The sequence below is a fragment of the Histophilus somni genome (genome assembly GCF_014202395.1).
In the GTDB taxonomy this organism is placed as follows: Bacteria; Pseudomonadota; Gammaproteobacteria; order Enterobacterales; family Pasteurellaceae; genus Histophilus; species Histophilus somni.
Map to the genome: position 1 here is coordinate 57,672 of NZ_JACHGQ010000002.1, position 55,802 is coordinate 113,473.

A 55,802-nucleotide genomic window follows, 5' to 3' on the forward strand; every position below is an offset into this window, starting at 1 on the left:
TTAACTCCACTACACGCAAATTCACGCCTCAGAATGGAGCGTGGAAATGGTTCAACGGAAGATTTGACTGCTCGTATTTTAGATTTAGCCTCCCCTATCGGTAAAGGACAACGTGGTTTAATTGTCGCTCCGCCAAAAGCAGGTAAAACCATGTTGTTACAAAATATTGCACAAAGTATTATTCATAACTATCCGGAATGTGAGTTAATTGTATTGTTGATTGATGAACGTCCGGAAGAAGTAACAGAAATGCAACGCTCAGTAAAAGGCGAAGTCATTGCTTCAACCTTTGATGAACCGGCAGCACGCCATGTTCAAGTTGCAGAAATGGTGATTGAAAAAGCAAAACGTTCCGTTGAACATAAAAAAGATGTGGTTATTTTATTAGATAGCATAACTCGCTTAGCTCGTGCTTATAATACGGTAACACCGGCTTCCGGAAAAATCTTATCAGGAGGTGTAGATGCCAATGCATTGCATCGCCCAAAACGCTTCTTTGGTGCGGCCCGTAATGTTGAGGAAGGCGGTAGTTTAACCATTATTGCCACCGCACTTGTGGATACCGGATCAAAAATGGACGAAGTGATTTTTGAAGAATTTAAAGGAACTGGGAATATGGAGTTGCATCTTTCCCGTAAAATCGCAGAAAAACGTGTATTTCCTGCTATTGACTTCAATCGTTCTGGTACAAGGAAAGAAGATCTTCTGACTACACCAGATGAATTACAAAAAATGTGGATTCTACGTAAAATTCTTAATCCAATGGGTGAAATTGAGGCAATGGAATTCTTAATTGATAAGCTAATGATGGCAAAAACCAATGAAGAATTTTTTGAAGTTATGAAACGTTCTTAAAATAAAAAATCTCATTGCGAATGAAACGAAAAAGTGCGGCTTAAAACAAACCGCACTCAACCCACTGCAGACAAAAGTAAAGTTTTTCTCCCAAATTACGATCATCTACAAATAAACTCTTCGACAGCATAAAAAAGAATAATCCCACCTTCGAAAACGCACGAAAAGGTAGGATTATTATTCTGACCTTGGGTGTCCACCAAGTCTTTTCTGAACTAGAAGATTGAAAAAATCAAAATTATTTGATTTCTACTTTCGCACCAGCTTCTTCTAATTCTTTCTTAAGTGCTTCAGCTTCTGCTTTAGAAATACCTTCTTTTAAGTTAGCCGGAGCAGATTCTACTAGGTCTTTAGCTTCTTTTAAGCCTAAACCAGTCGCACCACGTACTGCTTTAATTACAGCTACTTTATTAGCACCAGCTTCAGCTAAAACCACATCGAATTCGGTTTTTTCTTCAGCTACTTCAGCTGGACCAGCAGCTACTGCTACCGCTGCTGCCGCAGCAGAAACACCAAATTTTTCTTCCATTGCAGAAATTAATTCTACGATTTCAGTGACAGTTTTTGAAGCAATCGCTTCAATGATTTGTTCGTTAGTTAATGACATAACAATCAATTCCTAAAGTAAATAAATTAAACGAGTTAAGAAAGGCTTTAATTAAGCCGCTTCTTGTAATTTGTCGCGGTATGCCGCAAGAGTGCGAGCAAGTTTGCCTGCCGCTGCTTCTTTCATAGTACCCATTAAACGTGCAATTGCTTCTTCGTAAGTCGGTAATGTTGCTAAGAACTCAACATTTTGGATCTTACCTTCAAAGGCTGCACCTTTAATTTCAAACTTATCGTTAGCTTTAGCAAAATCCTTGAACAAACGTGCAGCCGCACCTGGATGCTCATTAGAAAATGCGATAAGTGTTGGACCTACAAACGTATCTGTTAAGCACTCAAAATCTGTGCCTTCTACTGCACGACGTAATAAAGTATTACGTACAACACGCATAGAAACGCCAGCTTCACGAGCTGCTTTACGTAACTCAGTCATTTTATCAACAGTAACACCACGAGAATCCGCAATAACTGCCGATAGGGCACCTTTGGCTGCTTCATTTACTTCAGCAACAATTGCTTGTTTGTCTTGAAGATTTAATGCCATTGGCTTTTAGCTCCTGAATACACTCCGATTGATCGGAATTATAAAACTTCTCAAAAAAACACCGCACTTTTGCAGTCTTCTCTGAGGCTAAGGTGCACAGAAGCAAGAAAAATTCTTATTCTGTATCACCATCTACGTAGGATTATTAAGAAATATTCTTTCCCCTACGGTCTTGGACGGGGCTTGAGAGGTCAAGCACCAACCAGAAATTATGCCATAAGGCAAAATAGAGGCGTGCATTATATATACAAAATACGCCTCTGTAAAGGTTTGGCTATATTAATTATAAGCTACTTTGATCAACAGCAACGCCCGCACCTTGAGTAGTAGAAACACTTACTTTTCTAATAAAGATACCTTTTGCTGTCGCAGGCTTCGCCTTAGTCAAGGCAGCTAATAATGCTTGCAAGTTTTCTTTTAATTGTTCAGCAGAGAAATTTGCTTTACCGATTGTAGTATGAATAATACCGTTTTTATCATTGCGGTAACGGATTTGACCGGACTTAGCATTTTTAACCGCTTCAGCAACGTTTGGTGTAACGGTACCAACTTTAGGATTTGGCATTAAGCCTCTAGGCCCTAAAATTTGACCTAGTTGACCAACAACACGCATTGCATCAGGGGAAGCAATAACAACATCAAAGTTCATTTCACCCTTTTTGATTTGCTCTGCTAAATCTTCCATTCCTACTAAATCAGCACCAGCTGCTTTAGCCGCATCAACATTAGCACCTTGAGTAAACACAGCAACACGTACTGAACGACCTGTACCATGTGGTAACACGGTTGCACCACGTACATTTTGATCTGATTTACGTGCATCAATACCTAAATTGACTGCAACGTCAACGCTTTCAACGAATTTTGTTGAAGTGAATTGTTTCAACACCGTAATAGCTTCATTGATTTCATATTGTTTTGTTGAATCAACACCGGCTTTGATTGCTTTCATACGCTTAGTAAGTTTAGCCATTAGATTAACCCTCCACTACTAAACCCATTGAACGTGCTGTACCTTCAATAGATTTCATTTTAGTTTCAATTGTTGCACCGGTCATATCGGCTGCTTTAGTTTCAGCAATTTGACGGATTTGATCTAAAGTGACTTTACCTACTTTATCTTTATTAGGTTTACTAGAACCAGATTTAATTCCAGCAGCTTTTTTCAATAATACCGCTGCCGGCGGAGTTTTAGTCACAAATGTAAAAGAGCGGTCTGCATAAACAGTAATAACGACAGGAATCGGTAAACCTTTCTCTAGACTCTCAGTACGAGCATTAAATGCTTTACAGAATTCCATGATGTTCACACCTTGTTGACCTAATGCTGGACCAACAGGTGGTGATGGGTTAGCCATACCTGCTGCGACTTGCAACTTAACGTATGCTTGGACTTTTTTTGCCATTTTTAATTTCCTCTTTGCGGGTAATAACGCCGTTTCAGCTCCCCATTTCATACAAGCACAATGTGCCACACAAAAATATGACCCTGTCAAAGGGTCATAAGTGAATACGGATTATACTGATTTCATGTGTAATTTTCAAGTATCATTACTATTGATTATTTTGAACATAATCAATTGCTGATTGAACTGTTGTAATTTTCTCAGCTTCTTCATCCGGAATTTCAATATCAAATTCTTCCTCTAAGGCCATTACTAATTCAACTGTATCCAAAGAATCTGCACCTAAATCTTCAATAAATGAAGCTTCAGGCTTAACATCATCTTCTTTAACACCTAATTGTTCAACAATGATTTTTTTTACACGTTCTTCAATGCTCATTTTGCTTTTTTCCTATTAATGGTTAGCGATAAGATATAATAGTGTATGTATTTTTTATGAAGTTTCAAGCTGTTTTTACTTTTACAAGGTCAAACCACAATGATACCTGTCTCAGTACACAAACATAAATACGTTATGTTAACCTGTAGAATGCAACAGCCAACGTAACTCGATTGTTTCAATAGCTACATTACCACAGTCAGGATTTTAACATTACGCCTTATCTTTGGCTAGCCTGAAATCCCTCTTTCTACTAAGGTAAATACATTCCACCGTTAACATGTAATGTAGTACCTGTAATATATGACGCGTCCTCCGATGCCAAAAATGCAACAGCTTTCGCAATATCTTTTGGCTGTCCCAAACGACCTGTCGGCACATTTGTCAGAATATTTGCTTTTTGCTCGTCAGTTAACACATCCGTCATATCTGTTGCAATGAAACCTGGAGCTACAACATTCACAGTTACTCCTCTTGCTGCAACTTCTTTTGCTAACGATTTTGTAAAGCCAATAACACCCGCTTTTGCCGCACAATAGTTAGTTTGACCGGGATTTCCCATTGAGCCAACTACTGAACCAATATTAATAATGCGTCCACCTTTTTTCATCATCGGACGTAATACAGCTTTAGATAAACGATAGATAGACGTTAAATTAGTTTGCATAATATCAAACCAGTCATCATCTTTCATACGCATTAATAAACCATCACGGGTAATTCCTGCATTATTCACTAGAATCTCAACATCACCCACTTCAGCTTTAATGGCACTCAATACAGCATCTATTGAATCTTGATCTGCGACATTTAATACCAAACCTTTACCCTGTTTGCCTAAATAAGCAGAAATACTTTCCGCTCCTTTTTCGCTTGTTGCAGTACCAATAACAAAAGCCCCCTTGCTCGCTAATTCTTCTGCTATTGCACGTCCAATCCCACGTGTAGCACCTGTTACTAATGCTATTTTTCCTTGCATCATCTACTCCTCAATAAAATAGGCTGTTTAGTATCAGCCTCTGTTGTCATAAATTAATCTAAGCTTTCTTCCACTGTATTCAATGAAGATAAATCATTGACTGCTTTAGCATTCAACTCTTTAACAATACGACTAGTTAATCCAGTGAGCACCTTATTAGGTCCCATCTCAAATAAAAGTTCAATTCCCTCTCTTGCCATATTCTCAACTATTTCAGTCCAACGTACAGGACTATAAAGCTGACGCACAAGTGCGGTACGAATCTTAGTGGTTTCATTTTCTGCTTTCACATCAACATTATTAATAACCGGAATTTGTGGGATGCTAAACGTCATTTTTTCTAACGCTACTGCCAATTCTTCTGCTGCTGGTTTCATTAATGCACAGTGAGAAGGCACGCTGACTGCTAACGGCAACGCACGTTTTGCTCCCGCCTCTTTACAAGCAACAGCAGCACGTTCTACTGCGACTTTTGCTCCTGCAATCACCACTTGTCCCGGTGAATTAAAGTTTACCGCTGACACAATCTCACCTTGTTCAGACGCTTTGCAAGCTTGAACAATGCTTTCATTATCTAAACCTATAATTGCGTACATGGCACCTGTTCCTTCCGGAACTGCTTGTTGCATTAACTTACCACGAAGTTGTACCAACTTAATTCCATCTTGGAAATCAATTACACCGGCACATACTAGAGCGGAATATTCACCTAAACTATGTCCTGCCATCACTTCAGGTTTTAGGTGAGGATATTTTTGTTGCCATACACGATAAATTGCCACGGAAGCAGCTAAAAGTGCGGGTTGTGTTTGCCACGTTTTATTCAATTCTTCTGCAGGACCTTGTTGCACTAACTGCCATAAATCATAACCCAAAACGGAGGAAGCTTGCTGAAAAGTTTCTTCAACAATCGGATATTCTGCAGCCAATTCAGCCAGCATTCCCACTGCTTGTGAGCCTTGTCCAGGGAAAACCATTGCAAATTTTTTCATTTTTATTTCCTACTAAATAAGTATATTCAATTTTTGTTAAAATTTAGAAACGAACCAACGCAGAACCCCAAGTCCAACCACCACCAAATGCTTCTAATAATAATAATTGACCACGCTTAATACGCCCGTCACGTACAGCTTCATCCAATGCTACAGGCACTGTCGCCGCACTTGTATTACCGTACTTGTCTAAAGTAATTACCACTTGATCTAAAGACATATTCAATTTTTCAGCAGTTGCCGTGATAATACGTAAGTTTGCTTGATGAGGTACCAACCAATCTAAATCAGCTTTGTCTAAGTGATTATCACGTAAAGTTTCTTCTACTACATTAGATAATTCTCGTACTGCAAGTTTAAAAGTTGCATTCCCTTGCATTTGAATATAACCGGATTGTGCTTCACCATGTTGAGTTTGAGGAAGAATTAAGGCGTTACTTTTATCTAAAGAAGCATGTAAATGAGTAGAAATAATCCCTTCAATATCGCTGCTTTCCAAGATCACGGCACCAGCACCGTCACCAAATAAAATAACAGTGCTACGATCCGTTTCATCTAACTTACGAGAATTAATATCTGCACCAATCACTAAAGCTTTTTTTACTTTACCTGTTTTAATGAATTGATCTGCAACACTTAAAGCATAGATAAACCCCGTGCAAGCTGCCGCCAAATCGAAAGAAATTGCATCATCAATGTCCAACATACCTTGAATTTGGCATGCAGCACTTGGATAAGCATAGGAGTGGCTGGTAGTCGCAACCAAAACCAAATCGATATCGTTAGGGCAAATATTGGCTAACTGAAGTGCATTTTTAGCGGCCTCAAATCCCATTGTGGCAACTGTTTCATTTTCACCGGCGATACGACGCTCTTTTATACCGGAACGAGTAGTAATCCATTCATCAGATGTCTCTACCATTTTTTCTAAATCAGCATTAGTCCTGATATTAGCCGGTATATAACTACCGGTTGCTAAAATTCTACTGTACATAATTATCTCATCAAGTTACGTCTTAATTTTATTCAAACCGGCAAGATTTTCTTTAACCTTTCTTTGAAGATTGTAATGCCATATCTCGAATAGCTTTATATTCTTTATATTCTTTGGTTTCCTCAATACCTATATTTAACAAAGCTGCATATAGATAAAATAAACCTAGCTGGTATTCTACAAAAATGTGAACTAAGGTATGAACTAAACCCTGATTATTTTCAATCACATGAGAGCAATGACAGACGGCTAAATAATTTTGACTATCGATTGGAAAACGTTGACGTAGAGGAAAATTTTGTTGGTTATTAGCAAACAACAAAGACAGCATTGGATGCTTACCCAACGCTTTTACCAATTCGCAGATAGTAATACGGGGACTCATGTCCCCGCCCATCATATCTAACACAACAGTTAGATGACTCAAGTGATTACCTTAAACAATCAACGATTATTTATTGATCACTTTACGACCACGATAATAACCATCTGCGGTTACATGGTGGCGTAAATGAGTTTCTCCGCTTGTTTTGTCAACCGATACAGCTGCAGTGGTTAACGCATCATGTGAACGACGCATATCACGACGTGAACGAGATTTTTTATTTTGTTGAACAGCCATTGGCTATACTCCTAAATTTACTTTTTCTTTAAACTAGCTAATACAGCGAACGGGTTCGGTTTTTTTGCCAGCTCTTCCGGCAATTCGCCAAAAACCTGTTCAGCCACGGACACTTCACAGTGTTCAGATGAATGCATCGGAACAATTGGAAGAGCAACAATCAGTTCATCTTCAACCGTTCCAATTAAATCTATTTCCCCGAATTCATTTAATTCTATCGGTTCATAAATCTCTGGCAATTCATTGATCTTACCCAAATCAGACACTGGACTATAAGAAAACTCACATTCCAATGATTGACTGAAAGGACAACCACAACGTTGACATTCTAATTCCACATCAACACTCGCTCTTCCTTTCATTACAGTCAATTTTTGCGGATCAACGAAAAACGATAATGTTACCTGCACATCGCTGAGCACTTTGACTACTGACTCCGCTAAACGAGTAACTTGATTGGACACATAACAACCTTGATAATCCAATCTACGCTGTGCATCTTTAATCGGGTCAACAGTTAGGGGTAGTTTTACCTTTTGCATAGGGCGTGAATATTACCTTTTGATTGTCAATTAGTCAAAGGAAATTATCAAATTTTATGCGAAAATTCAGAATTTACTGTAAGCTAAAGTAACCATAATGGCAAAACAAATTTCTCTTCAAGACAGCGTTTATCTCTATCCTCCAAATTTCGATCTATTTTATCTTGAGTTTGAAAGAGCATAGAAATAAGACAATACACATTTCGTTGATTTCAATATGTTACGTTTAATTCTCAAAACGCCCTTTTTTAACTTGCCATAAGCCTAATAAGATCCCACATAATAAACCACTAATATGAGCACTGTTGCCCATATAAATACCTACAAGCGGACTAATAAAACCTAAGGCGATCCCCATAATTAACATCAAGAAAAAACCTGATGGTAAAGCAAATTTAGCATAATGAAATTTATCTAAAATAAATACATAACCCAATACCGCATAAACTACACCAGATAACCCGAAGAAACGATAATCAGAGAAATAATTTTGCACGACTCCGGTCAAAATAGATGAAACAAAAAAGAGCAACAGTAATTTTTTTGCATTCAGCTGTCGTTCAATTGCCCCGCCAAATAACCAAAACCAACTTAGATTAAATAAAAAATGTAGTGGCGAGAGATGCACTAAACTATGCGAAATATAACGCCAAATTTCTGTTTGTTGTGCCGGATTTGCTGGATAATGAGCAAAATAGAAAATACCTTGCTCAAATCCCAAGTTCTGTAAAACGTAAATTAGAGTGCAAAGTGCGGTAATAAATAAAGTTATTTTACCTTGTTGGAACCATTTCGATGAGATTTTCCAAATAGCCACCCATGATGTTTTTTTGTACTGAATGGAATGTGTATCGCCGGCTTCCCAAGCTGCCTGCTGATAACAAGGGTTAAAAGGATCCTGCAGAAAAAGTATTTTCTCTTGTTCAAGCTGTGTCAATAATGGATGATTTTCTTCGATAAAAACACCACGCACCGACCGATTATATTTTTCATCAATATAGTTTTGAATGGTCAATTCAAGCAAATACTTAGCTCGGATATAATCACGAAACCAAATAATAAAATTCTCTCTTTCACTACCAAATAATAGTTTCATTTGCTATATTCCTGTTCTCTTGTATATATTATCGAGGATAAAAATGAAAAAACAAAACATGCCAACCGGATTTAGTAGATTTTCTTGGGCACTCGTTGGGTTTTGCCTACCTGTTTTGCTTTGGCCATTAGCTCTCTTAATCTCACCTAATTTCATTAAAAATCCAAATTTGGATGATTTTCAAATGAGATGGATGTCAATTTTCTTTTGGGCTTATCCTTTTATTTTAGGCATTATTGCTCGTTATTCATTTAAATTAAATCAACGTAACAGTAAGCTGGCAAAATATGTTTTGCTACTAAGTACGGTGATTTTTTATAGTGTTTTGATCTATGTTTGTGCGGTTGGATTAAACTAAGGCAGGAATCGTCTGCCTTTTATTTAATATCCACTTTCCACCGGTAAATTCGCTTGTACCCAACCGGCGAAACCTCCAATTAAGCTATAAACTTCATCATAGCCTTGCTCAACTAAAAATTGTGCCACATTGCGGCTACTCACACCATGATAACAACTCACAATAATCGGTTGGTCGTATTCATATTTCTGTTGGAATTCACTAAAACGCTGATGAGTTAAATGAAAAGCACTTTGCGGACGACTGTAAATAAAATGGGATAAATCACGAATGTCTACTAATACAGCATTCTTATTATTTAATATTTCCCATGCTTGTTCAGAGTTGATTTCTTTGAATGTAGTCATTTTATGATAGTTTAACAATAAAAGTATTTCGCAATATAACACTGTTTCTTTATAGGGTAAACTCACTTTTTCCAAAAAGGATTTTACAGTAAAATACACCGCACTTTTATTAAGAATTACAAGGTTTAGCCAATCAAATGACAATATTTGCAAAAGATAAGTTGATTGCTTATGGACAATTAATGCGTTTAGACAAACCTATCGGCACATTGCTTTTACTTTGGCCAACGCTTTGGGCATTATATCTTGCCGAAAAAGCGATGCCTACCCTATCAGTTTTAGCAATTTTTATATGCGGCGTATTTTTAATGCGTTCAGCAGGTTGTGTCATCAATGATTATGCAGATCGCCATATTGACGGAAAAGTTAAACGAACTTCACTACGCCCACTTTCAACAGGTCGAGCAACACCTCGTGAAGCAAAATGGTTATTTATCGTCCTCGTTTTTTGTTCTTTTTTATTAGTCCTTTGTTTAAACCTTTATACTATTGGTTTATCTGTGATTGCAGTCATTTTGGCATTTATTTATCCCTTTATGAAACGTTATACACATTTGCCACAATTTTTCTTAGGGGCGGCTTTTGGCTGGTCTATTCCAATGGCTTATGGTGCGACTATTGAAGCATTGCCTCTAGAATGCTGGTTATTATTTATTGCAAATTTATCTTGGACAGTCGCATATGATACTCAATATGCCATGGTAGATCGTGATGATGATTTGCGTATTGGCGTGAAATCAACGGCGATTTTATTTGCTCAATATGACAATAAAATCATCGCATTATTACAAATAATAACGCTGATTTTTCTCTTTTCCGTGGGTTATTTATCACAATTAAATAACAGATATTTTATTGTATTGGCTATTGCCGGCTTATTTTTCGTTTACCAATGCCGTTTGACTAAAAATAGAGATAGAGCGAGTTGCTTTAACGCTTTTTTAAATAACAATTATTTCGGCTTGACCGTTTTCATTGCTGTTTTATTCGGTATTTAAAAAATCAAAATCCCAAAAAACACCGCACTTCTTAAAGCAAGTGCGGTGTTTTTATAAATTATTTAGTGAAAGCTAAAGTAAAATACTTGCAAACAATAACCCGAAACCTAAGCTAAATGCCATACTTAATAAACCTGGAAGCATAAAGCTGTGATTAAAGATAAACTTACCGATTCTTGTTGTGCCTGTTGTATCAAAGTCAATTGAAGCAATAATTGGACCATAGTTTGGAATAAAGAAATAACCGTTTACTGCTACAAATACCCCGATTAAAATCGCAGGTTCAATACCTAATGCAATACCTAGCGGAAATAAAGTTGCTACAGTCGCCCCTTGACTGTTTACCAAAACAGAAAGTAAGAACAGTGCAAATGCAAATGCCCAAGGTGCGGTTTCAACTAATAACTTCACACTTTCTTTAATGCCTGCAATATGACCTTGCATCAATGTATCTCCCAACCAAGCAATACCAAAAATTGCAATCACCGCACGCATACCAGCATGGAATACGGAACCTTGTGTAATTGCGTTACCATTCGGTTTACAGGTTAAGATAATCAATGCACCAACAGTTAACATAACGATCTCAATAGTGTGAGCCATACCCATAGGTTTATCGTTGAATGATGGACGTAACTCCGGATACGCTCCCATCACAACAACAAGTAATGCACCGAATAAGAATAAGCCCACTGATAATTTCGCAGTCGGTTTTATTTCAATTTCAGCAATATTACTTACGCTGTTTTCTTTGACATACTCAGGATTTTGTAATAAACGTTGATAATTCGGATCGTCTTTTAATTCTTTCCCCATTTTATTGACAAAAACACAAGCAAGTGCTATGCCTAAAATAGTTGACGGAATAGTAACCATTAAGACGCTACCCAAGTTGATTCCTTGTGGTTCTAAATAGTTCACAACAGCCACTACAGCGGCAGCGATAGGACTTGCTACAATAGCAAATTGCGATGCAATTACTGCCATTGAAAGTGGACGCTCAGGACGAATACCGCTGTGACGACTTACTTCTGCGATAACTGGTAATACAGAATAAGCTACATGGCCAGTACCGGCTAAGAAAGTAAATAACCAAGTTACGGCAGGTGCGACAAAAGTGATATATTTAGGATTTCTGCGTAAAATATTGGTTGCGATTTTGATCATATAATCCAAACCACCGGCTGCCTGCATTGCAGCAGCGGCAGAAACTACAGCCATAATCATAAACATCACATCAATCGGTAATCCAGCAGGTGGTAACCCGAAGCCGAAGGCGAGAATACAAAGCCCTAAACCACCCATAACGCCCAAACCGATACCACCAATGCGTGCACCAATCAGAATACACACTAAAACGATAGCGAATTGAATATAAAACATTGTTTTTTCCTATTTTTTCTACTTAAAAATCGTTTCCGATAAAATCGGAAACCCTCTTTCAACAAATTTATCAAGACTTCCTTGAAATTTGGGGCTAATATACCAATAAACAGGGAAGCTATCTATAATATAGATCAATTTATTTGCAAGACTTTCTTTGAAAAATTTTGAAAGATGAAGAAAGTGCGGTTATACTTAGCCCTTTATTTTTAACCTTAACTTTAACCCTGAAAAATAGAAAAAATGCAAGAATATCTCCCTTTAGCAACAGAGTTTGCAAAAAATCATAGCCTAATGGTAATAGCATGGATTGCCGTATTTGTCATGTTAATTTATACATCGGTAAAATCATTTACCAGTAAAGTTACGGCAGTAGAAAACGCCGAAGCGACTCGTTTAATTAATAATGAAGAGGCTATTGTTATTGATTTACGCACAATAGATGAATTTCAACGTGGTCATATTATCAACAGTATCAATGTATTGCCAACAGAGATTAAAAATCAAAATTTAGGAAAAATTGAACAACATAAAGATACCCCTGTAATTTTAGTTTGTGCAACAGGTATGAATGCAGGTGCATCAGCAGAATTATTAGTTAAACAAGGATTTAGTCGAGTTTACTCACTGAAAGATGGTATCAGTGGCTGGATTACGGCAAATTTACCTTTAGTCAAAAAACATAAATAAGGATCGAAAAATGACAGAAAAAAATCAAGACGCAGTAACAGAAGAACAAGGAACAGAAGTTGTTTTACAAATTCAACGTATTTACGTTAAAGATGTTTCTTTTGAAGCACCTAATCTACCACACATTTTCCAACAGGAATGGAAACCGAAACTGGATTTTAATTTAAGCACAGAAACAACCCATTTAGCAGAAGATCTTTATGAAGTTTGCCTGAATATCTCTGTTGAAACTACAATGGAAGGCAGTGAAGATGTTGCTTTTATATGTGAAGTAAAACAGGCAGGCATCTTTGCTATAAGCGGTTTAGAAGATGTACAATTAGCACATTGCCTAACATCTCAATGCCCAAATATGTTATTCCCTTATGCACGAGAATTAATTTCCAGTTTAGTGAATCGTGGCACTTTCCCGGCTTTAAATCTAGCACCGGTCAATTTTGATGCCTTATTTGTTGAGTATATGCAACGTCAACAAGCACAAGAGGAGTCAAAAGCTGAAGAAAAAGAAAAGAAAGAAGTCCATTAATCTCTCAGGGTGTTGTAATAACACCCTAATATTTTTCTATTAACTCCGAAAATTCTAAGAAAAAAAAATATGAATGATAACAGTCCTTCTCCAACTCCAATCACCGTAATTGGTGCCGGTGCTTATGGAACTGCCTTAGCTATTGCCTTTTCTCGCAATGGTTATCCAACCTACTTATGGGGACATCATCCTCAACATTGTCAACGCTTACGTAATGAGCGAAAAAATCAAGCATTTTTACCTAATATTCACTTTCCTGATTCTTTATATGTAGAAGACAATTTAGCACAAGCCATTCAACACTCCAGAGAGTTATTAATTGTTGTACCAAGTCATGTTTTTGGCGACGTTATCATGCAAATTAAACCGCACTTAAGATCGGATCAACGTATCGCCTGGGCAACGAAAGGACTGGAGCGAAATACAGGACGCTTATTACAAGAAGTTGTTGAAGAGCATGTAGGATATGGTTATCCTTTAGCAGTCTTATCAGGACCTACCTTTGCTAAAGAATTGGCTGCCGGTATGCCGACAGCTATTACATTAGCCTCAAATAACGAACAATTTGCCTTAGAGTTCCAAGAAAGAATTCATTGTAGCAAATTCCGAGTCTATATTAATCAAGATATGATTGGTGTACAACTAGGAGGGGCGGTTAAAAATGTAATTGCTATTGCTGCAGGGATTTCTGATGGTATGGGGTTTGGTGCTAATGCACGTACAGCATTAATTACTCGAGGAATCGCTGAAATCAGTCGTTTGGGCATATCTCTAGGTGCAAATCCAAATACCTTTATGGGAACATCCGGCTTAGGGGATTTAGTCCTTACTTGTACCGATAACCAGTCTCGTAACCGTCGTTTTGGATTAATGTTAGGACAAGGTTTTGATTGTACAACGGCTATCAATGAACTTGGTCCGGTTATAGAGGGTTTTTACAATACAAAAGAAACCTTTTTATTAGCCCAGCAACAGGGTGTAGAAATGCCGATTACCGAGCAGGTATATCAAATACTATTTTGTGGTAAAAAACCTGAAGATGCAGCTATTACTTTATTGGGAAGAAAACGCAAAAGGGAGTAACATGTCAATAGAAGTATGGAGTCTTATTCGTGCTGAAGCAGCAAAACTCGCTGAAAATGAACCAATGCTAGCCAGTTTCTTTCATGCAACTATCTTAAAACATAACAATCTAGGCAGTGCATTAAGCTATATTCTTGCGAACAAATTAGCTAATCCAATTATGCCCGCTATTGCATTGCGAGAAATTATTGAAGAAGCACATCAAAATCAACCGCAAATTATCGAAAGTGCGGCTTGCGATATCCGAGCCGTGCGTCATCGAGATCCTGCCGTAGAACAATACTCTACACCGTTACTTTATTTGAAAGGCTTCCACGCATTGCAAAGTTATCGTATTACCCATTATTTATGGCAACAAGGACGAAAAGCATTGGCGATCTATTTACAAAACCAAATATCCGTTGCCTTTGATGTAGATATCCATCCCGCAGCAAGAATCGGTTGCGGCATTATGTTCGATCATGCCACAGGTATTGTGATAGGAGAAACATCTGTCATTGAAAATGATGTATCTATTTTGCAAGGTGTAACTTTAGGGGGAACGGGCAAAGAAAGCGGCGATCGTCATCCTAAAATTCGAGAAGGTGTGATGATTGGGTCCGGAGCTAAAGTGTTAGGAAATATCGAAATTGGGCGTTACGCTAAAATTGGTGCAAACTCCGTAGTGTTACAATCCGTTTCAGAATACACTACTGTCGCTGGTGTGCCTTCTCAAATAGTAGGCAAAAATAAAGGGGCGAAACCTGCATTTGATATGGACCAATACTTTATTGATGATGCAATTAACTTAAATATCTAATTTTTTAAACGAACCATGAGAAGCAGTCAGCAAAGGAACTCAGATGAATCTAAAAAAATCCCTACTTATCGCCCTACTCTCTTTCGGTATTGTCCAATCTACATGCCGAAACAGATACCGAAAGATTTAATCGTGCTTTACAATTTATTAAACAACAAAATTATTCTGACGCTTTTCCCTTATTCAAACAACTGGCTGAACAGGGAGATGCAAATGCACAACACAATCTCGGTTTGATGTACGAATACGGAGATGGCATTACTCAAAACGATCAACAAGCCGTCTATTGGTACACGAAAGCTGCTGAACAGGGAGAGGCACATGCACAAAACAATCTCGGTCTGATGTATACAGATGGGGGAAAGGGCATTACTCAAAACTATAAACAAGCTGTCTATTGGTACACACAAGCTGCTGAACAGGGATATGCAAATGCACAATACAATCTCGGCGTGATGTATGCAAACGGACAGGGTGTACAAAGAAATGTTTCTAAAGCTAAACAATATTATAGATTAGCGTGCGATAATGGCTTAAACATTGACTGTCAAACGTATGCAAAACTAGATAAGAAGGGTATAAAATAGCAAAAATTTCCTGACAATATGATCTGATTGGACTGATTTAATTCAAGGACTGCACTCTGTATTCTGCAGGGTTCAGTCCTTTTAATTTACATAATAAACATATTTCACATCACATCCAACCTTTTTAGATGAAGAAAGTATTACCCTAATCTTTGTCGCACAATTTCAAATAGACAAACGCCTGTGGCAACAGAAACATTTAATGAAGAGACGGAACCCGCCATAGGAATGCTAATCAATTGATCGCAAGTTTCACGGGTTAAACGACGCATTCCATCTCCCTCAGCCCCCATAACAAGTGCTAAACCGCCGGTTAATTTCGCTTCGTATAAAGTTTCAATCGCCTCGCCAGCCGTACCTACAACCCAAATATTATGTTGTTGCTGTAGATCTCGTAAAGTGCGGGCTAAATTTGTTACACGAACAAGAGGTACAACTTCCGCCGCTCCACAAGCGACTTTACGAGCAATCGCAGTCAATTGTGCCGATTTATCTTTTGGCACAATCACAGCACAAACACCGGCAGCATCTGCTGATCGTAAACAAGCACCTAAATTATGTGGATCTGTGATACCATCCAGTACCAGCAATAATGGATTTGCTTTTTTTTGTAAGATCTCAACCAAGTCATTTTCATTCAACTCTTTAGCTGGTTGAACACGAGCAATGATACCTTGATGTACTTCTCCGTTCGCTTTTTTATCCAATGTATCACGATTCAAAAATTGTACGCTTATACCTAATTTATAAAGTTCATTCAGTACGGATTGTAACCGCTTATCTTCCCGCCCTTTTAGCACATAAACTTCGATCAAACGTTCTGGTGCATTAATAAGAAAAGCCTGCACCGCATGAATTCCATAAATATTTTCTGCCATGATTTTTTATCCTTTCTGTTTTTTCTGTTTTCTTGTTTTACTTGCCGGACTTTGTTGTTTTTTTGATAAGTTTTTCGTTTTTTTCACCGCACTTTTATGTCGCTCGATCTTAGAAGTGCGGTTCTTTTCTTGGAAGCTTTTTTGTTTCGCTCGCTTATTCGCCGTTTTGCCGGAACGTCTAGGTTTACGCTGACTCGATAATAAAACAAAATCCACTTGGCGTTGAGCTAAACTGACTGCCTCAACACGGATTTTAACTTTATCACCGAGACGATAGGTCGTACCGGAATTTTCCCCAATTAAACGTTGTTTTATTGAGTCAAATTGATAATAATCATTATCTAAGGTTGAAATATGAACTAGCCCATCAATAAATAAATCATCTAAACGAACAAACAACCCAAAACCGGTTACAGAAGAAATAATACCGTCAAATTCATCTCCAACATGATCTTGCATATATTCGCATTTTAGCCAATCTGCCACTTCTCTTGTTGCATCATCAGCTCGGCGTTCGGTTAAAGAACAATGATCACCGAGAAGATCCATTTCTTCTAGGGAATAATGATAACCGCCGGTATCGGTTGTTTTTCTTTTAGAACCTTGCTGTTTTGCTAATAAATATTTGATACTACGATGTAACGTTAAATCAGGATAACGGCGAATAGGCGAGGTAAAATGTGCATATTCCGTTAGTGCTAAACCAAAATGTCCAATATTATCAGGGTGATAAACAGCTTGGCTAAGTGAACGAAGTAGCATAGTTTGAATTAATTCATGATCCGGACGTTCACGAACTTGGGCTAACAACTGTGCGTAATCTGCGGTTGTGGGGTTTATACCACCTTTTAACGTTAAGCCACATTCACGTAGAAAAGCACGAAATGCACTGAGTTTTTCTTGACTTGGTCCGGCATGAATACGGAATAAAGCGGGTTCTTGATGACGTTCCATAAAATTAGCTGCTGCAATATTTGCTAAAATCATACATTCTTCAATGATTTTATGGGCATCGTTACGCTCCACAGGTTCAATACATTCAATACGTCCCATTTCATTGAAGACAAACTTAGTTTCAATAGTTTCAAAATCAATGGCTCCACGCTGATAACGAGCTTGCAGCAGAGCCTGATACATTTGGTGCAATTCTTGTAAGTGCGGTACTAAAACATGATAGCGTTGTTGTAATAATTCATCACCTGCCAAAATTTGTGCAACTTTAGTGTAAGTTAATCTTGCATATGAGTTCATGACCGCTTCATAAAAACTGTAATCAGTCATTTTTCCCTGTGGCGAAATTCGTATCTCACATACCATACACAAACGATCAACCTGTGGATTAAGCGAACATAATCCATTCGATAAAATCTCCGGCAACATTGGTACAACTCGGTTAGGAAAGTAAACCGAATTGCCACGCTGATATGCTTCGTTATCTAATGCAGTACGCAAACGTACGTAATAGCTCACGTCGGCAATGGCAACCCATAATGTCCACCCGCCATCACCACTTCTTTGACAAAAAACCGCATCATCAAAATCTCGTGCATCTTCACCATCAATGGTTACCAATGGTAAGGTTCTTAAATCTCTTCGTCCTTGTTTTGCTTCCTCCGGCACACTATCCGTATATTTTCTTACTTGTTTTTCTACCGCACTTGGAAAAATATGAGGAATATCATGATTGCGAATAGCAATTTCAGTTTCCATTCCCTTTGCCATATTCTCCCCAAGAATTTCTACAATTTTTCCAACCAACTGCGTAAATGTTGCTGTACGAGGTTTAAGTTCAACCACAACTACCTGTCCCATTCTCGCTCCGTTGCGAAACTCATTCGGAATCAGAATGTCACGATTAATACGGCTATCATCCGGCACGACATAACCAATCCCCTCCTCCATGAAAAAACGCCCAACAATATGTTTATTGCGACTTTCTAACACTCGAACAATACGCACCTCTGAACGTCCTTTACGGTCATAGCCATTAGGTTGTGCCAATACAAAATCACCATGGATAACTTTTTGCATTTGAATATTTGGAATAAACCAATCTGACTTGCTTCCTTCGATTTGTAAAAAACCATAGCCTTCACGATGACCAATCACTGACCCCTTTAATAAATCCAATTTTTCAGGCAAGGCATAACACTTTCTTTTAGTAAAGACCAATTGCCCTTCATTTTCCATTGCACGCAAACGGCGACGCATTCCCTCTTTTTGTTCAGAATCAACGATAGCCAATGTCTTGAAAAGATTTTCTTTCGACATAGGTGCATTAAAATCACGAATAATTTGTAAAATAAACTCTCGACTTGGGATTGGATTAGAATATTTCTGTTGCTCTTGGAAAAAATACGGATCTTCTGTAAGTGCGGTGATTTTTTTCGCTTTTTTGTTTGTCTTTTTCGGGGTTCTCATGCTTTAGACCTTTGATTGAAAAAATTTAAAATCTTGCAAAAACAATTCTTTAATTTCGATTGGATATTGATTTAAAAGCAATACTGAACGACGAGCATATAATCCTGTTGCGGTATCGTATATCCATTCAAGTGTTTTTCTTTTTGGTTGTTGAGGGAAAAGCCATAAGCCAATAGGCGTTGAACCTACATTGATAATGTCAGGTGCAACATTCTCAATCGTAGATTGTGGCAAACGAGTTTGTGCAAAAATCCAAGCTTGCTCATCACCTTTTAATATCACTTCACGCAACCAAATTGGCTCATGATGTCCGGTAAATCCAAAAGACATGTCAGAAACCCATTTTTCCGCCACAATTTCAACTTTCAGTTGCTGACAATATTGCTGTAATTTTCGAGTTAATGAACCTTGATGTAATAGCCAATCTTGTTTTTGCGGAGATAAAGTAAAAATATCATTCTGCCATTTTGTAGAGGAGAGAATTTGTCGAAATAAAGAAATATTCAAAATTAGAGACCGCTTGTTAAAATTATCTGAAAAATTTTCGCCATTATATCAGTAAATATTTAATCACGTTCTTTATTCTTCACATAAGTCGATTAATATCTCACTTAACCAAATATTTAACTGATTTTTCGCCATTTCATTTTTAAGTAACGCTTAAAAGCCTCCGCCAAAACAGGACATTCAATTGCTTGTTCTAATTGAGTTTTAAGCTCCACAGTCGCTTCCGTTGCCAGCAAATAATTTAAATATTTAATGGTTAATTTTGGGTAAGGGTTAACTAAACTCCGGATTTTATCCCCTTTTTTGATCACGCCATTTTTAATGACTCTCACATACCAACCGGTCAGCCCTGTTTCTACAACAATCGCTCGAGTATTTTTATTATTGGCATTTTTTGACAACGTTTCACAAGGTATGCGAGGTTGTGAAATTTCAATTTGTACATCTCCGATCTGGTACTGATCGCCGACACATACATTTTCTTCATCAAAAAAAGAAACAATAAAATTTTCACCATAGATAGCTTCTCCTTGATAGCTATCATGCTTACCCAAAAGAGCGGTTAATTTAGCAAAAGATCTTTCAGCCATAAAAAACAGTGCTTTATCAATGCCTCCATGATGTGCTTTCAGTCCAACATCATTTCCTTCCGCACCTAATTCATGAACGATAGCTTGTTCCATCGGTTTTTTCCGAATTGCCGTTGACATCTTTGAACCATTTTCAAAAACAATCTCTTCAACCAATCCCAATTTAATCGCTAAAACAGCACCTTCCACAACTTATCTCCCTTTAAACTAACCATCTATTTTGTATAATAATTTATACAAATTTAGACCGCTCTTTAGCTTAATGTAATAACATCCGGTAATTTCACTAATTGGTGAATCAATAATTCAATAGCTCGCTCACTTTGCACAGTAAGTCTCAAATCAATAACATTACCTTTACTTTCACTATGTAGAATAATGACTTCAAAACCACGATGGCGGACAACTCTTAACAAACGCTCTAAAGTTTCAGGGCGTTTGTTTGCTTGAATAGTTAAATCGTAAGTTTTCATTGTTTACACCCCAATATCTTCTTCAATCATATTACTGTTACATGTATTTGGCGGTACAAGTGGCCATACATTTTCTTCATCTGGGATACAGACATGTAGTAAATAAGCTTCTTTGGCATTTAATAATCGATCCAAAGCATCGGAAACTTCACTTGCCTTTTCAATTCGTTCACCTGCAATACCAAAGGCAGAAGCAAGAGTAACAAAATCAGGATTATCATCTAAAACAGTGTGGCTATGGCGACCATGAAAAAAGAGCGATTGCCACTGTCGCACCATACCCAAACGTTGGTTATCAAGCAATAAAATTTTGATTGGTAAATTTCCACGCTTGATCGAACCCAATTCTTGAATATTCATCATCAATGAGCCATCACCAGTAATTAAAATAACTGGATCTTGGGGACGAGCTTTTGCCGCACCGATAGCTGCCGGCAAGCCGAAGCCCATCGAACCGAACCCTGCAGATGTAATATAATTTTCAGGTTCATAATGTTTCATATGTTGTGCCGACCACATTTGATGTTGCCCTACATCAGTTGTAATCACCGCATTTTTTGCTTTGCGTTCGGATAATGTGTGAAGTAATGCACAGGGCTCTATCTCTTTATCTTCTGTATTTTCAATATAATTAAAATCAAAACTTGCTTTTAACTGCTCAATATCTTTACGCCACGGTTCAATATCCAATAGTTGGGCAAGGTTAGTAACCGCCTCCACCAAATCCCCTTGTAGTCCAACATCTGCTTTACGGAGTTTGTTAATTTCAGCAACATCAATATCAATATGAATAACTTTAGCATGTGGTGCAAACGTATCTAATTTTCCCGTTACACGATCATCAAACCTTGCCCCACAAGCAATAAGTAAATCACATTCTTGCACAGCATAATTTGCCGCTTTTGTACCGTGCATTCCAATCATTCCCATATAGAGTGGATGTTTGGGAGGTATTGTTCCTAAACCTTTTAAGGTTGATACTGATGGAATATTTGTTATATCAAGAAAAGTGCGTATAGCTTTTACGCCACTCATACCATCCGAGCTTTTTGCCATTCCAACACCGCCACCTACATAAAGCACAGGGCGTTTTGCTTGAGAAAGTAAATTTTTCGCTTGCTCAAGTGCGACTAAATTTTGTAAAGAATCCGCAATTTTGGGATAAACAATGGGTTTTAAGGATGTAGGTGCAAATTGCACATCTTTTGGAAGATCAATAAGCACAGGACCGGGGCGACCACTTTGTGCAATTTGGAAAGCTTTCGCAATGATTTCAGGTAATTCATCAATATGTTGAACGATAAAACTGTGCTTAGTACAGGCAAGTGACAACCCAAGAATATCAGCTTCCTGGAAAGCATCTGTACCAATAAAATTTGAGGCAACTTGTCCGGTAATTGCAATAATGGGAATTGAATCCATCAAGGCATCACCTAAACCGGTAATTAAATTTGTTGCCCCCGGTCCCGACGTCGCAACACAAACACCGACTTTATTTGTTGATCTTGCATATCCAATAGCAGCCATTGCTGCACCTTGCTCATTACGACAAAGTAGATGATCTAAACCAGAATCATAAATTGCATCATAAACTGGCATTATCGCCCCACCGGGATAGCCAAATAAGGAAGTTACGCCGTGAGCTTTTAAACATTCTACGACCAAATTTGCTCCATTCATTACATATTCCTTTTTGCGTTTACTGATTGTGAAAATAAAAAGACATTATTGATGTTTAACATATTTTTTTTAAAAAACAAAGAAAGTAATGTCACTTTTTTTGACATTGCGGACAAAAAAAGCTATTTCTTTGCCCAATAATAATACTTTTTATCTTTGTACCGCACCTTGGACAAGGCTTGTCCTTATTTCCATAAACCAAAAGTTTTTGAGCAAAATATCCGGGGCGACCGTCAGGTTGTAAAAAATCTTTTAGGGTTGTTCCTCCTTGTTCAATAGCTTCGTTAAGCACTTGTTTAATAGTGAAAACAAGTTGTTCAGCCTGTTTTTTTGTCAATGTTTTGGCGATCTTTTGTGGATGAAGTCCACATAGAAATAAAATTTCATTCGCATAAATATTTCCAACCCCTACAACAACGGAATTATCCATCAAGAAAGTTTTAAGTGCGGTGCTTTTTTGACGAGATTTTTTGAACAAATAAGCAGAATTAAACGTTTCAGATAAAGGTTCCGGCCCCAACTTGAAAAAAAGATGAAATTCACTAAGGTTATTCGTCCATAGCCAAGCACCAAAGCGACGAGCATCGTTATAGCGTAGTAACTTGCCGTTGTTCATAACAATATCGAAATGATCATGCTTATTGACAGGATTGTCATGCGGCACAATGCGGACTGAACCGGACATACCTAAATGTCCGATAATGTAACCTTGTTCCGTGTGGATAATGAGATACTTGGCTCGACGAGTTAAGTTAAGAATTTTAACGTGTTTAAATGTGCTGAGTTCTTTACTTACTTCCCAGCGTAATTTGGGATTACGTACTACTATTTTTTCAATTATAAACCCTTTTAAATAAGGGCTTACGCCCTTTAAGGTTGTTTCAACTTCAGGTAATTCAGGCATGTTTTTTTTCCAAGAGTAAGTCTTTCAGCTATCTTATGGCAAAAAGTAAAATTTGAAAAAATAAAAAACCCGAACATGTCGGGCTTTTTTATCGTGAAAACTAAATTATTTGATTTTAGCTTCTTTGTAAATAACATGCTTACGCACAACCGGATCAAATTTTTTGATCTCCATTTTTTCCGGCATATTGCGTTTATTTTTAGTCGTTGTATAAAAATGACCTGTTTCAGCTGTTGAAACTAAGCGAATTTTTTCACGAGCACCTTTAGCTGCCATTTTTTAGCTCCTTAGATTTTCTCGCCACGAGCACGGATTTCAGCCAACACTGCATCAATGCCTTTTTTATCAATAATACGCATACCTTTCGCTGTTAAGCGTAAAGTTACGAAACGTTTTTCACTCTCAACCCAAAAACGGTGAGTGTGTAAGTTAGGAAGAAAACGACGACGAGTCGCATTCATTGCGTGCGAACGGTTGTTACCAACTGCTGGACGCTTGCCTGTTACTTGACAGACTCTAGACATATTAATCTCCAATAAAAATATAAGCTCGAGCTTAGGGTTCGGACCACTTCAAAATTCAAGATTTTGAAGGCTACCTCGTCAGGTCGCATAGCCGACCCACTATATTAAAGGTCGTGAATTATACGACCTTTGTTTATCATTCTCAAGCCTAAATAGATAAATTCCCTGAAAAAAATGATAAAAATTTACGCAAATAGATTGAATAATTCATCGAATGATCCTAGATCCAGCCTTGTTCTGCAAAGGAGAAATAGTTACCTTTACCAATGATAAAATGATCTAAAACACGGATTTCCATTAATTCTGATAGTTGTTTTATATTCTCGGTCATTTTTCTGTCTGCCATGCTTGGCGTTGAAACACCGGAAGGATGATTATGTGCAAGAATAAGTGCGGCTGCATTACAAAATAGTGCGGTTTTAATAATCTCACGAGGATAAACATTTGCCTGGTTAATGGTACCTAAAAACATTTCCTCTTTTTTTATTAAACGATGTTGATTATCCAAAAACAGTACCATAAAAATTTCTCTATCTTTATTTTCCAATTCAGTCTGTAAATACATACGAACCGTATCAGGGCTGGTAAATTCTTGTGCAAACTGTAATTCTTGTAAGAGATAACGTTTGGTCATTTCAGTACAGGCTTGTAATTGTACAAATTGAGTAATACCCAATCCTTTCATTTGGCAAAAATGCTTTTGATCTGCATTAATTAATCCTCTTAAAGAAGAAAAATGAGCAAGTACCAACTCGGAGAGTTGCATAACAGGACAATTTTTTATACCTGTACGTAAGAAAATCGCTAATAATTCCTTATCATCAAGTGATGAAGCTCCATATTTCAGTAGTTTTTCTCTCGGCATTAAAGTTGTATTTTGTTGTGTCATAGAAAATTCTTGTTAGCAAAGGAAAAAATATTTAACGATAAAGATGAAGGGATTTGTTGCTGTTTTAAATACTGTATTTTTTATTTTGCGTGCAAAATCGCAAAATTAAATGTTTTCTTATGAAAAATTGCAGTAAAATGACCGCACTTTGGATTGTGATTAAGGACTAACAATGCAAAATCTTATTCGGGGAAAACGAATTGTCATTGGAATTACCGGCGGTATTGCTGCATATAAAACCATAGAATTAATTCGTTTATTGCGTAAAGCACAAGCAGAAGTTCGAGTAGTGCTAACAAATGCAGCGACAGAATTTGTAACAGCTTTAACTTTACAAGCAATTTCCGGCAACGCTGTATCACAATCTTTACTTGATCATGAAGCTGAATTGGCAATGGGACATATTGAATTGGCTAAGTGGGCGGATCTTATCGTAATTGCACCTGCCAGTGCAGACTTTATTGCACGCATGGCGGTCGGTATGGCAAACGATTTATTATCCACTATTTGTCTAGCAACGAATTCTCCGATTTTTCTGGCTCCGGCAATGAACCAACAAATGTATGCACAAACTGTTACTCAACAAAATTTAGCACAACTCATGGCTCGTGGTGTGCAGTTTATCGGACCGAATAGTGGTGAACAGGCTTGTGGTGATGTAGGTATCGGAAGAATGTCAGAACCTTTTGAAATTTTTACCGCACTTTGCCAATCCTTTTTACATACTCAAGATTTACTTGATGTAAGTGTTGTGATTACCGCAGGTCCAACAAGAGAAGCCATTGATCCGGTACGCTATATTAGTAATCATAGCTCAGGCAAAATGGGGTTTGCTATTGCTGAAGCTTTTGCTCAACGAGGTGCAAAAGTCACTTTAATCAGTGGACCTGTCAATTTAGCGACACCTCATAATGTACAACGCATTAATGTAGTTTCGGCACAAGAAATGTATCAACATGCAATACAAAGTGCGGAACAAAATCAGATTTTTATTGGTTGTGCAGCGGTAGCTGATTATCGTGTAGAACAAATTGCAGAACAAAAAATTAAGAAAATCCCCGGTAATGATGAAATGGTCTTAAAGTTGGTCAAAAATCCAGACATTCTTGCAACTGTAGCCAATTTAATGGAAAATCGTCCTTTTGTTGTAGGATTTGCGGCTGAAACACAAAATGTGGAGCAGTATGCGAAAGACAAATTACAACGTAAAAATTTGGATATGATTTGTGCAAATGATGTTTCCGGTGGGCAAGTATTTAATTCAGAGCAAAACGAATTGCAGCTGTTTTGGCAAAATGGGCAAGAGAGGTTGGCATTGAAACATAAAAGTGACTTAGCTAAACAATTGGTTGATAAAATTATTGTGCGTTATAAATGGAAATTGGAAGAAAGTAAATGAAAAAGATTGATGTAAAAATTTTAGATCCACGTATTGGAACTGAGTTTCCATTACCAACTTATGCAACCATAGGATCGGCAGGATTGGATTTACGAGCGTTGGTTGACGAGGGATTTGAAGTCCAGCCAGGAGAAACAAAACTTATTTCAACAGGTTTATCTATTTATATTGCAGATCCTAATTTAGCAGCAGTGATTTTGCCTCGTTCAGGATTGGGACATAAAAATGGGATTGTATTAGGCAATTTAGTTGGTTTAATCGATTCAGATTATCAAGGTCCACTCATGGTTTCTCTTTGGAATCGAAGTGATAAACCTTTCAAAATCGAAATTGGTGATCGTATCGCACAATTAGTGTTTGTACCTGTAGTACAAGCTGAGTTCAATATTGTAGAAGAATTTCAGCAAACAGATCGTGGTAATGGTGGTTTTGGTCATTCAGGCAAAAAATAATGGAACAACAGCAATTGGATATTGGCGATGCTGAAATCGTTGTTGCCTCAAAACAAAAAACGCAAAAAATTGAGAAACGAACAGTAAAAGAACGTCGTCAACAGGTATTAACCGTACTAACCCATATGTTACATTCAGAACGAGGAATGGAGCGTATGACGACAGCTCGCTTGGCACAGGAAGTCGGTGTTTCTGAAGCCGCACTTTACCGTTATTTTCCCAGTAAAACCAAAATGTTTGAAGCATTATTGGATAATATAGAAAATACTTTATTTAGTCGAATTAATCACTCTATCAAGAACGAAACCAATACCATGAATCGTGTGAGAGATATTTTGCAAACTATTCTTGATTTTGCACGAAAAAATCCGGGATTAACCCGAATTTTAACAGGGCATGCTTTAATGTTTGAAGATAGTCAGTTACAAGCACGAGTTGCACGATTTTTTGATCGTTTAGAATTACAGTTTGTGAATATTCTACAAATGCGTAAATTGAGAGAAGGAAAATCTTTTCATCTTGATGAAAAAATTATTGCTTCCCATCTTGTTACTTTATGCGAAGGACAGTTTATGCGTTACGTAAGAAATAACTTTAGGCACTTGCCTAATCAAGGTTTTGAGCAACAATGGAAACTGCTGGAAAGTTTATTTGCATAATAGAAATTTTTAGGTAAGATTGGAGCAATTTGCAATGCTTATTCCATGGGAAAAATTAGAAGAGCAAACCTTATTAAATATTGTGGATAGCTTTATTTTACGTGAAGGTACGGATTATGGTAGTACCGAGCTTTCATTAGCCGAAAAAAGAGAAAATTTATTTAAAAACATTCGTCAGGGGAAAGCGATACTGGTTTGGTCTGAGTTACATCAATCCATTGATATTAAAAATAAAATGGATTTTTTAAATGGAAAATGACTAGGAGATTTTATGTTAGAACAACAAGGACAATCAGCACCATCGATGGATCCGACGTTAGAGTGGTTCCTATCTCATTGTCACATTCATAAATACTCAGCAAAAAGCTCCCTCATTCATGCTGGAGAAAAGGCGGAAACCCTTTATTATTTAATTAGAGGGTCTGTTGCCGTGATGGTAAAAGATGAGGAAGGTAAAGAAATGATTTTGACTTATTTAAGTCAAGGTGATTTTTTTGGCGAAGCTGGTTTATTTGATGAAACACAGCCTCGTTCGGCTTGGGTTAAAGCTAAAAGCTCATGTGAAATTGCAGAAATTTCTTATAAAAAATTTCGCCAATTAATTCAAGTTAATCCAGAAATTTTAATGTATTTAGCCGGTCAATTAGCTCATCGTTTACAAAATACTTCAAAGCAGGTAAGCAATTTGGCATTTTTAGATGTGACAGGTCGTATCGCTCAAACCTTGTTAAATTTAGCTAAGATGCCTGATGCAATGACTCATCCGGACGGTATGCAAATTAAAATTACTCGTCAGGAAATAGGACAAATGGTAGGTTGCTCACGAGAAACTGTTGGGCGTATTTTGAAAATGTTAGAAGATCAGCATTTAATTTCAGCACATGGCAAAACTATTGTTGTGTATGGTACAAGATAAATCTTTATAACGCTATGTGAAGCCTGACAATTGGTCAGTTTTGTTTTTTGCTTATTTTAAAAATCTTTTATTCTTCCGTTTTCAAGGTAAAAAGTGCGGTGCTTTTCTGGTTGTATCTGTTGTAATTGTTCTTGAGTTATTGCAGTAACAAAAACTTGCGAACCATTTTTTTGTAAGCGTTCAGCAAGCAATGTGCGTTTATATTGATCCAATTCTGAAGCGAAATCGTCAAGTAGAAAAATACAGTGGCGTTTTTTTTGTTGCATTAAATGCTCACCTTGAGCCAAACGTAATGCACACATTAACAATTTTAATTGTCCACGAGATAAAATATCTTCAGCCGGCAATCCGTTTGCTTTAAAACGAAAATCTGCTTTTTGAGGTCCGGAAAAGGTATAACCCAAAGCACGATCTCGCTCAAAATTTTGTTGTAACAGATCCGCATAGTCCATATTTTTATCCCAGCCTTGATGAAAGCTAACAGAAATTTCTAGTTCAGGTAGAAAAAGCTGACAGGTTTTTTCTATTTCCGAGCGTAAAGCTTCCGCATACGCTTCTCGCCAGTAGCTCACTTGATAAGCAAGTTTGGTTAATTCTCTATCCCAAATTTTGAGTTTTTCATAAGAACAAACTTGTTGTAAGGCAGAATTTCGTTGTTTAAGTAAACGATTTAAGCTACTCCAAGCATTATAAAATGATGCGTTATGATGAAATAACCCCCAATCTAAATAAGCCCTTCGATAGCTGGGACCGCCATTTAATAAGGTTAATCCTTCAGGTGTAATGAGTTGCATGGGCAATAAATGGGCAAGATCGGAAATTTTTTTTGCGTCCTCGCCGTTTATTTTCATTAAAGTGTTACCTTGACGTTGTTTTTGCAAACCAACAGACCATTGATGTTGTTGCTCTTGAATTTTACCATGTAAAATAAAGTGCGGTTGCTGATAAGAAATTATTCTATTTGCAACCGCACTTTTAAATGAGCGTCCATGCCCTAAATAAAAAATAGCTTCCAGTAAACTTGTTTTCCCGCTTCCATTGTTGCCAATAATAAAGTTAAAGCCACGTTCAAATTCCAGATCTATGGCTGTTAAGTTGCGGAAATGATTGATGATTAAGCGTGATATTGCCATTGTTTATAGACGCATCGGCATAACGACATACTCTGCACTTTCATCATCAGCATCCTCTAATAAACAACTTGATGAGGCATCAGTAAAACATAATCGCACCTGTTGGCATTTTAGGGCATTAAGTACATCTAAAATGTAACTCACATTAAAGCCAACTTCCATATCTGCCCCATTATATACGACATCTAAAATTTCCTCAGCCACTTCTTGTTCCGGATTTGTTGCTGTAATCTTTAATTGATTTGAGGTCAATTGCAAACGGACAGTTTTAACTTTATCGCTAGACAGAATTGCCATACGAGCAAAAGCTTGTTTCAGCAGTTCCCAATTACCTTCCATAATATGAGTTGCATTTCTTGGGAGAACTCTACGATAGTCTGGGAAACGACCATCAATTAATTTTGATGTAAAAATAATACTTCCTAAATCAATGCGTAAATTATTTGTGCCAATTTGAACGTGAGCAGCGTGTTCGCTGTTTTCCAGTAATCTCATTAACTCTAATATTCCTTTGCGAGGCAAAATGACTGCATGTGTATGCAAATCCTGCTCTAACGGAATTGTGCAAACGGCGAGTCGATGTCCATCAGTAGCAACTGTTCGTAGTAAATTGCCTTCAGTTTCAAACTTCATACCGTTTAGGAAATAACGAGCATCTTGGTTTGCCATAGAGAATTGTGTTGCTTCAATTAGACGACGTAATGTACTTTGAGGCAGGTAAAAATCCACCTCTGATTGCCAATCAGCTAAATTAGGATATTCGTCTGCAGGTAAAGCGGTTAAATTAAATTTACTTCGACCGGATCTCACCAAAGCACGTTCTTCTTCAAAAGTTACGGTAATTTCCGCTTCATCGGGAAAACTGCGGCAAATATCTAAGAATTTTTTTGCCGGAATCGTATAACTACCGTCTTGCGATGCTTGAATAAGTTGTGCTTGTGTTGAAAGTTCTACTTCGAGATCTGTACCGGTAATACGTAAAACATTCCCCTCAATTTGCAATAATACATTGTTTAATATAGGAAAATTTGGACGACTACTTAATACACCACAAACTTGTTGTAATGGTTTTAATAGATGTTCTCTTGAAACAATAAATTGCATAGTCTGCTCCCTTATACTGACAGTGTGCGGATTAAATTTGACCAATCTTCTTGGATACCATTATCTTCTTCTCTGAGTTTTGCTATGGCCTTACAAGCATGCAGAACGGTCGTATGATCCCGATCACCGAAATTCCTACCAATTTCAGGAAGACTGCGATTCGTTAGTTCTTTAGCTAATGCCATAGCTAATTGACGTGGTCTGGTTATATTACGTGAACGTCTTTTTGATTTTAAATCCGAAATTTTGATCCGATAATAATCAGCCACAATTTTTTGAATATTTTCAATTGTTACCAATTTATCTTGCAATGCCAACATGTCTTTTAGAGTTTCACGTACAAAATCAATAGTAATCGCTTTTCCGGTAAATTCCGCATGTGCATGAACACGGTTTAATGCACCTTCTAATTCTCGCACATTAGTACGTAATTTTCCCCCAATAAACATGGCGACCTCTTCGGGTAAAACCATATTTTTTTCTTCCGCTTTCTTCAACAAAATCGCGACTCTGGTTTCCAATTCGGGAGGTTCAATAGCAACACTAATTCCCCAACCGAAACGAGATTTTAAACGATCTTCAATTTTCTCAATTTCCTTCGGATAACGATCAGAAGTCAAAATAATTTGGCGACCACGCTCAAATAACGAGTTGAATATATGGAAAAATTCTTCTTGCGTACCATCTTTACCGGCAAAAAATTGAATATCATCAATCAGTAAGGCATCAACAGTACGATAAAATCGCTTAAAACTGTCCATTCTATCGGATTTTAAGGCTTTTACATAAGATTGCATAAAACGTTCTGCATGCATATAAACAACTTGAGCATGAGGATTATTTGCTAAAATGCCGTTTCCTACAGCATGCAACAGGTGCGTTTTGCCTAGACCTGTACCACCATACAAAAACAATGGATTAGCACTTTGCTCACCCGGATTTTTAGCCACTTTCTGGGCAACTGCTCGTGCCAATTGGTTGGATTTACCTTCAACAAAGTTATCAAAGACATGATTTTTATTGAGATAAGAGCGGTAATTTTGTTGCGAAGTTATTTCATTATGACAGTTTTCATTTTGTGTCTTTTGCTCAACATTCGTTGTTGTTTTCTCAGTAGGTTTTATGCCGTCTTGTATCTTTACCATGAATTGATCATTATTCAACAATTGCTGAGCAAGCTTTGTGATTTGAGTGAGATAATGATTTTCAACCCATCCTTTAATGAAACAATTTGGTGCATAAAGTATCATGTTACTCTCACTGACATCGTCCTGTAATGGTCGTAGCCAAGTCGTAAAGTCATTTGAAGATACTTGATCTTGTAATTGTAATAAGCAATCTCGCCATAGCGTAGAAACTGTTGAACTCATTTTATCCATCTTTGCAAATTAAATAGTTGGAAGTTTTATCTAAAAGTGCGGTGTAAATTGACGGTAATTCTACAATAAACTGGCTCAAAGATCTTTATTAAAAGAACAAAAAAACTGAAAAAGGTTGCTTGAGATTTTTGTAAAAAAACGTATAATCCGAGCCGCTCTTGTGCTTTTTGATTGGAAAAATAAGCTTTATTCTGCGATTTTGACTATTCTGATTTGACGAACGCTGAATTTAAGATTAGAATTCCGATTCTTAATTTTTGATGAGCGTTGTTTTTGATATTTTACAAGGGCAATGGTATAACAAATTTTTTATTTAGATTTAGGTAGATTATAATGAAACGTACATTCCAACCTTCTGTATTAAAACGTAACCGTACACACGGTTTTCGTGCTCGTATGGCGACTAAAAACGGCCGTCAAGTTTTAGCTCGTCGTCGTGCTAAAGGTCGTAAGAGTTTATCTGCATAATCCAGCCCTTTGCTGTGGTTAAGCTAGGCTTTTCCAGGGAGTTACGATTGCTGACTCCCTCTCATTTCAAATGCGTTTTTCAAAAACCATTGCGGGTTAGCACCCCTGAAATTACCATTCTTGCTCGAAAAAATAATTTGGAACATTCTCGGTTAGGTTTGACTGTTGCGAAGAAGCATTTAAAACGTGCACATGATCGCAATCGTGTTAAACGCATTTCTCGTGAAAGTTTCCGTTTATTACAAGGACAGCTGGCTAATTATGATTTTGTAATAATAACAAAGAAAGGTATTGGTAATTTAGATAACCAGCAATTATTTCAAACTTTGGATAAGCTATGGAAACGTCACATTCGTTTGGTGCAAAAGTCTTAATTGGTGCAATTAGGATTTATCAATTGATGATTAGCCCGCTGATTGGTCCTCGCTGTCGTTTTGTGCCAACTTGTTCTTGTTATGGTATTCAAGCAGTAAAAACGCATGGTGTAGTAAAAGGTAGTTGGCTTACAGTTAAACGTATATTAAAATGTCATCCTTTTAATGTGGGCGGATACGATCCTGTTCCCCCAAAGATTAATAACAACAAAGAGAACGAATAATGGATTCTAAACGCAGCCTATTATTTATGGCACTTCTTTTCATTTCCTTCCTTATTTATCAGCAATGGCAAGTAGACTATAACACGCCTAAGCCGGAAATGACTGAACAAGCTCAGGTTTCTGAAGTAAACTCAACCGCACTTACAGCAACGTCAGATATTGCTAATGATACACAGGCTAAAGGTCGTGTTATTACATTAGAAAATGATGTTTTCCGTTTAAAGGTAAATACTTTTGGGGGGGACGTGATCGGTTCTGAATTATTGAACTATGATGCAGAATTACATTCTTCAGCACCTTTCGTCTTATTACAGAACAATGCGGATAAAGTATATATTGCACAAAGCGGCTTAGTCGGAAAAAATGGTATTGATAGTCGTGCTGGTCGTGCAAATTACCAAGTTGAAGGTGATGTATTTAAGTTAGCAGAAGGTCAACAGGAATTAAAAGTGCCTTTGGTCTTTGAGAAAGATGGTGTGATCTATCGTAAAGTCTTTGTATTAAAACCCGGGTCTTACGCATTAGAGGTCAATTTTGAAATTACCAACCAAAGCCAAAAACCGATTGAAGTAGTTCCTTATGCACAATTAACTCATACGCTAGTTGAAAGTTCAGGTAGCATGGCAATGCCGACTTATACCGGCGGTGCTTATTCATCGTCAGAAACCAACTATAAAAAATATAGTTTTGAAGACATGGAAAAAGCAGATTTAGATATTCATACCAAAGCCGGTTGGGTTGCCTTATTGCAACATTATTTCGTCTCCGCTTGGATTCCTAATCAGGATGCTAATAATACCTTGTACACGCTGACAAATACTAAGAAACACTTGGGTTCTATTGGTTATCGATCTGCTCCGATTGTAATAGAAAACGGTGCAACTGAAACTATTCATACTCAATTATGGACTGGTCCGAAATTACAAGATCAAATGGCTGATGTGGCTAATCATTTGGATTTAACCGTTGATTATGGTTGGGCTTGGTTTATTGCGAAACCTCTATTTAAATTGCTAACCCTAATCCAATCTCTTGTACAAAACTGGGGGCTGGCAATTATTGGTGTCACTTTAGTAGTAAAAGCAATTCTATACCCGTTAACCAAAGCACAATATACGTCGATGGCAAAAATGCGTATGTTACAACCTAAATTGCAAGAAATGCGTGAGCGTTTTGGTGAAGATCGCCAACGTATGAGCCAAGAAATGATGAAACTTTACAAAGAAGAGAAAGTCAATCCTCTTGGCGGTTGCTTACCAATTCTTCTACAAATGCCAATTTTCATTGCTTTGTATTGGACATTTATGGAAGCCGTTGAATTACGTCATGCCCCATTCTTTGGTTGGGTACAAGATTTATCCGCACAGGATCCGTATTTTATCTTACCGATCCTAATGGGTGCCTCAATGTTCCTATTGCAAAAAATATCACCAACACCTGTTGCCGATCCGATGCAACAAAAGGTGATGACGTTTATGCCATTAATTTTCATGGTGTTCTTCTTATTCTTCCCCGCAGGCTTAGTATTATATTGGTTAGCCTCTAACCTTATTACTATTGCACAACAATGGTTAATTTATCGTGGCTTGGAGAAAAAAGGCTTACATACCAGAGTAAAAAAATAATCCTAAATAAAAGAAAGGCATCTTAGATGATGCCTTTTTTGTTATAATTCTATACGATTTTTGACCGCACTTTTGGGAACAAATTATGAGTAGAGATACTATTGTAGCTCAAGCAACGCCTATTGGACGTGGCGGAGTTGGGATTTTACGTGTATCAGGACCTTTAGCTCAGCAGGTTGCTGAACAAGTACTCGGTAAAACCTTAACACCTAGGATGGCAAATTATCTTCCTTTTAAAGATTCTGATGGTAGTGTATTGGATCAAGGGATAGCACTTTATTTTAAAGCTCCCAATTCTTTTACCGGAGAAGATGTCCTTGAGTTACAAGGACATGGCGGACAAATCGTCATGGATCTTTTATTAAAACGTATTTTGCAAATTGACGGTATTCGTTTGGCACGACCGGGGGAATTTTCTGAACAGGCGTTTCTTAATGATAAATTAGATTTAGCTCAAGCAGAAGCAATTGCTGATTTAATTGAGGCGAGTTCGGAGCAAGCAGCACGTTCTGCATTAAAATCATTGCAAGGTGAGTTTTCAAATAAAATCAATGAATTAGTTGACTCAGTTATTTATTTACGCACTTATGTTGAAGCGGCAATTGATTTCCCTGACGAAGAAATTGACTTTCTTGCAGACGGTAAAATTGAAACGCATTTACGTGAAATAATAGCCAAGTTAGCTAAAGTAAAAAATGAGGCAAAACAAGGGGCTATTTTACGTGAAGGAATGAAAGTAGTCATTGCCGGTCGCCCAAATGCCGGAAAATCCAGTTTATTAAACACACTAGCAGGGCGTGAGGCGGCAATTGTTACGGATATTGCTGGAACAACTCGAGATGTTTTGCGTGAGCATATTCATATTGACGGAATGCCTTTACATATTATTGATACGGCAGGGTTACGTGATGCAACCGATGAGGTCGAAAAAATTGGTATTCGTCGTGCTTGGGATGAAATTGAACAGGCTGATCGTATTTTGTTAATCTTGGATAGCACGGAAAATCAAGTTGAACTGGATTTAGTGCGGTCTGAATTTATGGCAAAATTACCGCCACATATTCCTTTAACCATAGTAAGAAACAAAGCTGATTTAAGTGGTGAAGCAGAAGTTTTAGATGAACAAAACGGTTTAACTGTTATTTCATTGTCGGCAAAAACACAAAAAGGTGTTGATTTGTTGCGTCAGCATTTAAAACAGTCCATGGGCTATCAAGTCTGCACTGAGGGGGGATTTTTAGCCCGTCGTCGTCATTTAGAGGCCTTAGAACAAGCCGACATTCATTTACAAGCCGGATTGATTCAGTTGACAGAATTTTATGCAGGTGAATTACTCGCTGAAGAACTGCGTATAGTGCAACATCATCTAAGTGAAATTACAGGACAATTTACTTCCGATGATTTATTAGGCAATATTTTTAGCTCTTTCTGTATCGGCAAATAAACACAATATTTAGCTTTTCATATAAACGAAAAAACCTCTAGGCACAGCTAGAGGTTTTATTTTAACTTTTAGATTTAAAATGATGTGATATTACACAAATTAAGCATGACAACTTTCACAAGCCGCACTGAACATCCAAATTAATTTCTCATGCTCTTTAATATAATCACTCATTTGCGAAGCGGTACCTTCATCATTGGCATCTGATGCAATCGCAAGGATACTACGTTGTTGTTTTAACAATGTTTTAAACCCTTGTAGGGTACCGTTTAAACAGTCCTGTGCGTTAGTTACATTAATATGCTCTTGAATTTGCGATTGTGTCAAATATTCACTAAACGCATTACTTGGGGTATAACCTAAAGTTAAAATACGTTCTGCAATTTCATCTACTTTCACTACTAAATCATCATAAATCTCTTCAAATTTTGCGTGTAATTCAAAGAAATTTACACCTTTAATATTCCAATGATAGCCACGTACATTCATGTAGAATATTTGATAACTTGCTAATAAATTATTTAATTCTGTTGCTAATTGTTTTGAACTATTGCGATCTAAACCGATAGTTGTTGTCATAAGCTTTCTCCTATTTATGTTTATTGATGTCTTTACTGATTATATGATAAATAATAATTCCTTACTAACAAAATGGATATTATTGATAAAATTCATAGGAAATTTCTATCATTTTTTTATTTTTAATAGTTATTATGAATTTATGATAATTATCAATTGCTTAGCCAATTTTGTATGATTTGCTTACCAAACGCCGAAATATAAGACTCGGGATGAAATTGTACGCCGTAAATGGGCAAGGTTTTATGTTGCATCGCCATGATTACTTCATCATCACAAATCGCAGTAATTTCAAGATCTTCCGGAAAGTTTTCAGGACTTACAGCCCAAGAATGATAAAGTCCAATTTGAAATGTTAAGGGTAAGTTTCTAAATAGTCTCGAATTAGACCGCACTTTTAGCTGTTTAGCTTGTCCATGACGTACATTCTGCAAATTATACAATTTTCCGCCGAAAAATTCACATAAAGTTTGATGTCCTAAGCAAACACCCAAAATAGATTTAGATTGATGATATTTTTCCAGTAAATCAAAAAGTTGGGGATATGCATGAGGAACATCAGGTCCCGGAGAAATTAACAGGTGAGAAAAATTTTCTATTTCCACCAAAGATAAATCCTCTACATTCACAACTTTAAAAGGCGTACCTAAACGGCGAATGAGATCCACTAAGTTATAAGTAAAAGAGTCATGATTATTAATGACTAATAAATTTGTGTTCATGTTTCATCTTAAGCTAAAATCAGCAAATTACGTATATTACTAAATTTTTCATCACTATGTCATTGAATAACTCAAGTCAATTTCGTGATTTTGCCCAACAAGCGAATTATTTTGGGCAAAATAAATTACCTTTTTTCTTTTTGATTGATTTTGAACAGCAAAAACCAATTATTTTACCCATTGAACAAGCAGCAAAAGAAAATATCTTTTTTACTATTTTACAACCGCAAGGAATAAAAAGTAATGTAGATTGGCATTTTGAATTTTCCGCAAAAGATTGTCATTTTTCATTTAATCCTATGAAATTTAAAGATTATCAGCAGGGATTTGAGCTGGTTAAGAGCGAGTTACAAAAAGGTAACTCTTATTTGTTAAATCTTACTTATCCGAGCAAAATTGAAACAAATTATAGTTTGATACAGTTATTTCAACAAACAAAAGCAAGTTATAAGTTATTGTTTAAAAATGAATTTATTTGTTTTTCGCCTGAGCCGTTTATTCAAATTTATGAAAATAAAATTTACACCTATCCAATGAAGGGCACGATAAATGCAACGTTAGAAAATGCTGAGCAACAATTACTAAATTCACAAAAAGAGTTGCGTGAACACTATACCATTGTGGATTTAATGCGTAATGATTTAGCTATTGTAGCTAAAAATATTGAAGTTAAACGTTTTCGCTATGTTGAAAAAATTCATACTGAACGAGGTGCAATTTTGCAAACAAGTTCCGAAATTTGTGGTGAGTTAGAGGAAAATTGGCGACATAATATTGGACATATTTTAGCCGCACTATTACCGGCGGGTTCTATTAGCGGTGCACCAAAAGAAAAAACGGTGGAAATTATTCAACAAGCGGAGCAGCAAAAGAGAGGTTACTACACCGGTGTTTTTGGTATTTTTGATGGAGAAACCTTACAAAGTGCGGTCGCTATTCGCTTTATTGAGAAACGGAGCGATGGCTATTATTTTCGTAGCGGAGGTGGCATTACAATTCAAAGTGATATAGAAGATGAATACAACGAGCTGTGTGCTAAAGTATATTTACCCCTCATAAAATAAGCGAATTAAGGACTATTTAGAGCCTAAACAGCGGTTTATCCAATAGTGAGGAAAACTAAGTAGCTAGCTTTTATTTCTTTATCTCAAGATTTAAGTAGAGAAATAATTTTTGATGCAGATATGAATATTTGATAATTATTAACAGAAAATGTGGCAATTTCCTTTATTTGAAACGATCTTAATTGAACAAGGTCAAGCTAAAAATATTTCCTATCATCAGCAACGTTATGAAAAAAGCCTGCTGAAGTTTTATCCCAAAATGAAATTACAACCATTTGATTTAGCAAAAATTATTGCTAAACATACCACACTTTTCACCCACCGAGAAGGCTTAATACGTTGCCGTATTGATTACAACCATCATGATTACGTTCTTCAATGCTTTCCTTATCAACAAAAAGTTTATCGAACTTTTAAACCTGTTTTCTGTGATCATATTGATTACAGTTTGAAATTTTCAGATCGAACATTGTTAAACAACCTCTTAAAACAAAAAGAAGAATGTGATGAAATTATGATTATTCGTCAAGGCAAAGTAACGGATTGCTCTATTGGAAACTTGATTTTTCGCCAAAATAATCAATGGATAACTCCCGATAAACCGTTATTAGAAGGTACACAACGAGCAAAATTACTTGAGCAAAAGAAAATTATTGCAAGAGAAATTTTTTTCGAGGATCTGGCACAATATGAAGAAATTCGCTTGATAAACGCCATGAATGGGCTTTAAGTTTATTTTTAAAAGCGTACAATGGTTAGCGTGAAAATATCGTTGAATTAAGGAGAAAAAATGACAAAAATTATTCACACAAAAAAAGCACCGGCAGCAATTGGCCCCTATGTCCAAGCTGTGGATTTAGGTAATTTAGTTTTAACTTCCGGTCAGATTCCGGTTAACCCTGCAACAGGAGAAATTCCGGCGGATATTACGACACAAGCTCGCCAATCTTTGGAAAATATTAAAGCAATTCTTGCACAGGCAGGATTGACCGTAGCAGATATTGTTAAAACAACTGTTTTTGTTAAAGACTTAAATCAATTTGCAACCGTAAATGCAGAATATGAGCGTTTCTTTGTGGAAAATAATCACCCAACTTTCCCAGCACGTTCTTGTGTTGAAGTAGCTCGCTTACCAAAAGATGTCGGTATTGAAATTGAAGCTATCGCAGTACGTCAATAATTTCTAATCTAACTAAGGAAGAACGAGTATCAGTTTTCCAGCAAATACTCGTTTTTTCATTAAAAATTCTCTTTTTACTCCCCCCTTTTGTTATTTTTGCGATCCTGATCGTAAAAGTGCAGTGATTTTCTCGTAAGTTTTTCGCCTCCATGCAAAATGTCTGTTGTTGAATCAATTCAACAGTTCAATTTTTTAAACTTTGGTTATCATTTACTGTAAGGAAGACAAAATGAAAAAAATAACCTCATTTTTCAAATCATTATTGATGTTAAGTGTTGCTTTGGGGGCTTTTAATGCATTTGCAGAAACACCAACTCAACCACCTAGTTCAGCCCAAGCAACACAACAAGTTGAACCGGTCATTATTAGCGATAAATTGAACATCAATACTGCAACAGCGGAAGAAATTAAACACGCTTTAATAGGAATTGGAAGCAAAAAAGCCGAGGCAATTGTTCAATATCGTGAAAAATTTGGTAAATTTACCGCGGCTGAACAGTTACTTGAAGTCAAGGGGATTGGCAAAGCAACACTAGAAAAAAATAGAGATCGCATCATTTTCTAGACACATGCCAAATAACTTTTGACAATATAAATCAATATCCCCTCAATTTTTAACAATGTTGAGGGGATATTTCTGTAGGAAGCAAAAATATTTTATCATTCAGGGGACTTATCTTAAAACAGCATCTTAAAAAATACCTGCGAAGTGCTTAAAATAGCAAACTGGTTATTCATTGAAAAAGGAACGGTAATGAAACAAAAAATTGTACTAGCAACAGCTAATCCTGGGAAAGTAAAAGAAATGGCAGATGTATTATCTGAATTTGGTTTTGATGTTGTTGCACAAAAAGATTTAGGTATTGACAGTCCGGAAGAAACGGGTTTGACTTTTGTAGAAAATGCACTTCTAAAAGCACGTTATGCAGCAAAAATGTCAGGCTTACCTGCGATTGCTGATGACAGTGGATTGGTTGTTCCTGTACTAAACGGTGCACCAGGATTATATTCCGCTCGCTATGCCGGAGTTGAGGGCAAAGATGCGGAGCAGAAAAATAGAGAGAAGTTATTAGCGGAACTGGCTAATGTGCCCGTTAATGAGCGTCATGCCAAATTTGTGAGTTGTATTGTCATGCTGCAACATGACACGGATCCATCGCCAATTATTGCTGAAGGTGAATGTCATGGAATAATTGCTTTTTCTGAAAGCGGTTCAAATGGCTTTGCTTATGACAGCTTATTTTTCTATCCTGAAACAGGTTGTACTTTTGCTGAACTGGAAACATCGGAGAAAAAGAAAATTTCACATCGAGCCAAAGCTCTCGCAGTATTAAAAGAGCGGTTGAAATAATGACACAATTCTCCCTTGTTAAACTATTTCCCATTCAGCTACCTCCATTAAGTTTATATATACATATCCCTTGGTGTGTACAAAAATGCCCTTATTGTGATTTCAACTCCCATGCACAAAAGGGGCCTATTCCGGAAACTGAATATGTTACCCATTTGCTTAGTGACTTAAAGCAAGATTTGGTACGTTATCATGCCTCAATAGCCGACCGAAAATTGCATTCTATTTTCATTGGAGGCGGAACTCCTAGCCTATTTTCTGTACAAAGTATTGATTATTTATTGAATCAAATTAAACAACTTATTCCTTTTGAGGATAATATTGAAATTACGCTTGAGTCAAATCCTGTAACAGCTGAAAGCGATCGGTTTGTCGGATATGCACAAGCCGGAGTGAATCGAATTTCTATAGGGATTCAAAGTTTTAATAATGAAAAATTACAGAGACTGGGGCGTGCCCATAATGCAGTTGAAGCAAAAAGTGCGGTGCGTTTTGCTCAACATTCCGGATTAAACAGTTTTAACTTGGATTTAATGCACGGATTACCCAATCAATCTTTGGTGCAAGCACTGGACGATTTACAGCAAGCTATTGCTTTAAGACCGCCTCATTTATCTTGGTATCAACTCACAATTGAGCCTAATACAATGTTTGCATATCGTCCGCCGAAATTACCCGATGAAGATGAACTTTGGGATATTTTTGAGCAGGGTCATCAATTGTTATCCAAAGCAGGTTACCAACAATATGAAACCTCTGCTTATGCAAAAGTTGATTTTCAATGTCAACACAATTTGAATTATTGGAGATTTGGTGATTATTTAGCTATTGGGTGTGGAGCACATGGTAAATTGAGTTTTGCTGATGGACAAATTTTACGTTTTTCTAAAACGAAACACCCTAAAGGCTATATGCGTGGTGAATATCTATATGAGGAAAAAAATATCCCTTTTTCAGAACGTCCATTTGAGTTTTTTATGAATCGCTTTCGTTTATTGGAACCTATGGAAAAACAACAATTTGAACTGTTAACCGGATTAGCACAAAGTGCGGTACAAAAACAAATTGATTGGGCGTTAGAGAAGAACTATTTATCAGAAACGAACCGCACTTGGCAAATCACTGAACAAGGAAAACTTTTCCTTAATGAATTATTAACGGAGTTTTTGCCTGATTAGCTTGTGTATTTAAGTGAATAGTTTTAAAGTAGTGAACTTATAAAAACATTTGCTTTGTACGACATAAACATAAAATCATAGAAAAAGGATAAAAAATGGATCAGTTAAGCATGAAAAAAATGGCTGCTCAAGCTGCACTGCAATATGTTAAACCTGATAGCATTATTGGCGTAGGAAGCGGTTCAACTGTCAATTGTTTTATTGAAGTATTAGGTACAATAAAAGAAACAATCAAAGGTGCTGTCGCAGCTTCAAAAGCGTCAGAAGAATTATTACTCCGACAAGGTATCGAGGTATTCAGTGCAAATGATGTATCCGGTTTAGATATTTATGTCGATGGTGCAGATGAAATTAATCCGCAAAAAATGATGATTAAAGGTGGCGGAGCAGCATTGACACGTGAAAAAATTGTAGCCGCATTGGCAAAAAAATTCATATGTATAGTAGACAGTTCTAAACAAGTGGATGTATTAGGCTCAACGTTCGCTTTGCCGATAGAGGTGATTCCAATGGCTCGCTCTCAAGTTGCACGCAAATTAGTGGCGTTGGGCGGTTCACCTGAATATCGTGAAAATGTGCTTACAGATAATGGTAATGTTATTTTAGATGTATATAACTTTAAAATTATGAATCCGATAGAAATGGAAAAAGAATTGAATAATGTGGCCGGCGTGGTAACAAATGGGATTTTTGCTTTACGTTCTGCAGATATTGTTATTGTAGGTACGCCGGAGGGTACAAAAATTATTGAATAATTATTTAAATATACGGAGAGGCAATATGACAACAAAAGTATCACTAGATAAATCAAAAATTAAGTTTTTGCTTTTGGAGGGAATACACCAAAATGCATTAGAGGTGTTAAAAGCAGCAGGATATACCAATATCGAATATCATCGGAAGGCTTTAGAACCTGAAGAATTAAAAATTGCTATCAAAGATGCACATTTTATCGGTATCCGTTCTCGAACGTCTTTAACGGAGGATATATTAGCAGAAGCAACAAAATTAATTGCAATTGGTTGTTTTTGTATCGGCACAAATCAAGTGGATTTAGAGGCGGCAAAAGCACGTGGTATTCCTGTTTTCAATGCACCGTTTGCCAATACCAGATCTGTGGCTGAATTGGTGCTTGGTGAGATCTTATTATTAATGCGTAATATCCCGCAAGCCAATGCCGATGTGCATCGAGGTTTATGGAATAAATCCATGGTGGGATCTTATGAGGTTCGTGGAAAACGCTTGGGTATTATTGGTTATGGTCATATTGGATCTCAACTAAGTATTATTGCAGAAGCGTTAGGCATGAATGTGTATTTCTATGATATAGAAACAAAATTACCTTTAGGTAATGCACAACAAATGAATAGCTTAGAAGAACTTTTGAGTACCTGTGATGTGGTTTCATTACATTTGCCGGAAAATTCCTCAACAAAAAATTTAATGAATGCAGAACGCATTGCACAATTAAAGGCGAACTGTATTTTTATCAATGCTGCCCGTGGCACAGTGGTTGATATTGACGCTTTAACTCAGGCGTTAGAAAGCAAAAAAATTCGTGGTGCCGCAATTGATGTATTCCCGAAAGAACCTGCCTCGATTGAAGAGGAGTTTATCTCGCCATTGCGTGCTTTTGATAATGTTATCCTAACACCACACATTGGTGGCTCAACTGTTGAAGCACAAGAAAATATTGGAATTGAAGTCGCAAATAAATTTGTCAAATATTCCGATAATGGTTCAACACTATCGGCAGTAAATTTCCCAGAAGTATCTCTACCGGAACATAGTAATGCAAAACGCTTATTACATATTCACCATAACCGTCCGGGGATTTTAAATAAAATCAATCAAATATTTGTGGAGCAAAATATCAATATTGCAGCTGAATATTTACAAACCGAGGCAAAAATTGGTTATGTGGTAATCGATGTTGAAACAGAAGATACCGCTCAATTATTGGCTAAACTTAAGCAAATTGAAGGCACTATTCGTGCGAGGGTATTATTTTAATTTGATGCTAACAACAAGGGGGCTGACATCAGCCCTTTTTGAGTTTTAGTGCTTATGCAATCCTGTTTTGCCATAAAAATGATATATCTATCGCAATTAATCAGCCATAAGATAGGATGTGAAAATATATTCACCATTACTTCACTTTATTCGCAAAATCATTCCTAAGCTAATCAACACACCCAAACTGACACTCAAGCCAAAACTTGCTACCGCCGGAGTGGAACTTAACCCTAATAAAGCAAATGAAATAAGCGTGGTAAGTGCTGCAAGGCTAATCGTAAAACGTTTTATTGATAACGGCTCTTTCGCTGTTTGCATATAGGCAATGTAATCAATACCAATGACCGACACCAATAATAACCCAAACATAGCAAACAAACTGATGGTGATATTTAACCAACCTAAAATTGCGACTGTACACACAACTGAAATAAGCGGGATACTGAGCATTTTCAACGTTTGCGATATGCCAAACATTCGCCACAACAATAAAGCTGCCAAGCCAAATGAGAGCAATTTTAACCAAGCCGCTTGGTTGCGGGTTTGCTCAAACAACTGATTGAGATGGGCAGGTTTATCCTGCCAGTAAATATCCCGATTATTAACAATTTGCTCAAGAATTTTTGGGTTATTCAATCCTGATACTTTAATAATACTTGCTACTTTTCCTCGATCAAGCTCACCTAAATATAGATTTTTCCAAACTTTTCCCAATTCTGTATTTAAGGCCTGTTCTAAGCTAACAAGAGGCTGTTTTTCCAATTTTTTTAGCGAATGACGAATCATGTCCTTTGGAATACCAATTTCATCAAAAACGCTATAGCTTTCAGCAGGAATATTTTTTAGCTGTTGAATAAACTCCGCTTGTTGCTTTTTTGACATAATCCATTGGCTTAATGACTGAAATTTTATCAGATTATTTTCTTGTGCGAACCGTTGTAATTTCTCGGTTAGAATTCGGTCTTTTTGCAATAATTGCTCATTATTTTCAGCAGTAATTAATAAGTATTGATTGCTTAGATCAATGCCGGTAATTTGACGAATTTTTTGTGCCTGCTCAATCAATTCCATCGGCATAGCAACCCATTGACGAATATCATCTTGCCAATAGCTTTTCTGCAACCCTACTACAATGAAACCCGTGCTAACCACAAATAAAATCTTATTTAATAATGAATTAATCTTAACGTGGAAATTTATTTGCAAAATTCGGCGTAAAAACAACGACTTACCTGACTGGTAATGTCGGAAAAATAGAGGCAAATACAAGAAGGTCGTTAAGACAGCAAAAATCAACGCCATACCGGAAAAAAGTGCGGTCTGTTTTAGGATAGGTAAAGCAGTAAATCCCAGTAAAGCATAACCCAGCAAGGTCACCAATAAGCTGACAAAAAAAGTAAGGCGAAGTTTTGCCATCGCTTTATTGGCATTCCATTGACGCAAAAAGAGAGATGATGTCAGCCAATGCAATGGAAAATCAATCAGAACCCCCACTAAACTCGTGCCAATCACGAGCGTTAAAATATGAATCTGCCCAAAGCAACTAATAGTAGCAGTAATACCTGCAACCATACCTACAGAAATCGGTAAAAATAACCATAATATGCGTAAGCTACGGAAAACCAGCAACAGTAAAAGCAAGGTTAGGCTGATACCTAACCCGCCCATGATCGTGCTTTCATATTTAGCTTGTTGTTGTGAATAATCCGCAAAAATCACCGCACCTGTACTTAACCATTGACCTTGTTGTTCTTGAATAAATTGTGCATTTTGCTTAAGAAGTGCGGTTAAATTTTGCTGAGGTTTGATCAAATCTGAATCAACAATTTTGCCTGTTAATAAAACCCATGTCTTACCTTGTTGAACAGCATAGAGCATACCTGTTTCTGCATGCCACTGAATTTGGCTTTGCTGTTGAGATTGCGACAATACAAAACGCCCAAAACCAAGCCAGTCTTGTTCCAATGGCAGTAAATTTTGATGACCGAACGGGTTAATGATTTGCTCTGCATATTGCTGAAAATAACGTTCGGGCTGTTGAATAATCTGATTTCGTGTTGAAATAGGCAGTGTGGCTAATTTTAATAACTCAATCTGCTGTTGAAGTTCAGTTAAATTCGGTTGATTTTTTACAGATAACGTTTGAAATAAACCACTTTGTTGCCATTGTTCTGCAACTTTTTCCGCCAATGTAAAAGCAGCTTCTGATTGTGAATGTCCAACCAATGCAATAACTTGCTGATTAAATTGCTGTTCTTGATGTTTATCTGCCTCTAATTGAATTTTTGTATAGTGTTGACTGTCCGGCAAAAGTGTATGTAGATCCGTTTGTAACCATTTACCTGTTTGTAAATGATACATAAAAATCGCCACCACAAGACATAAAACCCCTGCAAAAATTAAGCGGTAAACGGTCAATAATTTGCGCATGCAAATTCCTATTGGAAGACAGATTGAATAAAGGGTGATAATGGAAGGTTAATCTGCTGATTATTAAACAAAATCAAGGTACGATCTCCCTGTTTTTCATGCAATTCAATACGTTGCACAGCTACATTTCCCTGAATAATAATTTGATTAAAAATTTGTTTCATCAGCAAACTGCTGGGCATGAGCTGAAGTTGCCAATTATGTTCATCTCCTGAAAGCACTACGTCAAATTGTGTCGCAAGTGCTTGAATATCGCCGGACAATAAGCCTAAGAATAGTTTAATTTGCTCACCCTGACCTAAACGAGAATGGTTTTCCCATGCTGTTCCATTCCATTGACTAATGCCTTTTGCCGTCACTTTCAATTGATGTGTAAACGGTTTTTCCGTTTCCCAAACCAACCCTTTATTTTTTATTAAAATAAATTTTCCTGAAGTGGTAATGGGTTTGGTTAAGGCTTTTAAATAACGTTGTTGACTAAATTCACCTTGCGTATTCTGTGGCTTTTGTAACAAATGTACTAAATCATCCTGAGAAAAAGCCCAAAGATTTTTGCAACATAATAATATTAACAAGACAAAAAGATATTTTTTCATTAACTCTCTCTCACTCAGCAATAAACCCATGATAGCTTTCTATCGTATCACGCCAAGATTGTGGCGTTTGTAATTGCATTTCACCGGTTGAAATATCAACGGCAACTTGGGTGGTACTACCCTTTGTCAGTTTTTGTTTGGTGGCTAAATCAGTAATGGTGTAATCAATACGGATACAGCTTTCGTATTCTACAACAGCTAAATGCACCCGAATTTTTTGGCGAAATACGGCAGGTTTTACATATTTCAAATGAAGTTGAACAATTGGCCAGCCGTAACCTTTTTCTCGCATCACATCGTAGGTATAGTGAATTTCTTCTAAAAATGCACAGCGAGCCATCTCTAAGTATTTGACATAATGCCCATGCCACATAATAAACATGGAATCTACATCAAAAAATGGAATTTCATAGTCGGAAAAATGTTCAGCGTAAATGTGTTTTTTGAGTTTCATTTTAAGCAAAAGAGCGGTTTAATTTTGCTCATTTTTTCAAGAAATTAAACCGCTTGTTTATCCTAGATTATTAATAGCTTTACTTAACAAAATCGCCTTTTAATGCTACACCAGCAATACTTCTACCTGCATGGCACTCATATTTAGTGGTACTGCTATATTCTTTTTTCTTGTAATAACTCACGAGGTTACCCACTTTAGTTGCCCCTTTAGCTACCGCTTGATCTTGGAAACGTTTCACTGCAGATAAGAATACCCATTGGCACGCTTCTTTATCTGTTTTATTCACCGCATTCGTTTTCGGGTTGGTAACCGCCCCTTTTTGAATCACTTGACCCGGTGCAGGTTTACCAAAATAAAGCTTGATTTTAGGATTCAGTATTTTTTTAGCCTCAGGAGAACTTAAGGCTTCCTGAATAGATAAATAATGGGTTGTATCACGAGGTGCACAAGCAACAATCACAACCGCAGAAAAAGTTAAAGCTAATATTTTGATCAGTTTCATAAAATCTCCTTGAGAAAAGTAAGTTAATCTTTGCGATGCCAAAAATCATAGAAATTAAACCACAAAAATGGTGATTTTGCACATTCTTTTGCCAGTAAATCCGCATATTTTTGCATGACATTTCTTATATTCTGTTCACGCACTTTTCCTCGACCTTGAATACTTTCACTAAAACGGCGAAGCTGCAAACGGTAACGCCCCTGTTCTTTGATGCAAAAGATGGTATTAAGCGGCACTTTCAATAAACTTGCCAGCAACCAAGCACCTTGAGGAAACTCGGCTGGAGAACCCAAAAAATTGACCGGCTCCGTTTTATCGCCACGTACGGGAATGCGGTCGGCGGCAATCGCAATCCATTCGCCACGATCAATTTTTTCAGCAAGTTCCAGCATTTTTTGTACATTGAGGTCTTCCACTTGAATCAGCGGTAATTCATCAGCACCTGCATCACCCAATGTTTTATTAAATGCTGCAGCATGTCGATTATGTACCAGTACATTCAGTTTAAAATTTTCGTGCTGTCCGCTACCGAACAAAGCCCGACAGATCTCAATATTACCAAAATGAGAACAAACTAAAATTTGTCCTCGGCCATTGCCGCTGATATCTGCATAAAGATTATCCGCATCATCAACGATAAGATGTTCATAACGAATTTTTTTTTGCCATACGGCGAAACGATCAGTAATGGCTTCGCCAAAAGCGAGAAATTGTCTAAATACCGCATATTTAGGTAACTTAGTTTCAGGAAAAAGAGCGGTCAGTTTTTGCTGATATTCTGCAATGTAGCACCGTTTTTGCCGAGAAGTGAGATAAAAATATAACACCACCCAAAAATTCACTACTCGAATTATGGGCAATGGCAAATACTTCACAATTAAACGAGTTAAGGTTAGAAAAAAGGCAGTACCACGCTCTTGTTGTTTTGCCCAATGTTTATTCATCGAATTTTTCCTGTAAAGAGTCGTTTGAGCATACGGAAGAAAAGGCGTGCGTGCATTTTGCTGATCAGCCAGTTATCCGCCCAACCACGAAAATGAGAGATGCCATCTTTTTCATATTTTACTGGGGTATCAACCCAAATAAGCGGAATTTTCTGCCAATAACTATGGATTAAAATTTCTGTGTCAAAATCCATACCACCACCAATTTGCTCTTGTGCAAGAATGGGCATAATTTGAGCAATAGGATAAATTCGAAAACCACACATCCCGTCTTTAATATCAAAGGATAACGTATTGATTGCATTCCAAAAATCGGTGATTTTTCGCCCATATAAGCGAGATTTTGGAGCATCTTTGCCATAAATCGGTTTACCACATACTATTGCACTCGGCGATTTTTCCGCTTGTTCGAGCATTTTCTTGACATCAATTATATTATGCTGCCCATCTGCATCTACTTGAATAGCGTGGCTAAATCCAAGTTTTTGTGCCTGTTTTAAGCCTGCTTTAACAGCTGCCCCTTTGCCGCCATTGATTTCACAAAATAAAATCGAAAACCGTTCATTTTGCGGCAATTGCTCAAGCACGGCTTTATGTTCAAGACTTGAGCCATCATCAACGATCAATACAGGTAGCCCTAATTGATTAAGCTGTTCAGCGACGCTACCCACCGTTGCAGAATGGTTATAATGGGGAATGATCGCAATGGGATTAAACGCTGTCATACAAATACCTCATACTCAAGTGCGGTACAAATTTTTTCAAAATCTAAACGGCTGATTTTCGATTGGTTATTGCGAGGTAATTTGTCCGTAAATCGCCAATACCGAGGCAAAGCAAATTTTTCTTGGGTCAGGCGTAAATGTTGGCGAAATTGTGAAATAACTGCCTTACGTCCTTGTTGTTTAAAATAGGCAATACCTTCTTTATTTAAAGCAACCCAAGCTAGTGGTCGCTGATGTAGGCAATGTAGTGCAATATAGCAATCTTGTACAAAACAATGCTTGAGCAAATCTTGTTCCATTTTCACCAATGACAAACGCTTATCACCCAATTTGATAATGCGGTCAATTCTTCCCAGTAATTCAAACCCATGCTCACTAAATTGCACCGCATCTGCCGTTTGCTCTCGTCCGACAATCCATGCATTTTCAACCCACAACGCCTCTTCATCATTTAATCCCAACCGAGTGTTCGGCATAGCTTGCCAAAGCCCGCCGGTTTGCTGACGAAAAGCAATCGCACCGGTTTCGGTACTACCGTAAATTTCAATAACGGGGCAAGGCAATTCCTCTCGCAAAGCAAGGGCGGTTTGTTCGGGTAACGCCCCGCCGGATGAAATGATACCTGCAATCTGCACATGCTGGTCCAAACTTGCCAAGTTGAGATGGCTCAATAAGGCAGGGCTACTAATCCAAAGCGTGCGATAATGACGACTTTCTGCCAGTAAATATTCAGGGTAATGTAACTGCTCACCACCTAATTTCCAACCCATTTGTAAAGGCAAAAATATACGGAAAGTCAAGCCGTAAAGATGTTGCAAACTGACGCTACCAATGACTGAAATTTGTTCATTGGCGTTAAATGGTAGGACAGAGGCTAAGGCTTTAGCTTCAGCCCACATTTGACGAGTAGTTTTATGAATAATTTTCGCTTGCCCACTACTACCTGAAGTTTTTAGCCAAATTTCGCTTTCACTCTGCTTATCCAAGAGCGGTTGAATTTTTTGAATTTTTTGCGAACACCCAAATTGCTCAACCATTTTTTTATCAAAGAGTAATGCTGAATGTTGTTCCAACCATTCAAGGTTTTCATTGAGTAAATTCGGCGGTAACAACACATTGACTTTTGCATTCAAACAAGCCAATAACACGCAGGCAAATTGATCGGCATTATCTAACCATAACCCCACCGCTTTCACCCGATCTTCCTCAAGCTGTTGGCGTATTTGCTGACAACGCAAAGCAAAATCCGCATACCCTTGATTATGTTGCTTATCCATTTTTGATTACCTCTTGTCGAACCAACCGCTCGATGCACATCAATAACCCCATTAGTACATAGGAAACTCCGCCTGAGTACCATGCCCACCAGTGATATTGTCCAGCGAGGATAAGTGCGGTGCAAATGGTAATATTTAGCACAAAAAATCCACTCCAGACTAGGGTAACTTTTCGGGTGTAACTAACGGCTTGAGGAGAAAGGTTGCAATCTTGTAGGCGAGCGAAACGCTCAATAAGCGATTGTGAGCTAAATAAGCTACCACCAAATAAAATAAGCATTGCCGTACTGATGATGACAGGATACCAATACATTGTTTCCAAACTACGAGTAAGCCAAACGATGCCAAGCAATATCGCCATTAGGATTGCCAAAAACCGATGAAAACTGACCGCTTTTATCGCTTTGATTGCCCATAATAACGCCATTATTGCTACTAAATACGAAAGCCCTTGGTGTTTTTCATCAAAAAACCACGCCAGCGGATAACCAATGCCGGTAAGCAGTAACCCCAAGTTAATCAATAAATTGAATAATTTAACCATTTTTGAAAATCACGAAACCACTGGCACACATTTCGCCCTCAGTTTTGAGCTGAAAACCTATTCGATTTTTGTTTTCTTCCCATTTTAATATGAGCTCAAATTCATCGTTTGGGCGAAGAAATTTTTGGAATTTCAAATTATCAATGCGATTCATCTGCATTTCTTTGCCAAAGTAAGCATCTATTTTCTCTTTCACCCATTGCAACTCAACCACGCCCGGCACAAGAGGAAAATTAGCAAAATGCCCTTTGAAATAGCACAGATCCGGCGGCACTTTCGCTCGGAAAATTTGGACATTTTCCTCTTGTGTTTCACTTAACCAAATAGGATTCTGCACAGGCTCACTTTGCATGCGTCGCTGCTCTATACTCACCAAACTATCCCCCCTCAAGGTCTTGACCCCAAAGGCTGTTTTATCAACCTCAACAACTTGACTATGCGTTTTCGCTGATTTTTTGAACCGCAGCAATAACATCACTGACGGTACGCACATTGCGGAAATCTTCCGCCTTTAATTTATAACCGGTTTGGCGTTTGATATAGTCAATTAAATCAATTGCATCAATGCTGTCAATTTCTAAATCTTGGTATAAATTTGTTTCAGGCTTAATTTTGTCCGCATCAATTTCAAATAATGAAACTAAGGCTTCCGTCAACACCTTTTGAATTTCCTGTTCTGTCATTTCACTTCCTTTCCTCTACTGTTTCTGACTTTGAATAAAACTTGCTAAAGTCGCCACACTTTCAAAATGATTACGCAAGTTTTGTTGTTCGCTATCCAATTGTAAACCAAACGTTTTTTGGACTGCCAATCCCAGCTCTAACGCATCCACCGAATCCAGTCCCAACCCCTCATCACCAAATAATGGTGCATCAGTGTCAATATCCTCAACACCAATATCCTCAAGTGCAAGGCTGTCAATAATTAATTGTTTAAGTTGTAATTCAAGTTCCATTATTTAGTCCTTTGTTTGTGAGTTAAAATAATCTTCCAAGTATTGATTTAAACGGCGAGAGGCAATAGGCAAGGGCTTTTCCGCCGACCACTTTTGCGGATCGATATCTTCGCCCACTGTTAATTCATACGTAATCTTAGTTTTAGGAATTTTATACCAAGGTTGTCCTTTTTTAAAATTTAACGGGGTCATTTTAATCACCACCGGCGTGATCACTTTTGCACTACGCAACCCAATAGAAACCGCACCGCGATGTAATTTCACCACACCATCCCAACCTGTACGAGTCCCTTCCGGAAAAAGTAATAAGGATTGTTCTTGTAAAATCCGATGGCTCATTTCCAATAATTCTTCCGATTCTGTATTCGGCACAAAACCACAGGCTTTTATCGGGCTGCTCATAGCAGGATTTTTTAACAAATCTTGTTTCACAATGCAGTTAAACTCCGGCACTTGACTAAAAATCAGCACCACATCAAGCAAAGAGGGGTGATTAGCTAAAACTAACTGTCCTTTACGCCCCAATCGCTCAAAACCATGGTAACGAACCTCTAAAATACCCGCCCAAATAAGATAACGCACAAAAAATGCCCAAGTACGACTGACAATTTTACGTCCTTTTAATTGCGTAGCTAAATCTGCCTTGAGATATTGCTTTGCATAAGGATAAAGGATAATTTTAAACAGCACGCCGACGAAACCGAACAATATAAAACCAAATAACGTACCGAGAAAACGCCTTAGCCAATCAAGTTTTTCTTCCATAACCAAGTTCCTCCACGACTACTTTGGGTTTGCCATTGGGATGCCCCCAAATATTGCTGTTGTACCCAAGCAAGTGCATTATCAAAAAATACCGCACTTTCAACAGCTTGCGATTGCAAACTAAGCTGATAAGTCGAGCCTTTTTCCACCACCATCGCCAACGCATAAGACAAAGGCAAACGCTCCACGGGTTGAGCATTGTATTTCACTGATAACGGTGTTTCCGAAAGCACGACCAGCACCTTTTCTTGTCCATCATTTAAGAGTAGAAAAGCCTCTAATAAGGCAATTTCCAAGCTATCTTTTAAGGCGGTAATAGCCGTCGTTTCATTTTTAACCTGACGCATTTCAGACCATTGTCCAACAAGGGCATTATGCACCGAAAGACTAAATGAAGTAGGAGACACATCTCCTTCAGTTAAGAGAGAATGCCACAAGGCAAAGCTACGATTGATTTCTCCATTCAGCGAAGCATACACCACCGGCAAATTATTCTCTTGTTCGGTTAATGGCCATGCCGCCTCAAAAAATAAACGTGCACTTTCACTTAAACGCCGACGTTTTAACGGCGGTAAAAAAGCCAGTTTAGGTGCAACAGTTTCACGTTTAGCAACACTTTCCATCCAATACTGCTCGCCTTGTTGCCAATCCTCTCCGGAAAGCTCTTTATTACAGACAATATTCCACGCATGAAGATTAAATGAAAAATTACAGATTTGTTGCGTCATTGTTTAATACTCTTTTGAACAAAGTCATTATCGATATTACACCCATCATTTATCATCTTTGCCATACGCTTTTTCTCTATCCACAACTTTACAAAACGCCGCTAATTTTAGCTAATTCCATAGCAATTTCTATAATGTACACCCCGAAATGTAGCGACTTATTACCACTATTCATCCGTCCAGCGTTTAAAAATAAGAGAAGTATTCACCCCACCGAATGCGAAATTATTGTTCATGACATAATCCGTGTGAATTTCTCGTCCATCATGTTGAATATAATCCACCTTACCACAACGCTCATCTACATTGTCAAGATTAATCGTTGGTGCAAACCAGCCATCTCGCATCATTTCAATGGAAAACCAAGATTCCAATGCACCGCAAGCTCCCAACGTATGACCAAGATAACTTTTTTGAGAACTCATGGGAACATACCCAAATACCGCTTCAGTGGCTTGCGTTTCTGCAATATCGCCTTGTTCGGTAGCGGTACCATGCCCACTGACATAACCAATTTTACTCGGTTCAATCCCTGCATCTTTCAGGGCTAATTCCATACAACGCTGCATCGTATCTTTTTGCGGGCGGGTAACATGACTACCGTCACTATTTGCACCATAACCGACCACTTCGGCAATAATATTCGCTCCACGAGCTAATGCATGCTCAAGCTCTTCCAACACAAACATACAACCGCCCTCGCCAATCACTAATCCGTCACGTGCTTTATCGTATGGACGTGGCGTATGGCTTGGATTGTCATTATTACGACTTGCCGCATAAAGGCTGTCGAAAACATAAACCTCTGACGGACAAAATTCTTCACCACCGCCAGCAAGCATCATAGGAATCAATCCGTATTTAATGGCTTCATAGGAATAGCCGATCGCTTGACTGCCTGATGAGCAAGCACTGGAAGTAGGGATAATCCTACCTGTTAAACCAAAGAAAATACCAATATTTGCCGCCGTAGTATGGGGCATCATACGTACATAAGTGTTGGCGTTGAAACCGTCTGACTTACCGGTCATCAAAAGTTCTGCCGCATCTTTAATATCATTAGTAGAACCGGTAGAAGAACCGCAAGCCACACCCATTCTACCGTCTTTCAGATATTCTAAAATAATACCGTCTTCGTCCAATAAAGAAGCGTTAGCCAAGGCTCGCTCACTGGCATCAACTACGAGCTGAGAAACACGCCCTAAACTGCGTAATTGCTTACGGTTCCAATGTTTCGGAGGATAGTAATCCTCAATAACCGCACCTAAACGAGCATCCAATTCGGGAAAACGTTCAACCCAATCATTCATAGATTTGACGGCATTTTGTTTACGTTGAAAAGCTGTTTTTATCTTCTGCCAATCATTCCCAAAAGCAGTGATACCGCCAATTCCTGTGACTACCACCCGTTTCACTTCGTATCCTTTTTGCTGTTAATGTTCAATTGTGAATAAAAATATTGAAATCCTTACCGCTCTTTAACAAAGCCCGCCATTCACTGCAATCACTTGGCGAGTAATATAAGCGGCTTTTTCATCCATTAAAAATTGCACGGCATGAGCGACTTCTTCAGGATCGCCCATGCGTCCGGCAGGGATCATTTTTAAAATCTCATCTATCGGGACATTTTCGTCCAGAATATCCGTGTCAATTAACCCCGGAGCCACACAATTTACCGTGATTTTACGTTTTGCCAACTCAATAGCCAACGCCTTGACCGCACCGATAAGTCCCGCTTTAGACGCACTGTAATTCACCTGTCCACGGTTACCAATCAAGCCTGAAACAGACGTAATACACACAATTCGCCCCGCTTGACGACGACGGATCATCGGCATCATAATCGGGTGCAACACATTATAGAAACCATCTAAATTGGTGCGTAACACGCTATCCCAATCATCATCGGTCAATGCCGGAAAAGCATTATCACGGGTTAGCCCTGCATTAAGTACTATG

The 55,802-nt window shown here is 37.6% G+C and carries 70 protein-coding genes (2 of these 70 cut by a window edge); 26 read left to right on the plus strand and 44 right to left on the minus strand.

The annotated features are described in order from the left end of the window. Positions 1-855, plus strand: partial view of a transcription termination factor Rho gene (gene rho, locus HNR69_RS01410; protein WP_041603960.1) — the 3' portion only. The gene continues 408 nt to the left of window position 1, outside the view; the window shows 855 of its 1,263 coding nt (coding positions 409-1,263); its start codon lies beyond the left edge, outside the window; its stop codon occupies positions 853-855. Between the two features lie 238 nt (positions 856-1,093). On the opposite strand, the gene rplL is transcribed toward rho, so the two are convergent. The 12 genes from rplL to HNR69_RS01470 form a co-directional block, all read right to left on the minus strand. Continuing rightward, a complete protein-coding gene (gene rplL, locus HNR69_RS01415) occupies positions 1,094-1,462 on the minus strand; it encodes a 50S ribosomal protein L7/L12 (protein ID WP_011608325.1) in 369 nt (122 codons plus the stop codon). 51 nt (positions 1,463-1,513) lie between these two features. Continuing rightward, positions 1,514-2,005 (minus strand): 50S ribosomal protein L10, encoded by a 492-nt coding sequence (gene rplJ / locus HNR69_RS01420; RefSeq protein WP_012341232.1) that lies wholly within the window; start codon positions 2,003-2,005, stop codon positions 1,514-1,516. Positions 2,006-2,288: 283 nt separating this feature from the next. Further along, a complete protein-coding gene (gene rplA, locus HNR69_RS01425; RefSeq protein ID WP_011608323.1) occupies positions 2,289-2,978 on the minus strand; it encodes a 50S ribosomal protein L1 in 690 nt (229 codons plus the stop codon). Between the two features lie 4 nt (positions 2,979-2,982). Beyond that, on the minus strand, positions 2,983-3,411 hold the full coding sequence (rplK, locus tag HNR69_RS01430; RefSeq protein ID WP_011608322.1) for a 50S ribosomal protein L11: 429 nt from the start codon (positions 3,409-3,411) through the stop codon (positions 2,983-2,985). Positions 3,412-3,559: 148 nt separating this feature from the next. After that, positions 3,560-3,790, minus strand: a complete 231-nt coding sequence (acpP, locus tag HNR69_RS01435) for an acyl carrier protein (protein ID WP_011608321.1) — start codon at positions 3,788-3,790, stop codon at positions 3,560-3,562. Between the two features lie 253 nt (positions 3,791-4,043). Next, positions 4,044-4,769: a 3-oxoacyl-ACP reductase FabG gene (gene fabG, locus HNR69_RS01440; RefSeq protein WP_075293524.1), complete on the minus strand. Its 726-nt coding sequence runs from the start codon at positions 4,767-4,769 to the stop codon at positions 4,044-4,046. Between the two features lie 53 nt (positions 4,770-4,822). Further along, positions 4,823-5,761, minus strand: a complete 939-nt coding sequence (gene fabD / locus HNR69_RS01445) for an ACP S-malonyltransferase (RefSeq protein ID WP_011608319.1) — start codon at positions 5,759-5,761, stop codon at positions 4,823-4,825. Positions 5,762-5,804: 43 nt separating this feature from the next. Next, positions 5,805-6,755: a beta-ketoacyl-ACP synthase III gene (locus tag HNR69_RS01450; protein ID WP_075293525.1), complete on the minus strand. Its 951-nt coding sequence runs from the start codon at positions 6,753-6,755 to the stop codon at positions 5,805-5,807. 52 nt (positions 6,756-6,807) lie between these two features. Further along, the gene (locus HNR69_RS01455) at positions 6,808-7,140 is read right to left on the minus strand and encodes a fatty acid synthesis protein (RefSeq protein ID WP_041605190.1); all 333 of its coding nucleotides are present in this window, start codon (positions 7,138-7,140) and stop codon (positions 6,808-6,810) included. A 66-nt stretch (positions 7,141-7,206) separates the two neighbouring features. Further along, entirely contained in the window at positions 7,207-7,377 is a 171-nt protein-coding gene (gene rpmF, locus HNR69_RS01460; RefSeq protein WP_011608316.1) for a 50S ribosomal protein L32, read from the minus strand. 17 nt (positions 7,378-7,394) lie between these two features. Beyond that, positions 7,395-7,919 carry a 23S rRNA accumulation protein YceD gene (gene yceD / locus HNR69_RS01465; RefSeq protein WP_012341157.1) on the minus strand — a complete coding sequence of 175 codons (525 nt, stop codon included), beginning with the start codon at positions 7,917-7,919 and terminating at the stop codon, positions 7,395-7,397. A 226-nt stretch (positions 7,920-8,145) separates the two neighbouring features. Then, positions 8,146-9,015, minus strand: a complete 870-nt coding sequence (locus HNR69_RS01470; protein WP_075293526.1) for a rhomboid family intramembrane serine protease — start codon at positions 9,013-9,015, stop codon at positions 8,146-8,148. A gap of 43 nt (positions 9,016-9,058) precedes the next feature. Here HNR69_RS01470 and HNR69_RS01475 point away from each other — a divergent pair, with 43 nt between their 5' ends. Then, on the plus strand, positions 9,059-9,373 hold the full coding sequence (locus HNR69_RS01475; protein ID WP_075293527.1) for a DUF5389 domain-containing protein: 315 nt from the start codon (positions 9,059-9,061) through the stop codon (positions 9,371-9,373). A 23-nt stretch (positions 9,374-9,396) separates the two neighbouring features. On the opposite strand, the gene glpE is transcribed toward HNR69_RS01475, so the two are convergent. Continuing rightward, positions 9,397-9,720 carry a thiosulfate sulfurtransferase GlpE gene (glpE, locus tag HNR69_RS01480; protein WP_075293596.1) on the minus strand — a complete coding sequence of 108 codons (324 nt, stop codon included), beginning with the start codon at positions 9,718-9,720 and terminating at the stop codon, positions 9,397-9,399. A gap of 137 nt (positions 9,721-9,857) precedes the next feature. Here glpE and ubiA point away from each other — a divergent pair, with 137 nt between their 5' ends. After that, positions 9,858-10,718, plus strand: coding sequence for a 4-hydroxybenzoate octaprenyltransferase (ubiA, locus tag HNR69_RS01485; protein ID WP_011608311.1), 861 nt, complete (start codon positions 9,858-9,860; stop codon positions 10,716-10,718). 72 nt (positions 10,719-10,790) lie between these two features. On the opposite strand, the gene HNR69_RS01490 is transcribed toward ubiA, so the two are convergent. Next, a complete protein-coding gene (locus HNR69_RS01490) occupies positions 10,791-12,101 on the minus strand; it encodes an anaerobic C4-dicarboxylate transporter (protein WP_075293528.1) in 1,311 nt (436 codons plus the stop codon). 243 nt (positions 12,102-12,344) lie between these two features. Here HNR69_RS01490 and HNR69_RS01495 point away from each other — a divergent pair, with 243 nt between their 5' ends. The 5 genes from HNR69_RS01495 (at position 12,345) to HNR69_RS01515 (ending at position 15,786) form a co-directional block, all read left to right on the plus strand. Next, positions 12,345-12,791 carry a rhodanese-like domain-containing protein gene (locus HNR69_RS01495; protein ID WP_075293529.1) on the plus strand — a complete coding sequence of 149 codons (447 nt, stop codon included), beginning with the start codon at positions 12,345-12,347 and terminating at the stop codon, positions 12,789-12,791. 10 nt (positions 12,792-12,801) lie between these two features. Next, complete coding sequence (gene secB, locus HNR69_RS01500) at positions 12,802-13,317, plus strand: protein-export chaperone SecB (protein WP_011608308.1); 516 nt, start codon at positions 12,802-12,804, stop codon at positions 13,315-13,317. Positions 13,318-13,386: 69 nt separating this feature from the next. Beyond that, positions 13,387-14,400 carry an NAD(P)H-dependent glycerol-3-phosphate dehydrogenase gene (gene gpsA / locus HNR69_RS01505; protein WP_075293530.1) on the plus strand — a complete coding sequence of 338 codons (1,014 nt, stop codon included), beginning with the start codon at positions 13,387-13,389 and terminating at the stop codon, positions 14,398-14,400. Position 14,401: 1 nt separating this feature from the next. Beyond that, complete coding sequence (cysE, locus tag HNR69_RS01510; RefSeq protein WP_075290596.1) at positions 14,402-15,199, plus strand: serine O-acetyltransferase; 798 nt, start codon at positions 14,402-14,404, stop codon at positions 15,197-15,199. 89 nt (positions 15,200-15,288) lie between these two features. Then, a complete protein-coding gene (locus HNR69_RS01515) occupies positions 15,289-15,786 on the plus strand; it encodes a tetratricopeptide repeat protein (RefSeq protein WP_232451452.1) in 498 nt (165 codons plus the stop codon). Between the two features lie 140 nt (positions 15,787-15,926). On the opposite strand, the gene rlmB is transcribed toward HNR69_RS01515, so the two are convergent. From rlmB to radC, 10 genes are all read right to left on the minus strand, one after another. Beyond that, positions 15,927-16,664 carry a 23S rRNA (guanosine(2251)-2'-O)-methyltransferase RlmB gene (gene rlmB / locus HNR69_RS01520; protein ID WP_075293531.1) on the minus strand — a complete coding sequence of 246 codons (738 nt, stop codon included), beginning with the start codon at positions 16,662-16,664 and terminating at the stop codon, positions 15,927-15,929. Positions 16,665-16,670: 6 nt separating this feature from the next. After that, on the minus strand, positions 16,671-19,085 hold the full coding sequence (gene rnr, locus HNR69_RS01525; RefSeq protein WP_087437230.1) for a ribonuclease R: 2,415 nt from the start codon (positions 19,083-19,085) through the stop codon (positions 16,671-16,673). A gap of 3 nt (positions 19,086-19,088) precedes the next feature. Further along, a complete protein-coding gene (locus HNR69_RS01530) occupies positions 19,089-19,592 on the minus strand; it encodes a chorismate--pyruvate lyase family protein (RefSeq protein WP_011608302.1) in 504 nt (167 codons plus the stop codon). Between the two features lie 116 nt (positions 19,593-19,708). Then, a complete protein-coding gene (locus HNR69_RS01535; protein WP_075293532.1) occupies positions 19,709-20,371 on the minus strand; it encodes an MOSC domain-containing protein in 663 nt (220 codons plus the stop codon). Positions 20,372-20,436: 65 nt separating this feature from the next. After that, positions 20,437-20,655 carry an acetolactate synthase 2 small subunit gene (gene ilvM, locus HNR69_RS01540; RefSeq protein ID WP_011608300.1) on the minus strand — a complete coding sequence of 73 codons (219 nt, stop codon included), beginning with the start codon at positions 20,653-20,655 and terminating at the stop codon, positions 20,437-20,439. A 3-nt stretch (positions 20,656-20,658) separates the two neighbouring features. Further along, on the minus strand, positions 20,659-22,335 hold the full coding sequence (gene ilvG / locus HNR69_RS01545) for an acetolactate synthase 2 catalytic subunit (RefSeq protein WP_012340456.1): 1,677 nt from the start codon (positions 22,333-22,335) through the stop codon (positions 20,659-20,661). A 91-nt stretch (positions 22,336-22,426) separates the two neighbouring features. After that, positions 22,427-23,239: a bifunctional DNA-formamidopyrimidine glycosylase/DNA-(apurinic or apyrimidinic site) lyase gene (gene mutM / locus HNR69_RS01550; RefSeq protein ID WP_075293533.1), complete on the minus strand. Its 813-nt coding sequence runs from the start codon at positions 23,237-23,239 to the stop codon at positions 22,427-22,429. A 105-nt stretch (positions 23,240-23,344) separates the two neighbouring features. Beyond that, entirely contained in the window at positions 23,345-23,515 is a 171-nt protein-coding gene (rpmG, locus tag HNR69_RS01555) for a 50S ribosomal protein L33 (RefSeq protein ID WP_005542835.1), read from the minus strand. 11 nt (positions 23,516-23,526) lie between these two features. Then, complete coding sequence (rpmB, locus tag HNR69_RS01560) at positions 23,527-23,763, minus strand: 50S ribosomal protein L28 (RefSeq protein ID WP_011608297.1); 237 nt, start codon at positions 23,761-23,763, stop codon at positions 23,527-23,529. Between the two features lie 220 nt (positions 23,764-23,983). Continuing rightward, on the minus strand, positions 23,984-24,652 hold the full coding sequence (gene radC, locus HNR69_RS01565; RefSeq protein WP_011608296.1) for a RadC family protein: 669 nt from the start codon (positions 24,650-24,652) through the stop codon (positions 23,984-23,986). A 172-nt stretch (positions 24,653-24,824) separates the two neighbouring features. On the opposite strand from radC, the gene coaBC reads away from it, so the two are divergent. From coaBC to crp, 5 genes are read left to right on the plus strand one after another with little or no spacing between them, the layout of a single operon-like run. Further along, on the plus strand, positions 24,825-26,051 hold the full coding sequence (coaBC, locus tag HNR69_RS01570) for a bifunctional phosphopantothenoylcysteine decarboxylase/phosphopantothenate--cysteine ligase CoaBC (RefSeq protein WP_075293534.1): 1,227 nt from the start codon (positions 24,825-24,827) through the stop codon (positions 26,049-26,051). Next, positions 26,048-26,503, plus strand: coding sequence for a dUTP diphosphatase (dut, locus tag HNR69_RS01575; protein WP_011608294.1), 456 nt, complete (start codon positions 26,048-26,050; stop codon positions 26,501-26,503). The genes coaBC and dut overlap by 4 nt, the downstream gene beginning before the upstream one ends. Then, entirely contained in the window at positions 26,503-27,162 is a 660-nt protein-coding gene (slmA, locus tag HNR69_RS01580) for a nucleoid occlusion factor SlmA (RefSeq protein ID WP_011608293.1), read from the plus strand. The genes dut and slmA overlap by 1 nt, the downstream gene beginning before the upstream one ends. Positions 27,163-27,196: 34 nt before the next feature. Then, complete coding sequence (locus HNR69_RS01585; RefSeq protein WP_012341336.1) at positions 27,197-27,421, plus strand: YheU family protein; 225 nt, start codon at positions 27,197-27,199, stop codon at positions 27,419-27,421. A gap of 12 nt (positions 27,422-27,433) precedes the next feature. Then, positions 27,434-28,078 carry a cAMP-activated global transcriptional regulator CRP gene (crp, locus tag HNR69_RS01590; protein WP_011608291.1) on the plus strand — a complete coding sequence of 215 codons (645 nt, stop codon included), beginning with the start codon at positions 27,434-27,436 and terminating at the stop codon, positions 28,076-28,078. 56 nt (positions 28,079-28,134) lie between these two features. On the opposite strand, the gene recF is transcribed toward crp, so the two are convergent. Genes recF through dnaA form a run of 3 tightly spaced genes read right to left on the minus strand, consistent with a single transcriptional unit; the run spans position 28,135 to position 31,685 of the window. Beyond that, complete coding sequence (recF, locus tag HNR69_RS01595; protein WP_075293535.1) at positions 28,135-29,211, minus strand: DNA replication/repair protein RecF; 1,077 nt, start codon at positions 29,209-29,211, stop codon at positions 28,135-28,137. 3 nt (positions 29,212-29,214) lie between these two features. Next, positions 29,215-30,315 carry a DNA polymerase III subunit beta gene (dnaN, locus tag HNR69_RS01600; RefSeq protein ID WP_075293536.1) on the minus strand — a complete coding sequence of 367 codons (1,101 nt, stop codon included), beginning with the start codon at positions 30,313-30,315 and terminating at the stop codon, positions 29,215-29,217. Between the two features lie 11 nt (positions 30,316-30,326). Continuing rightward, entirely contained in the window at positions 30,327-31,685 is a 1,359-nt protein-coding gene (gene dnaA, locus HNR69_RS01605) for a chromosomal replication initiator protein DnaA (RefSeq protein ID WP_011608288.1), read from the minus strand. Between the two features lie 342 nt (positions 31,686-32,027). On the opposite strand from dnaA, the gene rpmH reads away from it, so the two are divergent. The 5 genes from rpmH (at position 32,028) to mnmE (ending at position 35,829) form a co-directional block, all read left to right on the plus strand. Then, a complete protein-coding gene (gene rpmH / locus HNR69_RS01610; RefSeq protein WP_007241546.1) occupies positions 32,028-32,162 on the plus strand; it encodes a 50S ribosomal protein L34 in 135 nt (44 codons plus the stop codon). Between the two features lie 14 nt (positions 32,163-32,176). Continuing rightward, positions 32,177-32,536: a ribonuclease P protein component gene (rnpA, locus tag HNR69_RS01615; RefSeq protein WP_011608287.1), complete on the plus strand. Its 360-nt coding sequence runs from the start codon at positions 32,177-32,179 to the stop codon at positions 32,534-32,536. Further along, entirely contained in the window at positions 32,500-32,760 is a 261-nt protein-coding gene (gene yidD / locus HNR69_RS01620) for a membrane protein insertion efficiency factor YidD (protein WP_011608286.1), read from the plus strand. The genes rnpA and yidD overlap by 37 nt, the downstream gene beginning before the upstream one ends. After that, positions 32,760-34,385, plus strand: coding sequence for a membrane protein insertase YidC (yidC, locus tag HNR69_RS01625; RefSeq protein ID WP_075293537.1), 1,626 nt, complete (start codon positions 32,760-32,762; stop codon positions 34,383-34,385). Before yidD ends, yidC begins: the two co-directional genes overlap by 1 nt. 85 nt (positions 34,386-34,470) lie before the next feature. Continuing rightward, on the plus strand, positions 34,471-35,829 hold the full coding sequence (gene mnmE / locus HNR69_RS01630) for a tRNA uridine-5-carboxymethylaminomethyl(34) synthesis GTPase MnmE (protein ID WP_075293538.1): 1,359 nt from the start codon (positions 34,471-34,473) through the stop codon (positions 35,827-35,829). Positions 35,830-35,928: 99 nt separating this feature from the next. Here mnmE and HNR69_RS01635 read toward each other — a convergent pair whose 3' ends face one another. Both HNR69_RS01635 and HNR69_RS01640 read right to left on the minus strand, forming a co-directional pair. Beyond that, complete coding sequence (locus tag HNR69_RS01635) at positions 35,929-36,408, minus strand: Dps family protein (protein ID WP_011608283.1); 480 nt, start codon at positions 36,406-36,408, stop codon at positions 35,929-35,931. Positions 36,409-36,560: 152 nt separating this feature from the next. Continuing rightward, on the minus strand, positions 36,561-37,130 hold the full coding sequence (locus HNR69_RS01640; protein ID WP_075293539.1) for an anthranilate synthase component II: 570 nt from the start codon (positions 37,128-37,130) through the stop codon (positions 36,561-36,563). Positions 37,131-37,186: 56 nt separating this feature from the next. Here HNR69_RS01640 and HNR69_RS01645 point away from each other — a divergent pair, with 56 nt between their 5' ends. The 8 genes from HNR69_RS01645 to serA all read left to right on the plus strand — a co-directional run bounded on the left by HNR69_RS01645 (position 37,187) and on the right by serA (position 43,916). After that, positions 37,187-38,194, plus strand: coding sequence for an aminodeoxychorismate synthase component I (locus tag HNR69_RS01645; RefSeq protein WP_075293540.1), 1,008 nt, complete (start codon positions 37,187-37,189; stop codon positions 38,192-38,194). Between the two features lie 148 nt (positions 38,195-38,342). Beyond that, positions 38,343-38,924 (plus strand): aminotransferase class IV family protein, encoded by a 582-nt coding sequence (locus tag HNR69_RS01650; RefSeq protein WP_075293541.1) that lies wholly within the window; start codon positions 38,343-38,345, stop codon positions 38,922-38,924. Positions 38,925-38,984: 60 nt separating this feature from the next. Continuing rightward, complete coding sequence (locus HNR69_RS01655; RefSeq protein WP_075293542.1) at positions 38,985-39,374, plus strand: RidA family protein; 390 nt, start codon at positions 38,985-38,987, stop codon at positions 39,372-39,374. 229 nt (positions 39,375-39,603) lie between these two features. Continuing rightward, entirely contained in the window at positions 39,604-39,939 is a 336-nt protein-coding gene (locus tag HNR69_RS01660; protein ID WP_012341067.1) for a ComEA family DNA-binding protein, read from the plus strand. A 189-nt stretch (positions 39,940-40,128) separates the two neighbouring features. Next, complete coding sequence (rdgB, locus tag HNR69_RS01665; RefSeq protein WP_075293543.1) at positions 40,129-40,725, plus strand: RdgB/HAM1 family non-canonical purine NTP pyrophosphatase; 597 nt, start codon at positions 40,129-40,131, stop codon at positions 40,723-40,725. Beyond that, the gene (gene hemW, locus HNR69_RS01670) at positions 40,725-41,903 is read left to right on the plus strand and encodes a radical SAM family heme chaperone HemW (protein WP_075293544.1); all 1,179 of its coding nucleotides are present in this window, start codon (positions 40,725-40,727) and stop codon (positions 41,901-41,903) included. The genes rdgB and hemW overlap by 1 nt, the downstream gene beginning before the upstream one ends. A gap of 95 nt (positions 41,904-41,998) precedes the next feature. Further along, a complete protein-coding gene (gene rpiA, locus HNR69_RS01675; RefSeq protein ID WP_075293545.1) occupies positions 41,999-42,658 on the plus strand; it encodes a ribose-5-phosphate isomerase RpiA in 660 nt (219 codons plus the stop codon). A gap of 25 nt (positions 42,659-42,683) precedes the next feature. Further along, entirely contained in the window at positions 42,684-43,916 is a 1,233-nt protein-coding gene (gene serA / locus HNR69_RS01680; protein ID WP_075293546.1) for a phosphoglycerate dehydrogenase, read from the plus strand. 141 nt (positions 43,917-44,057) lie between these two features. On the opposite strand, the gene HNR69_RS01685 is transcribed toward serA, so the two are convergent. From HNR69_RS01685 to fabG (HNR69_RS01755), 15 genes are all read right to left on the minus strand, one after another. Next, positions 44,058-46,349, minus strand: coding sequence for an MMPL family transporter (locus HNR69_RS01685; RefSeq protein WP_075293547.1), 2,292 nt, complete (start codon positions 46,347-46,349; stop codon positions 44,058-44,060). Between the two features lie 8 nt (positions 46,350-46,357). Beyond that, positions 46,358-46,945, minus strand: coding sequence for a LolA family protein (locus HNR69_RS01690; protein WP_075293597.1), 588 nt, complete (start codon positions 46,943-46,945; stop codon positions 46,358-46,360). 10 nt (positions 46,946-46,955) lie between these two features. Further along, the gene (locus HNR69_RS01695) at positions 46,956-47,399 is read right to left on the minus strand and encodes an acyl-CoA thioesterase (protein WP_075293548.1); all 444 of its coding nucleotides are present in this window, start codon (positions 47,397-47,399) and stop codon (positions 46,956-46,958) included. 79 nt (positions 47,400-47,478) lie between these two features. Beyond that, the gene (locus HNR69_RS01700; protein WP_075293549.1) at positions 47,479-47,904 is read right to left on the minus strand and encodes an excinuclease ABC subunit A; all 426 of its coding nucleotides are present in this window, start codon (positions 47,902-47,904) and stop codon (positions 47,479-47,481) included. Between the two features lie 23 nt (positions 47,905-47,927). Then, positions 47,928-48,848: a lysophospholipid acyltransferase family protein gene (locus tag HNR69_RS01705; RefSeq protein ID WP_075293550.1), complete on the minus strand. Its 921-nt coding sequence runs from the start codon at positions 48,846-48,848 to the stop codon at positions 47,928-47,930. Beyond that, entirely contained in the window at positions 48,845-49,573 is a 729-nt protein-coding gene (locus HNR69_RS01710) for a glycosyltransferase family 2 protein (protein ID WP_075293551.1), read from the minus strand. The genes HNR69_RS01705 and HNR69_RS01710 overlap by 4 nt, the downstream gene beginning before the upstream one ends. Continuing rightward, positions 49,570-50,850: an AMP-binding protein gene (locus HNR69_RS01715; protein ID WP_075293552.1), complete on the minus strand. Its 1,281-nt coding sequence runs from the start codon at positions 50,848-50,850 to the stop codon at positions 49,570-49,572. Before HNR69_RS01715 ends, HNR69_RS01710 begins: the two co-directional genes overlap by 4 nt. Further along, on the minus strand, positions 50,843-51,394 hold the full coding sequence (locus HNR69_RS01720) for a COG4648 family protein (RefSeq protein ID WP_075293553.1): 552 nt from the start codon (positions 51,392-51,394) through the stop codon (positions 50,843-50,845). The genes HNR69_RS01715 and HNR69_RS01720 overlap by 8 nt, the downstream gene beginning before the upstream one ends. Next, positions 51,387-51,746: an ApeI family dehydratase gene (locus tag HNR69_RS01725; RefSeq protein WP_075293554.1), complete on the minus strand. Its 360-nt coding sequence runs from the start codon at positions 51,744-51,746 to the stop codon at positions 51,387-51,389. Before HNR69_RS01725 ends, HNR69_RS01720 begins: the two co-directional genes overlap by 8 nt. Before the next feature lie 82 nt (positions 51,747-51,828). Then, positions 51,829-52,077: an acyl carrier protein gene (locus HNR69_RS01730; RefSeq protein ID WP_011608264.1), complete on the minus strand. Its 249-nt coding sequence runs from the start codon at positions 52,075-52,077 to the stop codon at positions 51,829-51,831. A gap of 15 nt (positions 52,078-52,092) precedes the next feature. Next, entirely contained in the window at positions 52,093-52,350 is a 258-nt protein-coding gene (locus HNR69_RS01735; RefSeq protein ID WP_011608263.1) for a phosphopantetheine-binding protein, read from the minus strand. A 3-nt stretch (positions 52,351-52,353) separates the two neighbouring features. Further along, the gene (locus tag HNR69_RS01740; RefSeq protein ID WP_075293555.1) at positions 52,354-53,115 is read right to left on the minus strand and encodes a lysophospholipid acyltransferase family protein; all 762 of its coding nucleotides are present in this window, start codon (positions 53,113-53,115) and stop codon (positions 52,354-52,356) included. After that, positions 53,091-53,843: a beta-ketoacyl synthase chain length factor gene (locus HNR69_RS01745; RefSeq protein ID WP_011608261.1), complete on the minus strand. Its 753-nt coding sequence runs from the start codon at positions 53,841-53,843 to the stop codon at positions 53,091-53,093. The genes HNR69_RS01740 and HNR69_RS01745 overlap by 25 nt, the downstream gene beginning before the upstream one ends. A gap of 167 nt (positions 53,844-54,010) precedes the next feature. Then, entirely contained in the window at positions 54,011-55,258 is a 1,248-nt protein-coding gene (locus HNR69_RS01750; protein WP_075293556.1) for a beta-ketoacyl-ACP synthase, read from the minus strand. Positions 55,259-55,321: 63 nt separating this feature from the next. After that, positions 55,322-55,802 carry the 3' portion of a 3-oxoacyl-ACP reductase FabG gene (fabG, locus tag HNR69_RS01755; protein WP_075293557.1) on the minus strand. The gene runs 248 nt beyond the window's last position, so 481 of the gene's 729 nt are visible here — the last part of the coding sequence; its start codon lies beyond the right edge, outside the window; the stop codon is at positions 55,322-55,324.

Bases quoted from the DNA above. Each gene is read 5' to 3' on its own strand.
- HNR69_RS01685 (WP_075293547.1), bottom strand. From the start codon at position 46,349: ATGCGCAAATTATTGACCGTTTACCGCTTAATTTTTGCAGGGGTTTTA.
- rpmB (WP_011608297.1), bottom strand. From the start codon at position 23,763: ATGTCTAGAGTCTGTCAAGTAACAGGCAAGCGTCCAGCAGTTGGTAAC.
- mutM (WP_075293533.1), bottom strand. From the start codon at position 23,239: ATGCCTGAATTACCTGAAGTTGAAACAACCTTAAAGGGCGTAAGCCCT.
- HNR69_RS01640 (WP_075293539.1), bottom strand. From the start codon at position 37,130: ATGAACACAAATTTATTAGTCATTAATAATCATGACTCTTTTACTTAT.
- secB (WP_011608308.1), top strand. From the start codon at position 12,802: ATGACAGAAAAAAATCAAGACGCAGTAACAGAAGAACAAGGAACAGAA.
- HNR69_RS01495 (WP_075293529.1), top strand. From the start codon at position 12,345: ATGCAAGAATATCTCCCTTTAGCAACAGAGTTTGCAAAAAATCATAGC.
- HNR69_RS01585 (WP_012341336.1), top strand. From the start codon at position 27,197: ATGCTTATTCCATGGGAAAAATTAGAAGAGCAAACCTTATTAAATATT.
- serA (WP_075293546.1), top strand. From the start codon at position 42,684: ATGACAACAAAAGTATCACTAGATAAATCAAAAATTAAGTTTTTGCTT.
- HNR69_RS01695 (WP_075293548.1), bottom strand. From the start codon at position 47,399: ATGAAACTCAAAAAACACATTTACGCTGAACATTTTTCCGACTATGAA.
- rplK (WP_011608322.1), bottom strand. From the start codon at position 3,411: ATGGCAAAAAAAGTCCAAGCATACGTTAAGTTGCAAGTCGCAGCAGGT.
- HNR69_RS01470 (WP_075293526.1), bottom strand. From the start codon at position 9,015: ATGAAACTATTATTTGGTAGTGAAAGAGAGAATTTTATTATTTGGTTT.
- HNR69_RS01700 (WP_075293549.1), bottom strand. From the start codon at position 47,904: ATGAAACTGATCAAAATATTAGCTTTAACTTTTTCTGCGGTTGTGATT.
- fabD (WP_011608319.1), bottom strand. From the start codon at position 5,761: ATGAAAAAATTTGCAATGGTTTTCCCTGGACAAGGCTCACAAGCAGTG.
- coaBC (WP_075293534.1), top strand. From the start codon at position 24,825: ATGCAAAATCTTATTCGGGGAAAACGAATTGTCATTGGAATTACCGGC.
- ubiA (WP_011608311.1), top strand. From the start codon at position 9,858: ATGACAATATTTGCAAAAGATAAGTTGATTGCTTATGGACAATTAATG.
- HNR69_RS01475 (WP_075293527.1), top strand. From the start codon at position 9,059: ATGAAAAAACAAAACATGCCAACCGGATTTAGTAGATTTTCTTGGGCA.
- HNR69_RS01450 (WP_075293525.1), bottom strand. From the start codon at position 6,755: ATGTACAGTAGAATTTTAGCAACCGGTAGTTATATACCGGCTAATATC.
- rplL (WP_011608325.1), bottom strand. From the start codon at position 1,462: ATGTCATTAACTAACGAACAAATCATTGAAGCGATTGCTTCAAAAACT.
- rnr (WP_087437230.1), bottom strand. From the start codon at position 19,085: ATGAGAACCCCGAAAAAGACAAACAAAAAAGCGAAAAAAATCACCGCA.
- mnmE (WP_075293538.1), top strand. From the start codon at position 34,471: ATGAGTAGAGATACTATTGTAGCTCAAGCAACGCCTATTGGACGTGGC.
- dut (WP_011608294.1), top strand. From the start codon at position 26,048: ATGAAAAAGATTGATGTAAAAATTTTAGATCCACGTATTGGAACTGAG.
- rpmH (WP_007241546.1), top strand. From the start codon at position 32,028: ATGAAACGTACATTCCAACCTTCTGTATTAAAACGTAACCGTACACAC.
- ilvG (WP_012340456.1), bottom strand. From the start codon at position 22,335: ATGAATGGAGCAAATTTGGTCGTAGAATGTTTAAAAGCTCACGGCGTA.
- HNR69_RS01705 (WP_075293550.1), bottom strand. From the start codon at position 48,848: ATGAATAAACATTGGGCAAAACAACAAGAGCGTGGTACTGCCTTTTTT.
- HNR69_RS01725 (WP_075293554.1), bottom strand. From the start codon at position 51,746: ATGCAAAGTGAGCCTGTGCAGAATCCTATTTGGTTAAGTGAAACACAA.
- acpP (WP_011608321.1), bottom strand. From the start codon at position 3,790: ATGAGCATTGAAGAACGTGTAAAAAAAATCATTGTTGAACAATTAGGT.
- hemW (WP_075293544.1), top strand. From the start codon at position 40,725: ATGACACAATTCTCCCTTGTTAAACTATTTCCCATTCAGCTACCTCCA.
- rpmG (WP_005542835.1), bottom strand. From the start codon at position 23,515: ATGGCAGCTAAAGGTGCTCGTGAAAAAATTCGCTTAGTTTCAACAGCT.
- HNR69_RS01710 (WP_075293551.1), bottom strand. From the start codon at position 49,573: ATGACAGCGTTTAATCCCATTGCGATCATTCCCCATTATAACCATTCT.
- HNR69_RS01660 (WP_012341067.1), top strand. From the start codon at position 39,604: ATGAAAAAAATAACCTCATTTTTCAAATCATTATTGATGTTAAGTGTT.
- dnaA (WP_011608288.1), bottom strand. From the start codon at position 31,685: ATGAGTTCAACAGTTTCTACGCTATGGCGAGATTGCTTATTACAATTA.
- yidC (WP_075293537.1), top strand. From the start codon at position 32,760: ATGGATTCTAAACGCAGCCTATTATTTATGGCACTTCTTTTCATTTCC.
- HNR69_RS01645 (WP_075293540.1), top strand. From the start codon at position 37,187: ATGTCATTGAATAACTCAAGTCAATTTCGTGATTTTGCCCAACAAGCG.
- HNR69_RS01655 (WP_075293542.1), top strand. From the start codon at position 38,985: ATGACAAAAATTATTCACACAAAAAAAGCACCGGCAGCAATTGGCCCC.
- HNR69_RS01715 (WP_075293552.1), bottom strand. From the start codon at position 50,850: ATGGATAAGCAACATAATCAAGGGTATGCGGATTTTGCTTTGCGTTGT.
- glpE (WP_075293596.1), bottom strand. From the start codon at position 9,720: ATGACTACATTCAAAGAAATCAACTCTGAACAAGCATGGGAAATATTA.
- slmA (WP_011608293.1), top strand. From the start codon at position 26,503: ATGGAACAACAGCAATTGGATATTGGCGATGCTGAAATCGTTGTTGCC.
- HNR69_RS01650 (WP_075293541.1), top strand. From the start codon at position 38,343: ATGTGGCAATTTCCTTTATTTGAAACGATCTTAATTGAACAAGGTCAA.
- HNR69_RS01745 (WP_011608261.1), bottom strand. From the start codon at position 53,843: ATGACGCAACAAATCTGTAATTTTTCATTTAATCTTCATGCGTGGAAT.
- HNR69_RS01720 (WP_075293553.1), bottom strand. From the start codon at position 51,394: ATGGTTAAATTATTCAATTTATTGATTAACTTGGGGTTACTGCTTACC.
- ilvM (WP_011608300.1), bottom strand. From the start codon at position 20,655: ATGAAAACTTACGATTTAACTATTCAAGCAAACAAACGCCCTGAAACT.
- rpiA (WP_075293545.1), top strand. From the start codon at position 41,999: ATGGATCAGTTAAGCATGAAAAAAATGGCTGCTCAAGCTGCACTGCAA.
- cysE (WP_075290596.1), top strand. From the start codon at position 14,402: ATGTCAATAGAAGTATGGAGTCTTATTCGTGCTGAAGCAGCAAAACTC.
- HNR69_RS01690 (WP_075293597.1), bottom strand. From the start codon at position 46,945: ATGAAAAAATATCTTTTTGTCTTGTTAATATTATTATGTTGCAAAAAT.
- gpsA (WP_075293530.1), top strand. From the start codon at position 13,387: ATGAATGATAACAGTCCTTCTCCAACTCCAATCACCGTAATTGGTGCC.
- HNR69_RS01490 (WP_075293528.1), bottom strand. From the start codon at position 12,101: ATGTTTTATATTCAATTCGCTATCGTTTTAGTGTGTATTCTGATTGGT.
- dnaN (WP_075293536.1), bottom strand. From the start codon at position 30,315: ATGCAATTTATTGTTTCAAGAGAACATCTATTAAAACCATTACAACAA.
- HNR69_RS01635 (WP_011608283.1), bottom strand. From the start codon at position 36,408: ATGACAACAACTATCGGTTTAGATCGCAATAGTTCAAAACAATTAGCA.
- rdgB (WP_075293543.1), top strand. From the start codon at position 40,129: ATGAAACAAAAAATTGTACTAGCAACAGCTAATCCTGGGAAAGTAAAA.
- HNR69_RS01735 (WP_011608263.1), bottom strand. From the start codon at position 52,350: ATGGAACTTGAATTACAACTTAAACAATTAATTATTGACAGCCTTGCA.
- rplJ (WP_012341232.1), bottom strand. From the start codon at position 2,005: ATGGCATTAAATCTTCAAGACAAACAAGCAATTGTTGCTGAAGTAAAT.
- crp (WP_011608291.1), top strand. From the start codon at position 27,434: ATGTTAGAACAACAAGGACAATCAGCACCATCGATGGATCCGACGTTA.
- HNR69_RS01740 (WP_075293555.1), bottom strand. From the start codon at position 53,115: ATGGAAGAAAAACTTGATTGGCTAAGGCGTTTTCTCGGTACGTTATTT.
- HNR69_RS01455 (WP_041605190.1), bottom strand. From the start codon at position 7,140: ATGAGTCCCCGTATTACTATCTGCGAATTGGTAAAAGCGTTGGGTAAG.
- rplA (WP_011608323.1), bottom strand. From the start codon at position 2,978: ATGGCTAAACTTACTAAGCGTATGAAAGCAATCAAAGCCGGTGTTGAT.
- recF (WP_075293535.1), bottom strand. From the start codon at position 29,211: ATGGCAATATCACGCTTAATCATCAATCATTTCCGCAACTTAACAGCC.
- HNR69_RS01730 (WP_011608264.1), bottom strand. From the start codon at position 52,077: ATGACAGAACAGGAAATTCAAAAGGTGTTGACGGAAGCCTTAGTTTCA.
- radC (WP_011608296.1), bottom strand. From the start codon at position 24,652: ATGACACAACAAAATACAACTTTAATGCCGAGAGAAAAACTACTGAAA.
- yidD (WP_011608286.1), top strand. From the start codon at position 32,500: ATGGAAACGTCACATTCGTTTGGTGCAAAAGTCTTAATTGGTGCAATT.
- yceD (WP_012341157.1), bottom strand. From the start codon at position 7,919: ATGCAAAAGGTAAAACTACCCCTAACTGTTGACCCGATTAAAGATGCA.
- rlmB (WP_075293531.1), bottom strand. From the start codon at position 16,664: ATGGCAGAAAATATTTATGGAATTCATGCGGTGCAGGCTTTTCTTATT.
- rpmF (WP_011608316.1), bottom strand. From the start codon at position 7,377: ATGGCTGTTCAACAAAATAAAAAATCTCGTTCACGTCGTGATATGCGT.
- fabG (WP_075293524.1), bottom strand. From the start codon at position 4,769: ATGCAAGGAAAAATAGCATTAGTAACAGGTGCTACACGTGGGATTGGA.